Below are 49666 nucleotides of genomic sequence, written 5' to 3'. Positions count from 1 at the left end.
TGCGGACGGTTTACGCAGCAGGACCCGATAGGGCTGGCGGGGGGGATAAATCTTTACCAGTATGCGCCGAATGCGCTGGGATGGGTGGATCCGTGGGGGTTAAGCCGTGAGTGTAGCGGTAAAACGAAACCTGATTTCTACGTCGGTCCAGCGGGGCCAAGCGCTACAATGCCTTCTACAGCCTATCGCTATATGAGGTATCTTGAGGATGATGGTACTATTAATGCATGGGTGCCTAAAACATTTGAATCCAAATCCGCACCAGTCACTTATTTTGGTTTTGATAGATTAGACTCCGGCCGCACAGTAAGAGATGCATTCCAGATCAAAGGAGCAGATAAATTGAATCCACTTGATCCTTTGGATAAATCATGGAGTGATGGACGTCTTAGAGCTGAGTTTGATACGCTTCAATTATATGAAAATGGTGTTCCGCAAGTGCGAACCCCGAGAATGTTCGGCGATAGACCAGGAGCGCCACTTGAACCGTTTACTAAGGCATACCCTGAATACAGCCAAGGTAATGTTCAACAGCTGCATGCTGAAAATAGAGTTATTAATTTCGACAAGATTGATATTCTGCCAGAGGAACCATGATAAATTTACAATCTTACAATGAAGTTTTAGATTTCCTGGAGCTGTTTTTTCAAAAATATATTCTTGATTCTAATTGTTTGCAGGATATGCAATCTATTTTAGATGATTGTCGAAAAGAAAAAATGGTGGCTATTCGAGCTATAGACTCATGTTTTATGGAATATAGGCGAAAGACTCAAGATTATAGAGTCCCTACTCATGAGGAACAGGAGATATGGAAACAGTTGTTCAATATATGGCAGTAAAATATTAAATAAAAATGGCTGGATGGGTTTTTACTTAATATCCCGTATTATTTTGCTAAGGTTATGCTATTACCATCGGTGTCAGGAGGTAATCTGTTTTTTTCGAATGTGTTATTAAAATTCAGGAGTAAAATGAATGACAGTGGAAAAGTTACGAAAGAATCTTGTTTTTTTAATAAAAAAATATGTTCGGGAAAGTCAACAGGAAGCATTTTATGATGACATATCAAAGCCTGATGTGCCAGTGAAAGGTATTTTAGCTGACTTTAATAAAGTCAAAACAAGAACCGTTGATGAAGCGGATGGAGATTTGATACGTGATATTTACTTTTATTTTTGCTAACTAATAGTTATACGGGGAATTGATTTTTTCAGGTTGTTTATTATGTTTGTTTTTTTATGGGAGGTGAGTAGGTTGATGCATGGGGAAGGGTAAATGACTCTTGACTCGTCCCAATCCTTACCCTCCCCTATGAGGGACATTAGAAATATATTAATTACAGATTTTATTTTATATATCACGCATTATGCTGATTTCCTTCTTTTAACTTTATTCAAAACCTGTTCGCCGCTGATGATAATCCGTTCGAAGGGCGATTGAGAAAATTACCCATAACCGCCTGCTGCAGGAGGTGCACGGGGACGTGCCGATGACCTAAGTATACTGCGACCAGACAGTGATGACCCGTTGGCACATGCTGACGACGTTAATGCCCCAGAGATCTTCTGGTTCCACTGCCAGCCCAACGGCACGCCAGAGCGGATAATGGATATCGAAGGGCAGAAGCGCTGGGAAGGGGCGAACGGAGCCTGCGTAAGCTACTGCTGGAAAGCGAGACGCAGATATCCGAGTATCTCCAGAATTGGATGTGCCAAACAAACCAGTGTATGAAATCAGGGATGCCTATCATGAATTACGATTCATATAATGAAGTACTCGATTATCTCAGGTTTTTTTTCAACGAAAGAGTGGATTCATCAATTTATTTAGAAAAACTAATGACTTTGATTGAAGGATCTCGCACTGAAAAAACGGTGATAATAAGAGCAATTTATGAAACGTACATGCAGTATGTAAAACAAAGTAGAGATGGCATAAAAATTAACGCTGAGGAAAAAGAAATGTGGATTGACTTATTGCACCACTGGCAATAAGACTTTATTGTTATGCGGGTGTCATTGTAAATGGTTATAATAAATATAATTTGTACGCGGAAAATGCTCCTCATATGGATGTTCTCATGTTGAGTCGATTATATTATTAAGATCTTGTCAGACAATAAAAAGTAAACCAGGACAAAATGATTGAATTAAAATTTAAACCGATTACAGGTGAACTAAATCTTGATGATCTGCCTTTGGAAATTGATACTGAAGAAGGCTTTTGTAAGTGTGATTTATACCGCGAATTAGTAAAGCACAAAGCCGTTAAGAAAACCATGCCAAATCACTACCTTGTTGACTCAGCAGTGTTTTCCGATAAAGAATTTCAAGTTACTATACGCCCAGTGTGCTATGGTTTTCCTTTTATGCTTCATCTTGTTGATAAAAACAGTCAATACTATAAAGCATTAAATGATTGGAATGCTCGAACTAATATTCACATACTAAATGAATCAGTAAAAAGTTTGTCTGATTGGCTGAAAGAATCACTAAACCTGGACACGCCTGATACCATGGAAACAGACATCATTAGGTGGAACTTTGCGTGGGGGCGGGTTTCAGTCTCATATGAGACAAAGTCGTTTAATCATGGGATATATATAGTTTGGAATATAACGTAGTCACTTCCAGACAAGGTTGTTTAGATATGTTAGAAATGAAACTTGATGTTCATACTGGATTTGTAGCAATTAACAACTACCCAATCGAATTAAAAGATGTTGATACTTTTAAAAATTCCGCATTTTACAAGTTCTTCTCGCCATTGGCTAAAATAGGTCCTTTTTATTTCGCTATCGATAATATTAAATGGAAAGATCAAGTTTTCATTTTGGAACTGAGGCCCTCAGCATTTTCTTTTACTCCATCATTATTCCTTACTAGTAAGGATGGAAATTTTTATAAAACGCTAGAGGATTGGGATAAAAGGGCTAGTCTGAGTAATTTATCGGATGAGCAGCAACGCTTGACAGCCTGGGTTGAGAGTGAAATAACCTCAAAGCCTAAACTTAAAATTACAACCCCCCCATATGGAATTCAATGGGAGCATGAATGGGGAAGTATTGTTGTACAGTCTAATGAAAAAAGCTTCGATTGTGGTATTTATATCGAATGGAATGTTTGATTAAACAATGTTATTAATTAATAAAACCCCTCATTTTCTTCTCGCCTTACTTTTTTATTAATAAAGTTAAAATCTAAAAAAATGAAAATAACTAATCGACTGAAAAAGAAGATATTAGTCCTGGATGGCATTGATAATGACTTTATAGATTATGGCGCAAAAATAGCATGCCTTGAATGCGAGGGTGTAATAGTCTATTCCATAGTAAACTCATATGAGTTTGACACGCTCTCTGAAGAGGTAAAATACTTTTTGGTTAAGAAAATGAGAGGAGTGAAGCTTGTTAGCGATCATAATGAATTTAGCTATGATGAAAGCCAATTACACATTTCGAAAAAAGCATGTTCAAATTGTTTAAAAGAATTTTCTACTGTATTAACGTATAAAGAAGTGCAGCCAGCCCGATATCGGGTATATCTTGTGGGGCTTTTTGAAGGTGATTTGAAACAGATCAAACTTTAAAAGTTGAGGTTTACCAATGATTGAAAATCTCATTTTTATTAAAGAAAATGACCTGGTTCAATGGGTATGTGGTGCAAGTAACATACTGGTTAGTATGCCGTTTTTAGACTATGCAATGGTCGACTCAACTCGCCAGTTAGTCTTTACGTTAAGCGAGCCAAAGCCATTACCAACCGTTTTGACCATCTTCAATGCGCAGGGCGAAAAACTATTTTGGTCTGCACCTCCTGAAGGCGCATTTTTCTATTACTTAACTTTCAACCTGTCAAAGGAAGTGGTTGTGGTCTGTAGCTATGCGGAAAAGCAAAACGGCTGGCATGAGTGGTTTTATTCCTGGGATATGAAGCGTAATGCTTTGTCTCAATTGGGCCCAGCGTATTAACATCAAAAGCGCCAAAAAACGATAACAATAACCGGTAGCCAAAGAGGGCCGAATAAGCAGTTCCAACAAGCGGTTTAAAACAGAGCTAAGAGGCAAAGGATGAGTACGGTTTACATTGTCATATTGACCTATATCAAACCCCTTGAAGAGGTTGACGCAGCGATACCTGCTCATGTGGAGTGGCTAAAAAAGGGGTATGCAGAGGGGATATTTCTGGCATCGGGTAGACGGATCCCAAGAACCGGTGGAGTCATACTCGCTAAATGCGAGAGTCTGGTCTCTCTCGAAGAGCGCTTGCGCGAGGATCCCTTTCAGGCGTTGAAGCTTGCGACTGCCGAAATCATTCCCTTCGAACCCAGTATGAAGGCAGAACTTTTAGACAATGTGTTTTGACCCCCCAATAAAAAAATCCACGCCAGGGCGTGGATTTTTTTTATTCAAGACGACTCAGACGTTGAACAGGAAGTTCATCACATCGCCATCTTTAACGATGTAGTCTTTCCCTTCAGCACGCATCTTGCCAGCTTCTTTCGCGCCTTGCTCACCCTTGTAGGTGATAAAGTCTTCAAACGCGATAGTCTGCGCACGAATGAAGCCCTTCTCGAAGTCGGTGTGGATCTTACCGGCCGCCTGAGGCGCAGTCGCACCCACAGGGATGGTCCACGCACGCACTTCTTTTACGCCAGCAGTGAAGTAGGTTTGCAGGTTCAGCAGCTCATAGCCCGCGCGGATCACGCGGTTCAGGCCCGGCTCTTCCAGACCCAGTTCGGCCATGAACTCTTCACGGTCGGCATCGTCCAGCTCGGCGATATCAGATTCAACGGCCGCGCACACGGCAACAACCACAGAACCTTCAGCAGCGGCAATTTCACGCACTTTGTCGAGGTACGGGTTGTTCTCGAAACCGTCTTCGTTAACGTTGGCGATGTACATGGTTGGCTTCAGGGTCAGGAAGCTCAGGTATTTGATCGCCGCTTTGTCTTCTTCAGTCAGGTTTTTCAGCGCGCGCAGCATGCCCGCGTTTTCCAGCTGTGGCAGACATTTTTCCAGGGCAGCCAGTTCCGCTTTCGCGTCCTTGTCGCCGCCTTTCGCTTTCTTCTGCACGCGGTGAATGGCGCGCTCGCAGGTGTCGAGGTCAGAAAGGGCCAGCTCGGTGTTGATGACGTCGATGTCGTCAGCCGGATCCACTTTGTTGTTAACGTGGATAATGTTGTCGTTCTCGAAGCAGCGCACAACGTGGCCGATCGCTTCGGTTTCACGGATGTTGGTCAGGAACTGGTTGCCCAGGCCTTCACCTTTGGATGCGCCTTTTACCAGGCCCGCGATGTCCACGAACTCCATGGTAGTTGGCAGAATGCGCTGCGGCTTCACAATTTCTGCGAGCTGGTCCAGACGCGGATCGGGCATAGGAACAACACCGGTGTTCGGCTCGATGGTACAGAACGGGAAGTTCGCCGCTTCAATACCTGCCTTGGTGAGCGCGTTGAACAGGGTGGATTTGCCCACGTTTGGCAGACCGACGATACCGCATTTGAATCCCATTTCTAAATCACCTTAATATCTTGATAATCAATCCGTTAACGATAACCGATTGAAGAAAAGTAAATAACTACGCCTATTATACACGTAACCCGCGCGACGCGCGGTAAAAAAGCCCCATGGCGCCGATTATTGCGCTTTGAAAGCGTGCAGTCGATTGGTGGCTTTCGTCAGGCCGTCCTGAAGCCAAATCTCGGTGCAGCGGGCCGCTTCGTCTACCGCTTCGTCAATCAACTTCTGCTCAGAAACCGGTGGTTTACCCAGTACGAAACCAACAACTTTGTTTTTATCGCCCGGATGGCCGATTCCCACGCGCAAACGGTGGAAATTAGGGTTATTACCCAGTTTGCTGATGATGTCTTTAAGGCCGTTGTGGCCGCCATGACCGCCGCCCAGCTTGAACTTCGCCACGCCTGGCGGCAGATCCAGTTCGTCGTGGGCCACCAGGATCTCATCCGGATTGATGCGATAGAACGTTGCCATGGCCGACACGGCTTTGCCGCTCAGGTTCATAAAGGTGGTTGGCACCAGCAACCGCACGTCGGCACCCGCAAGATTGATGCGTGAGGTATACCCGTAAAACTTGGGTTCTTCACGCAGGGGCGCGCGCAGACGTTCCGCCAGCAGATCAACATACCAGGCGCCGGCGTTATGGCGGGTAGCGGCATACTCTGCGCCCGGATTGGCGAGGCCGACAATCAGTTTAATCGTCACGATTTACTTCCTAATGGGTTCCAGATCTGGCGCGTAGTTTACTGTCTGGCGCGCCGCTTGACAAAGTTCTGCCTGCTGTACACCGAAATGCGAATAATTTCTTCTTTGAACAATTAGAATTTCAAGCTGTTCAATGTCTTATTTGTAAATTTTTGTCCGGGAGTTATCTGTAAATGTGATCATTCACGCAACTCATATAAGTGGCGTTGTCTATACTTTACACACAAGGAGAAGGGGTTTTTCCCCTGACAACCCAAAGTTCCGGAGGTGACATATGAAACGCAAAAACGCTTCAATGCTCGGTAACGTGCTAATGGGGTTGGGACTGTTCGTGATGGTCGCCGGTGTCGGTTATTCAATTTTAAACCAATTACCGCAGCTTGACCTCCCACAATACTTTGCGCATGGCGCGGTGCTGAGTATCTTCCTCGGTGCGGTATTGTGGCTCGCCGGGGCGCGCGTGAGCGGACATGAGGAAGTCTGCGATAAATACTGGTGGGTGCGCCATTACGATAAACGATGCCGCCGCGACCAGCATAAGCACGGCTAGTGCCCCATAAAGAACACCGAAACGACTTCATCTGAAGTCGTTTTTTTTTGCATGACGCATTGACCCTCACGTAACGTAAGGCTTCAGAGTAGCAACACTGGCAGAACAAAAGGAGCCGTTATGTTGATTCAGGTGGGTGAACTGGCGAAACGTGCTGGGATCACCGTGCGGACTTTGCATCACTACGAGCAAACAGGGCTGTTGTTACCTTCTGCCAGAAGCGCGGCAGGCTACCGGCTTTATAACCTGGCGGATGTGCAGCGTCTGCATATGATCCAGACGCTGGCAAAAGCCGGGCTGGAGCTTGCCGAAATCAGGGATTTTCTGGAACAGCGTTCGCTGTCATTAGCGGAATTACTCGACGGGCAAATCACTTTGCTGGACAAGCAACTGCGTAGCATCCATACGCTGCGCAACCGGCTGGTGGAATTGCGTACCGGGCTGACCGACGATGCGACGCCGGATCTGGAATCCTGGCTACAGACTCTGGAGTTAATGAATATGTACGATCGCTGGTTTAGCAAAGAAGAGTTGCAGCAACTGCCGTTTGCGGTAGAGAAAGAGGCGCTGGCGGATATCTGGTCGGGTCTGGTGACGGAGGTTAAACGCTTGCTGGAACAGAACGTCAGCGTCACGGACGCGCGGGCGACCGATTTGGCTTCACGGTGGATGGAACGCCTGGAACAGGATACCGCAGGCAAACCGGAATTTTTGACCCGTCTGAACGAAATGCACAGCGTGGAGCCGCAGATGCAGGAGCAAACCGGCATTACACCGGAGATTACGGATTACATCACGCGGGCGTTTGCCGAATCAAAGCTCAGCATCTGGGAGAAATATCTCACTGCCGAAGAGATGGCCTTTACCCGGGCGCACTACTTTGACCGGATGATGGAGTGGCCGCCGCTGGTGGCAAAGCTACATCAGGCGCAGCGGGATAATCTCAGTCCCGCTTCTGACGATGCGCAAAAGCTGGCAGAAAAGTGGCTGGTTTTATTCCAGTCCTATGCGGGAACAAACCCGCAGACCCAGCAAAAATTTCGGCTTGCCATGCAGCAGGAGCCGCATCTGATGAAAGGCACGTGGATGACGCCTGCCGTGCTTGAATGGCTCCAGCAGGCGATCGGGGTGATGATGCAAAGACGTATCTCTGCATCTGATGACTCACAGATCCGCTAATGCAGCTTCACGGTTAGGGTAGAAGGACAATCGGCCAGGGATCGGCTGTACGCCCGCGCGCGCCATGGTGCGCAGGGGCTGGAATTCGAGGTTACTGATCCGCAGCTCGCAGCCTTCCGGCAGGCGGGCAACAAAGCGCTGGAAGGCATCCAGACCGCCGGCATCCAGCACCGGGACGGCATCCCACTTCAGCACCACAATCCGTTTGCCCGCGATGCGGGACGCCAGATCGCTGAACAAACCTTCCGCCGCGGCGAAGAACAGCGGGCCAATCACGCGCAACACCAGCACATCTTCAGGCACCTCAACGTTAACCGGGGAGAGACGCGTCATCTGCGCGATGCGGCGCATAAACAGCAGCGAGGCCAACACTATGCCGACGCTGATAGCGATAACCATATCAAACAGCACGGTCAGCGACATGCAGATCAGCATCACGATGATGTCATCTTTCGGCGCACGGCGCAGCAGATTCACCACCTTATGCGCCTCACTCATATTCCAGGCCACCATCAGCAGCAGCGCAGCCATGGCAGAGAGCGGAAGCCATGAAAGCAGTGGGGCAAGGATCAGCAGCGCCATGATCACCAGCAGGGAGTGAATGACCGCGGAAACCGGTGATGTCGCGCCCGCACGTACGTTCGCGGCGGAACGGGCAATCGCAGCCGTAGCCGTAATACCGCCGAAGAACGGTGCAACGATGTTCCCTAAGCCCTGACCGACCAGTTCGCTGTTGGCTTTGTGCTTAGTGCCGGTCATGCCGTCGAGCACGACGGCGCAGAGCAGGGATTCAATCGCGCCCAGCATTGCCATGGAGAACGCGGCAGGCAGCAGAGCGCGAAGGGAATCCCAGCTCAGGGTGAAGCTGGAGCCCGGCATGTCCCACGGCAGAACCAGCTGCGGCAGCAGCTGCGGAATACCGTTACCCTGTGAGCCATCCGCCAGAACATAGTGGAACTGGGAGCCAATGGTGGCGACCTGTCCACCGAGCAGGTTGACGACGCCCATCACCGCGCAGCCCAGCAGCAGAGCGGGGAGATGCCCCGGGAGACGAATGCCTAAGCGAGGCCAGACGATGAGTGTGCCGAGGGTAACGATGCCAATGGCTGCATCGCCCAGGTTGGCCGTCGGCAACGCCATAAACAGCGCGCCCACTTTCTGTAAGTAGTGCTCCGGAACATGGGCCATTTGCAGGCCGAGGAAATCCTTAATCTGCATGGTCCCGATGGTAATCCCAATCCCCGAGGTGAACCCCAGCGTCACGGAAAGGGGAATATATTCAATCAGGCGACCAAAGCGGGCCAGACCGAACAGAATTAAAAAGATGCCGGACATCAGGGTGGCAACCAGCAGGCCTGCCAGACCAAACTGTTGGGAAACCGGGTAGAGGATCACCACAAAGGCGGCAGTTGGGCCGGAGACGCTGAAGCGGGACCCGCCCGTCAGCGCAATCACAATCCCCGCAACGGCTGAGGTGTACAGCCCGTACTGCGGCGCGACGCCGCTACCAATCGCCAGTGCCATCGCCAGCGGGATGGCAATAATCCCGACGGTGATCCCGGCTATCAGGTCACGAACGAAGCGTGACGACGTGTATTTCTCTTTCCAGCAGGCGTCGATGAGGGCGCGAAAGGGCAGAACATGTGAGGAGGTTACGTTTTTCACAATTATCTATCATCCGTGTGCGCATCATCTGTCATATGAATGGCAGGTGAAGGAGGCATAAGTCATACAAATAAATACTATAAACAAAAAAACCCGCCGTAGCGGGTTTTTTGGCCGTGTTCGATCAGTGTTCGAACATTGCAGAGATCGATTCTTCGTTGCTGATACGACGAATCGCTTCGGCCAGCATCCCGGACAGAGTCAACGTACGCACGTTTGGCAGCGCTTTGATCTCGTCGCTCAGTGGGATGGTATCGCACACCACAACTTCGTCGATGACGGAGTTACGCAGGTTGTTTACCGCATTGCCGGAGAAGATCGGGTGTGTTGCGTAAGCGAATACGCGTTTCGCACCACGCTCTTTCAGCGCTTCAGCGGCTTTACACAGCGTACCGCCGGTATCGATCATGTCGTCCACCAACACGCAGTCGCGGCCAGCCACGTCACCGATGATGTGCATCACCTGAGAAACGTTAGCACGCGGACGGCGTTTGTCGATGATCGCCATGTCGGTATCGTTCAGCAGCTTCGCGATAGCTCGAGCACGTACCACGCCGCCGATGTCTGGAGAAACCACAATCGGGTTGTCCAGATTCAGTTGCAGCATGTCTTCCAGCAGGATTGGGCTGCCGAAAACGTTATCAACCGGCACGTCGAAGAAGCCCTGGATCTGCTCTGCGTGCAGGTCGACCGTCAGTACGCGGTCAACGCCGACGCTGGAGAGGAAGTCTGCGACAACTTTAGCGGTGATTGGCACACGCGCGGAACGGACGCGACGGTCCTGACGTGCATAGCCAAAGTAAGGAATAACAGCAGTGATACGGCCAGCAGAAGCGCGACGCAGCGCGTCGACCATAACAACCAATTCCATCAGGTTGTCGTTCGTTGGAGCACAGGTGGACTGGATGATGAAAATATCACCACCGCGTACATTTTCGTTAATTTGTACGCTGACTTCGCCGTCGCTAAAGCGACCTACAGCGGCGTCGCCGAGGGAAGTGTACAGGCGGTTGGCAATACGTTGTGCTAGTTCCGGGGTGGCGTTACCAGCAAAAAGCTTCATATCAGGCACGAGAAGAACCTCAGGCATGCGTCCAGTGGTGGATAGCGTTCGCCGCAAACTGCGGGGCCTAAGCAAACGCTATCCAGGCGGTGTATTAAAGAGCGCGATGCAACGTCTGGAACAGGGTGACGTTGTCACCGAAACTCAGTCTGCGCCAGAATGGCCTGCTGTAGGGGGGAGGTGTTCATCCCGCGTGCTACAAAACCATGCAGCCAATCCGGCGCTTGCTCAAGCACCTGACGGGCGGCGGATTCGGTGTCAAATTCAGCAAAGACACAGGCCCCTGTACCGGTCAGGCGCGACGGCGCGTATTCTAACAGCCAGGAAAGCACCGCATCAACCTCGCGAAAACGTTTTCTTGCGATATCCTCGCAATCGTTGCTGAATTCACAATTTAATAACGTTTTTATTGACCGTACCGGGGTATTTCTTTTCAGGTCAGGATCTTTAAAGATGACCGGGGTAGGAATGCTCACGCCAGGGTGAACGATCAGATACCATTTTTCCGGCGGATCGACCGGCGTGAGGATTTCGCCCACCCCTTCAGCAAACGCCGCGTGGCCGCGTACAAACACTGGTACATCGGCGCCCAGCGTCAACCCTAACGCTGCCAGCTCGTCCGTTGTCAGACCGCAGCCCCACAGATGGTTAAGCGCCACCAAAACGGTTGCAGCATTTGACGAACCGCCGCCAAGACCGCCGCCCATCGGCAGGCGTTTGTCGATACGGATATCCGCACCGCTTCCCGCTGGCAGACGATCCGACGACGACGCCGTTTTCATCAGCAGGCGGGCAGCGCGCACGATCAGGTTATCGTCGTGCGCCACGCCGTCGACTGGCGTCAGCAGGCAAATCTGCCCGTCCTGACGCGGTTCGATTGAGATCGTGTCGCCGTAGTCGACAAACTGAAACAGGGTTTGCAGGGTGTGATAGCCGTCAGCGCGCTGCCCGGTAATGTAGAGAAACAGGTTCAGTTTTGCGGGAGAGGGCCATTGGGTCATCATTTAACGATCCAGTTGTCCATTTTCAGCTTAATACGCTGGCTACCCTGCGTCAGCTCCATATTGGACGGCAGCGATGGTTGCGTCTTGCTGTCATACGCGCTGTACACCACTTTCCAGGTTTTACCGCCCTGGGTGTAGTTAACCTGGCTCAGACGGTATTGGTCATCAAGCGTATAGTCGGTGGCGTCACCCGGCAGGCCAAGGATCCACTGGCGCAGACTATTGAGCGGAATCGGCATCCCGGTCAGCTTGCCAATCATCTCTTCGGCGTCGGTCGCGGTGTAGTGCTGGCCTTTGTTATCGGTGATCTGCGCTTCGCCAGGCTTCGCGTTAAGCTCCAGCTCGGTGCTGCCCAGCGGGTTGAGCAGCAGCAGGCGATAGTTGTCCTGCCCCGTTTGCTGCCAGAAGAAGCGAGCATAAACTTTTTGTTCGTCAGAGAGATATGCAAATGCACCGCGGGTCTGGTACTGGCTTAATTTCAGCACATCCTGCTGGTGCTGACGCCACTGCGGTGAGTCGGGGCTTTTGCCCGGGCCTTTCGGCTGATGAACGGAACAGGCGGTCAGAACCAGGGCCGCCAGAGGCAGCAGGCGAATCATTCGGGTCATAATGATGACAAATCCTTGAGATACGTTGCAGTTATAACTGTTAATGCTAGCGTTGAAGGGTGCCACCGTCTACGTTCAAATTATCTCAAAGCGCGGCGTAAGCTATTACTCCGAAAGGGGGCAGTCTCTTTTATTGATCTCGCGCATCCTGTATGATGCGTCCTGCTAACCTTATTAACGCTGGTACTACTCCCGCTCAACATGACCCTATTAGCACTCGGTATTAACCACAAAACGGCCCCGGTTTCACTGCGAGAACGCGTTACGTTTTCGCCGGATACGCTCGACCTGGCGCTGGATAGCCTGCTTGCACAGCCGATGGTGCAGGGTGGCGTGGTGCTGTCGACGTGCAACCGTACCGAGCTCTATTTAAGCGTGGAAGAGCAGGACAACCTGCACGAGGCGCTGATCCGCTGGCTATGTGACTATCACAACCTCAACGAAGAAGAGCTGCGCAACAGCCTGTACTGGCATCAGGATAACGATGCGGTCAGCCATCTGATGCGTGTGGCCAGCGGTCTGGATTCGCTGGTGCTGGGCGAGCCGCAGATCCTCGGCCAGGTGAAAAAAGCCTTCGCGGATTCCCAGAAAGGGCATCTGAAAGCCAGCGAACTGGAGCGAATGTTCCAGAAGTCATTCTCCGTGGCGAAGCGTGTGCGAACCGAAACCGACATTGGCGCCAGTGCGGTTTCGGTTGCTTTCGCGGCCTGTACTCTTGCCCGTCAAATCTTTGAATCGCTGTCGACCGTCACCGTACTGCTGGTGGGGGCGGGCGAAACCATCGAGCTGGTGGCGCGCCATCTTCGCGAACACAAGGTGAAGAAGATGATCATCGCTAACCGCACCCGCGAACGTGCGCAGGTGCTGGCAGATGAAGTGGGCGCTGAGGTGATTGCGCTGAGCGACATCGATGAACGTCTGAAAGAGGCGGACATTATTATCAGTTCTACCGCCAGCCCGCTGCCGATTATCGGGAAAGGGATGGTCGAGCGTGCGCTGAAATCCCGCCGCAATCAGCCGATGCTGCTGGTGGATATCGCCGTTCCGCGTGATGTCGAACCGGAAGTGGGCAAACTGGCGAACGCCTACCTGTACAGCGTGGATGACCTGCAAAGCATCATTTCGCACAACCTTGCCCAGCGTAAGGCGGCGGCTGTGCAGGCGGAAACCATCGTTGAACAGGAAACCAGCGAATTTATGGCCTGGCTGCGCGCGCAAAGCGTCAGCGAGACCATCCGCGAATACCGCGGTCAGGCGGAGCAGGTGCGTGATGACCTGACGGCCAAAGCGTTAGCGGCCCTTGAACAGGGCGGCGACGCGCAGGCGATTATGCAGGATTTAGCCTGGAAACTGACCAACCGCCTGATCCATGCCCCAACCAAATCTCTTCAGCAGGCTGCCCGTGACGGGGACGATGAACGCCTGACTATTCTGCGCAACAGCCTCGGGCTGGAATAGCGCCCTATACCCATTTTCTAAGACAAGGTGCATTTACGCCTATGAAGCCTTCTATCGTCGCTAAACTGGAAGCTCTGCACGAGCGCCATGAAGAAGTCCAGGCGCTGCTCGGCGATGCCGGGACCATTGCCGACCAGGAACGTTTTCGCGCGCTGTCGCGTGAATACGCGCAGTTAAGTGATGTTTCAAAATGCTTTACCGACTGGCGACAGGTCCAGGAAGATATCGAAACCGCGCAGATGATGCTCGACGATCCTGAAATGCGCGAGATGGCCCAGGAAGAGTTGCAGGACGCTAAAGCGCGGTCAGAAGAGATGGAGCAGCAGCTTCAGGTCCTTCTGCTGCCAAAAGATCCGGACGATGAGCGTAACGCTTTTGTGGAAGTCCGCGCCGGTACCGGCGGCGACGAAGCGGCGCTGTTCGCCGGAGATCTGTTCCGTATGTACAGCCGTTATGCGGAATCACGCCGCTGGCGCGTGGAGATCATGAGCGCCAACGAAGGCGAGCATGGCGGCTACAAAGAGGTTATCGCCAAAATCAGCGGCGACGGCGTTTATGGTCGGCTGAAGTTTGAATCCGGCGGTCACCGCGTGCAGCGCGTGCCTGCAACAGAATCTCAGGGCCGCATTCACACCTCGGCCTGTACGGTAGCGGTCATGCCCGAGCTGCCGGAAGCGGAACTGCCGGATATCAACCCGGCGGATCTGCGCATCGACACCTTCCGCTCTTCAGGGGCGGGTGGTCAGCACGTTAACACCACCGACTCCGCTATCCGTATTACTCACCTGCCCACCGGGATTGTGGTTGAGTGTCAGGACGAGCGATCCCAGCACAAGAACAAAGCTAAGGCGTTATCCGTGCTGGGTGCCCGTATCCACGCGGCGGAAATGGCGAAACGCCAGCAGGCGGAAGCCTCTACCCGCCGTAACCTGCTGGGCAGCGGCGACCGTAGCGATCGTAACCGCACCTATAACTTCCCGCAGGGGCGCGTAACCGACCACCGCATCAACCTGACGCTCTACCGTCTGGATGAGGCAATGGAAGGCAAGCTCGATATGCTGATTGAGCCTATCGTGCAGGAATACCAGGCCGACCAGCTGGCGGCGCTGTCCGAGCAGGATTAATGGATTTTCAGCGCTGGTTACGTGAGGCGGCCCGTGAACTTTCAGAAAGTGAAAGCCCGAAGCGGGACGCCGAAATTCTGCTTGAGCATGTGACGGGTAAAGCCCGCACGTATCTGCTGGCTTTCGGCGAAACCGAACTGACAGCTGAACAGCTATCGCAGCTGGGGGCACTGCTCGCCCGCCGTAAAACCGGCGAGCCGGTGGCGCATCTGGTTGGCGAGCGCGAGTTCTGGTCACTTCCGCTGTATGTCTCAGCGGCGACGCTGATCCCGCGCCCGGACACCGAGTGTCTGGTGGAGCAGGCGCTGGCGCGGTTACCGGCGCAGTCGTGTCAGATCCTCGATCTGGGTACCGGCACCGGTGCGATTGCGCTGGCGCTTGCCAGCGAGCGGCCGGACTGCACCGTGACGGCGGTAGACGTGATGCCTGATGCGGTCGCCCTCGCGCGGCGCAACGTTGAACGGCTGGGGTTGAACAATGTTTCCGTTCTGCAAAGCAGCTGGTTTGCCGCGCTTGAAAGCCGCATGTTCGAAATGATTGTCAGCAATCCGCCCTACATCGACGAAGACGATCCGCATCTCGCGCAGGGCGACGTGCGTTTTGAACCGTTGACCGCGCTGGTCGCTGCGAATCAGGGACTTGCGGATCTCGATCACATTGTGACAACGTCACGGCAACATTTGCTTCCCGGAGGCTGGCTGCTGGTGGAACATGGGTGGACGCAGGGAGAGGCGGTGCGAGCACTGTTTACGCGTGCCGGATACGCCGCCGTGGAAACCTGCCGGGATTACGGCGGCAATGAACGTCTGACGCTGGGGCAGTGGCCATGAGCCTGTTTACGCTGCTGATCTCCGTTCACCTGGTTTCCGTTGCCCTGACCATCGGCTTTTTCATTGTCCGCTACTGGTGGCGCTACAGCAATAATCCGCTGATTAACGCCCGCTGGGTACGTATCGCCCCACACGGTATCGACACAGTGCTGTTCCTTTCCGGAGCCGGGTTAATGTGGAAGACCGGCTATCTGCCATTTACTGATAAAGGCCTATGGCTGACTGAAAAGCTGTTTGGCGTTATCATCTACATCGTTTTGGGTTTTATCGCGCTTGGGCGTCATCGTCCGCGCAGCCAGCAGACAGGGTTTATCGCCTTTCTGCTGGGTCTGGTGGTGCTGTACATCATCATTAAACTCGCCACCACAAGAATACCGTTACTGGGGTAAGTCATGAGGTCCTTAGCCGATTTCGAATTTAACAAAGTGCCGCTATGCGATGGTATGATCCTGATTTCAGAGATGATCCGCGACGATTTCACATCACAGTACGTTTACGCTGAACTGGAAAATCTGGTCAGCCTGGCGCGCGAAGAGATCAATCAGGCACGTCCGCAAGACTGGCAATTAGAGAAGCTGATTGAGCTTTTCTACGGCGAATGGGGTTTCTGCGACACGCGAGGCGTGTATCGCCTGTCTGACGCACTGTGGCTCGACCAGGTGCTGAAAAATCGACAGGGTAGCGCCGTCGCGTTGGGCGCCATTTTACTGTGGGTTGCGCACCGACTGGATATTCCACTGGTGCCGGTCATTTTCCCGACGCAGATGATTTTGCGGGCGGAGTGGCTGGACGGTGAGATGTGGTTAATCAATCCGTTTAACGGGGACACGCTGGATGAGCATACGCTGGACGTCTGGCTGAAAGGCAACATCAGCCCGATAGCGGAGCTGTTCAATGAAGATCTCGATGAAGCCGATAACGCCGAAGTGATCCGCAAGCTGTTGGATACGCTGAAGTCTGCGCTGATGGAAGAGCGTCAGATGGAGCTGGCCCTGCGCGCAAGCGAAGTGCTGTTGCAGTTCAATCCGGAAGATCCGTACGAAATCCGCGACCGCGGCCTGATTTATGCGCAGCTCGACTGCGAGCACGTGGCGCTGAATGATTTGAATTATTTCGTCGAGCAATGTCCGGAAGACCCGATCAGCGAAATGATTCGCGCGCAGATCAACGCGATCGCGCATAAACACATTACACTGCATTAATCTTAATTCCGATTCACACCTGAATAAGGCGATCCTATGAAACAAAAAGTGGTTAGCATTGGTGATATCAACGTGGCAAACGACCTGCCGTTCGTGCTGTTTGGCGGTATGAACGTTCTGGAATCCCGCGATCTCGCTATGCGCATCTGCGAACACTACGTGACCGTGACCCAGAAGCTGGGCATCCCGTACGTGTTTAAAGCCTCTTTTGACAAAGCCAACCGCTCCTCCATTCACTCCTACCGTGGCCCGGGCCTGGAAGAGGGGATGAAGATTTTCCAGGAGCTGAAACAGACGTTTGGCGTGAAAGTGATCACCGACGTGCACGAAGCGTCTCAGGCACAGCCCGTGGCTGATGTGGTAGACGTGATTCAGCTTCCGGCGTTCCTGGCGCGCCAGACTGACCTGGTAGAAGCGATGGCGAAAACCGGTGCCGTGATTAACGTGAAAAAACCGCAGTTCGTGAGCCCTGGCCAGATGGGTAACATCGTCGATAAGTTTATCGAAGGTGGTAACGACCAGGTGATCCTGTGCGACCGTGGTTCAAACTTCGGTTATGACAACCTGGTTGTGGATATGCTGGGCTTCAGCGTAATGAAGAACGTCTCTAACCAGTCTCCGGTGATTTTCGACGTGACCCACTCCCTGCAATGTCGCGACCCGTTTGGCGCCGCGTCTGGCGGGCGTCGTGCGCAGGTGACCGAACTGGCGCGCGCCGGTATGGCAACCGGCCTGGCGGGTCTGTTCATTGAAGCGCACCCGGATCCGGTTAACGCGAAATGCGACGGTCCATCCGCGCTGCCGCTGGATAAGCTGGAGCCATTCCTGAAACAGATCAAAGCGATTGACGATCTGGTGAAGAGCTTCGACGAGCTGGATACCAGCAACTAATAAAAAAACCCGCTTCGGCGGGTTTTTCTTTGCCCGGCGGCGCTACGCTTGCGCGGGCCTACGGGTTTCGTAGGCCGGGTAAGCGCAGCGCCATCCGGCAAAAAAATTACGCAAATATCGTCATCAGATACGCAATAAACAGCGCCATATGCGCCGCGCCGTTCAGCACATTGGTGCGGCCGGTTGAGAAGGAAATCTGGCACAGGAGTAGCGACGCTACCATCACAATCATCTCTGGTGCACCCAGCGCAAACTGCAATTCATTCCCCGTCATAAAGGCAATAAGCGTTACCACCGGAACGGTAAGGGAGATGGTCGCCAGAACGGAGCCAAAGAACAGATTCATCGCACGCTGCACCTGATTATTGAGCACCGCTTTCAGCGCTCCCAGGCCTTCTGGCGACAGGATCAACAGGGCTACCAGGAAACCGGTAAAGGCGACCGGCGCGTTCAGTTCAGTTAACAGCGCCTCCAGCGGGTTAGCATTCATCTTGGTGACCGCAATTACCGCAATCAGATGCACGATCAGCCAAACCGTGTGCCACGCGCTGCTGTGGGCCGACGGCTTACCGTGATGCGGGTCATCATCGTCGCCGTCGTCTTCATGCTCGTAAACAAACAGGCTCTGGTGCGTTTTGGTCTGGATCAGCAAGAACACGCCGTACATTGCCGCGGAAATCAGCGCCACCAGCAGCGCCTGGCCGGTGGTGAAGTTTGCGCCCGGCAATGCCATCGGGAATACCAGCACGATAATCGCCAGCGGGAACAGGGCGATCAGATACTGTTTAATGCCAAAAAGGTTCATGTACTGGGTGGCAAATTTGCGGCCACCTAATAAAAGCGAAAAACCGACCAGGCCGCCGGTAACAATCATAATGATGGAGTAGAGCGTATCGCGCATTAACGTTGGTGCGGCGTCGCCGGTGGCCATTAATGCGGAAATTAGACTGACCTCAAGAATCACAACCGAAAGGCTTAAAATTAATGACCCATACGGCTCTCCAAGACGGTGGGCTAAAACATCCGCATGGCGTACCACGCTAAATGCACTGGTTAAAATACCCACCAGAGCCAGAATATTGATCCCCACAACCACTGGCAATGACTGACTGCTTCCCCAGAAGAGCAGCACAGCCAGTGCCAGAACCGGGAAAATGAGAGAGGTCTCCTTGTGGCGGGTCTTTACCGCCTCGTGTGTTGCTGTCATGTGTTTCTCCAACAGTGCAGGTGCTTGTAATTATAGATAGATTTTGAGGGTGTTAAATTAACAGAAAACGGTTAAATACCCTGTATTTTTTACTTAATTTTACCCTTTAATGGGATTTTTCTTCCTGAAGCTTATAATACCTTATTTACACAAAATAATAATTTAATAACAATGGTTTGTGCTATTAAATAGTTCATTTCTGGCTGTCGGCTGGCACCCTGGCGTATCGTCGTCCACACTTATCTTTTAGCCAAAAGAGAGGTTAACGATGCCATACGAATCGAAAAGCGAATTACCGGATAACGTGCAAAACGTACTGCCTGCCCACGCTCAGGATATCTATAAAGAAGCCTTTAACAGCGCCTGGGATCAGTACAAAGATAAAGAAGATCGCCGGGACGATGCCAGCCGTGAAGAGACGGCGCATAAAGTGGCCTGGGCCGCCGTAAAAAATGACTATGAGAAAGGGGATGATGACAAATGGCACAAAAAGAAATAGCTGCCGAATAATACGCTGCCTCCATTTTGACATTTCAGGCGGTTGAACTGCCGCTGTATTGCATCTGGCCCGCGAATTGCTTATCGTTGCTCAACTGCTGTTAAAATGAACAGCACAGAATGCCGGGAAGGCGCATTAAAGATGTCGCAAGGAAGCATGCAGTGGCGGAGGTGGAATGTGTTAACGCGTGATTTCTTGATGAAGGCAGATTGTAAGACGGCATTTGGTGCTATTGAGGAATCGCTTCTGTGGTCGGCTGAACAACGTGCGGCGTCGCTTGCGGCAACGCTGGCCTGCCGCCCGGATGATGGCCCGGTCTGGATTTTTGGTTACGGCTCGCTGATGTGGAACCCGGCGCTCGAGTTTGTTGAATCGGCAACCGGAACGCTGCCTGGCTGGCACCGCGCCTTCTGTTTGCGCCTGACCGCCGGACGCGGCAGCGCCTGTCAGCCTGGACGTATGCTTGCACTAAAAGAGGGCGGGCGCACCACGGGCGTGGCATACCGGCTGCCGGATACCACGCTGGAAGATGAGCTGACGCTGCTGTGGAAGCGCGAGATGATCACCGGCTGCTATATGCCCAGCTGGTGCAAGCTGGAACTGGACGACGGCCGCACCGTCAACGCGCTGGTGTTCATTATGGATCCGCGCCACCCGCTGTATGAAGCCGACACCCGAACCCAGGTGATTGCCCCGCTGATTGCCGCCGCCAGTGGACCGCTGGGCACTAACGCCCAGTACCTTTTCTCGCTCGATCAGGAGCTGACGCGTCTCGGTATGCAGGACGACTGTCTGAGTGAGCTGGTGGTGAAGGTTAAAGCGCTGCTGGAAGGGAACCCGCTCAGCAATACGCTGCGCCCGGGTTTTGCCTGATAATACGCCCGGCTGGCCGGGCGTTTATGGTTATGCTGCCACGTAACTTACGGAATGTTCGAGCGACTGGCTGTGGCTGTCGATCAGCACATCCCAGGTGCCGGTGTAAGGCACCGTCAGCCAGGCCTTATCATCCTGGACGGTAAGGATATCTGCCTGCGATTGCTTTTGCCCTTTTGTACTCATCAGATGGATGCGGCAACGTTCTGAGCAACGCACCACTACCGTATCCCCGCCAAACAGTTTCAGACTCGTTTTAACTCGTGCCATTTTTTATACCCTGTCGTTTTTGCCCATCCCGAGCGTGATGTTGTTCACAATTTACTCATTGCATAACACCAAAGGGGAAGGTGGGTGATGCTGATTTCGATCAAAAAATGGCGCAACGATTAAACAAAAATGACAAAATTTCTGAAACCTTTCAGCCGACGCGCGTTTTCCCTGCTTAACGCGCGTCCGGGAAAAATTATATGCGGAAATGGCCAGCGGTCTCAGCAAGGTCGCCCGCCTGGCTTTGCAGCGCGCTGGCCGCCGCAGCAGACTGTACAACGAGTTCAGCGTTCTGCTGCACCATGCGATCCAGGTGAGTCACCGCGTGGTTAATTTCATGGATCCCTTTCATCTGCTCGCGGGTGGCAATAGATATTTCACGCATAATGCCAGACACGCTCCCGACGCTGGCGCGGATCTCATCCATGCTGTCGCCCGCAAGGTGCACAAACCGGGAGCCGGTTGCAACGCTTTCGGTAGTTGAGTCAATAAGGGATTTGATCTCTTTCGCCGCCTGAGCGCTGCGGCTGGCCAGATTACGCACTTCCCCCGCAACGACCGCGAACCCACGGCCCTGCTCACCGGCACGAGCCGCTTCGACGGAGGCGTTAAGCGCCAGAATGTTGGTCTGGAAGGCGATGCCGTCAATCACGCTGGTGATATCGCCAATCTTTGCAGAAGCCACTTCGATGGACTGCATGGTGCTGATTGCCTGCGAGACAACTTCGCCGCCGCGCGCTGCGGCCGCAGAGGCCTTACTGGCCTGGTCGTTGGCTTCTTCGGCCGATTCATTCGACTGGGTAACGGAGGCGGTTATCTCTTCCACGGCGCTGGCGGTCTCACGCAGGCTGGACGCGGCCTGCTCGGTACGTCCGGAGAGATCCTGGTTGCCTGCCGCAATCTCCTGCGCGGCGTTTTTCACTGAGGCGCTGGCGTCGCGAAGCTGGACCATCACCACCGAGAGCTTATTGCTGAAGGCGTTAAACGCCTGCGCAATTTGCGCCACTTCGTCATCACCGCTATCCGGCAGACGCTGGGACAGATCGTTGGTGCCGTTGGCAATGCTGTGCATCGCGTCGCGAATGTCGGACAGGCGCTTAAGCAGGCGGGCTATCAGGAGGTGGACAATGGCGCCGCTCAGAAGCGCCAGAATCACCAGCGAGATTGCCGACGCTTTCAGCAAGGAACGCATGCCGGAGGTGGCGTCGCTGCTGTCGAGGGCGACGACCAGCAGCCAGTTCGTGCCCGGCACGGCTGAGGCGATAAAGGTTTTTTCCTCATCATTCAGCGTCCCGTCGACCGGATTACCGCTCTTCAGCGCCGCAAGGTCGATGCCTTTGATCGTCCCGGTAAACGGCTTCAGCGTCAGGGTCGGCTCGTTGGCGGCAATAACCGTGCCGTCGCTGTTCAGGAGCAACCCGCTGCTGGCAGGCGTTGGGTGGATCCCGCGCACGTTCGCCACCACGCTATCCATGGCGACATCGCCCGCTACCACTGCTTTCAGAGTACCATTCTCCTTCACCGGTACGGCAAACGTCACCACCAGCTTCCCGGTCCCGGCATCAACGTAGGGCGCCGTCACAACCGGGCCGTCCGTGCTCACCACCTGCTGATACCAGGGACGAATGGTTGGGTCATAATCCGCCGGGACCCCCGCAGGATCGGAGAATTTCGCCGTCTTGCTGGCGTAGCCTGCGTAGACGTTGGTGAAGCCGCCCGCCTGGGCTAATTGCTTAAACACCGGAACCGGATCGTCAGCCAGCGCGATGCTCTGCGCGGAGGCAATCACCGTCATTTTGCTTTTGACCCAGTCGGCAATCGCCATATTGTGGCTGGCGCTGGTGCTGGTCAGTATATCGCGCTGCGACTGCTGATTATCCTGGCGCGTGACCTGAAAGTTGATAATGGTATTAAGAAGAAGGGCGACGACCATACAGCCTGTCGTCGCCGCAATGATGCGGGCGCGAATGGATCTGAACATAAGTGTAATACCTGCTGTGTTGTTTCCATGCCTATCGGCAATGGCGCAGGTAAACTTGATGCTGAAACCGCGTCCATAAGAAAATAATATTTTTAGCGATTTATTATTAAAAAGTTAATACTTTATCAGCGGTAAGAGTCCATTCAGCCAGTTCAACCAGCGTGCCAATTTCCACGCCATCAATCAGGGGCAGCCCGGTAATGCCGCGACCGTCGGTACAGGTTTTGCACAGCTTGACCGGAACGTTTTGCGCGGTCAGGATCTCCAGCATGTGTTGTATGTTGTAGCCCTCAGCGGGTTTCTGCCCCTTCAGCGCGGCCGTGACGGCATCGGACATCAAAAAGAGGCGCAGCTCCAGCTCACTCTCCTTATCGCGCAGCGCGATTGCCAGGCGCAGACTGTTAAAAAGGGATTCACTGCCGTAGGCCGCACCGTTGGCGACGATCACAATCTTCTGCATGTTGACTCCTGTTCTTTGAAAAGGCACGAATATTGCTTCTCATACCGAAGAAAATGTATCGGAGAGAGAAACGATGACGATAGTGGCTGGCAGTTCGCCTGGCGCGACCGAATGGTTCCAGCGTGCAAGAATGCTGCGGGAGGAACAGCTCGGCAGATTAGCGCAGCTGGGCGCACTGGTGAACGGCATCAGTCGACTGGTGCATATGCTACAGTGCGAACGCGGTGCGTCAAATGTCTGGCTCTGCTCGCAGGGTAAATTGTACGGGCCTGAATGCAAGGCCAGCAGGGCTTTGGTGGATGAAAACCTTGCTGCATTGCACCTCCTGTTTAGCGAACCGCTGCCGGGCAGCGCCCTCTGCGAACGTATCGCCAGCGCACTGCACGGCCTTGAAACGCTGACGGTGCTGCGTGATGGCGTTACAGGTCAACGCGTCACCGCGCCGCAGGCGATGGAACACTACAGCCGCATACTGCGTCATCTGCTCAATATCGTACCTCAACTCAGCGACAGCATTGACGATCCGCACATCGCGGGCCGATTTGTGGCCCTTTACAGCCTGATGCAGGGCAAAGAACTTGTGGGACAAGAGCGGGCGTTAGGGGCTATTGGTTTCACCCAGGGATTCTTTGACGATGAAACTCGCCAGCGGCTGGTGGATCGCATTGATGGCCAGCAGGCCTGCTTTGAGGTTTTTATCTCCCATTGCACTCCAGACGTGCAGGAGACGTTTACCCTCAACTGTCAGCCGGGTCTGGAGACTGAAAAACTCAGGCGTGAAGCGTGCACCCGCCAGCCTCCGGCAGATAATGGCGATACCGCCCTCAAATGGTTTGCCCTGCAAACCGCGCGCCTTGAGCATCTGCGCACGCTGGAGGAGGTGGCCATTGCCGATCTGATGACGGCAGTTGAGGAGCGTCGCTATAGCGAAAACCTGCACGTAGACGATGAGTACGACGATATCCTGGCGCGATTTCCGGACAGACCACTGCTGCCGCTGGTGCGCCAGCAGGCGCGTGAAATTGAGCAACTCTCCCGTCAGCTTGCTTCCCTGCGCGACACGCTGGAGGAGCGCAAGACCATCGACAAGGCCAAAAGCGTGCTAATGACGCATCAGAACATGAGCGAGGAGCAGGCGTGGACAGCCCTGCGCAAAATGGCGATGGATAAAAACCAACGCATGGTGGATATCGCCCGTGCGCTCCTTACGGTGAAAAATTTGTGGAAGGTACCCCCTGGGGAGTAGTTGCACAGTCAGTGGGCATTTTATGCCTGATTGAGGTGCGTAAAACAGCGCTCTCCTTGCAGAAACCCCGTAACGCCGGGGTTAAAAAGCTGGCATCACCTTTGCATTAACAGATTAACTATTTTTGACGATGCGCCAACGGCGGTGCATACGTCTTCGGGATAAAGGCGTCCAGCGGTGCTTCAGCACCGTCGGGCGCTTTTTTTTGCCTTTTTTCAGGAGCAATTATGGCGGATTTGTCGAGACGGCGGTTATTGCAGGCCAGCATGCTGGCGAGTGGTGCGATGCTGTTGCCGGGTGTCATGCAGGCCGCATGGGCGGCGGGGTCAGATAAGCCGGAGCGGGATACCGTGCGTATTGGGTTTATCCCCCTGACCGATTGCGCGCCAGTGGTTATCGCGGCCCTGAAAGGGTTCGATAAAAAACACGGCATTACCATTGTACCTACCAAGGAGGCGAGCTGGGCGGCGGTGCGCGACAAACTGGTGGCGGGGGAGCTGGACGCCGCACACATTCTTTACGGCCTGCTGTACGGACTGGAGCTGGGTATCGCGGGCAAGCCGCAGCAGATGGCGAACCTGATGACTCTCAACCAGAACGGTCAGGCCATTACGCTCTCCAGCGATCTGGCGGAGAAGGGCATTCGCGATCTCGACGGGCTGAAAAAGCTGATTACACAGCAGGCACCGGGAACCTACACCTTCGCGCATACCTTCCCGACGGGGACACACGCTATGTGGCTCTACTACTGGCTGGCCAGTGCGGGCATTAACCCGTTTGACGACGTGCGCACTGTGGTGGTCCCGCCGCCACAGATGGTGATGAACATGCGCATCGGCAACATGGTCGGGTTCTGCGTCGGCGAGCCGTGGAACGCGCGGGCGATTAACGACCGCATCGGGTTTACCGCCGCCACGTCACAGTCCATCTGGGCCGATCACCCGGAAAAGATCCTCGGCACCCGACGCGACTGGGTGGTGAAAAATCCGCACACCGCACGGGCGCTGGTGAGCGCCGTGATGGAAGCCGCGCGCTGGATCGAGGCGTCAGCGGAAAACAAACGTGAAACCGCGCAGATCCTCTCGCGCCGCGCATGGCTCAACTGCAAGGAACAGTACCTCACCGGACGCATGCTCGGCGAATACGACAACGGGCTCGGTCAGCGCTGGCAGGATGCGCACCCGATCCGTTTCTTCAATGAGGGTGCCGTGAGCTACCCGTATCTCTCCGACGGCATGTGGTTCTTAACCCAGTTCCGCCGCTGGGGTTTGCTCAACGCCGCGCCAGATTATGCGGGCATCGCACAGCGCATTAACCAGACCGCGGTCTGGCAGGATGCCGCGACCGCCGTGGGCGGCATGTCCACACCGTCAGCACCGTATCGCAGCAGTACCCTGATGGACGGCACCGTCTGGAACGGCACCGATCCGGAAGGGTACGCCAACCGCTTCGCCATTCACCGTAAAGGGGCCTGAGTATGCAGCATCTGCAAAATACGCAACCACAAGAGAAGTCAGAGAGCGGGGAAGTGATTGTCCTGCCTCCGCTACAGGTTCGCCGTCGTGCGCCAGCGTTTACGCGTCGGATGAATGAGTTTTTACAGCGCGTCATCCCGGCGCTGCTCGGTCTCGGTCTGCTGGTGGTGCTCTGGCAGCTGGCGGCGATAAACAGTAAAGGTTTCCCGACGCCGCTCAGCACGCTTGATTCGGCCATGACCCTGTTTGCCGATCCGTTTTATCGCGACGGGCCAAATGATATGGGCATTGGCTGGAACGTGCTGGCGTCGTTGCAGCGCGTCGCCATCGGCTTCGGTCTGGCGGCGCTGGCGGGCATTCCGCTGGGCTTTTTGATTGGGCGCTTCACCTTTTTCTCCCGCATGTTCAACCCGTTGATCGCGCTCCTGCGTCCGGTCAGCCCGCTGGCCTGGCTGCCTATCGGCCTGCTGCTGTTCCAGAAAGCGGAGCCCGCGTCGAGCTGGACCATTTTCATCTGCTCCATCTGGCCGATGGTCATTAACACCGCCGAAGGGGTACGCCGTATTCCGCAGGACTACCTCAACGTGGCCCGGGTGCTGCAACTCTCAGAGTGGACCATCATGCGCCGCATTCTTTTCCCCGCCGTGCTGCCTGCGGTGTTGACCGGGGTACGTCTCTCCATTGGCATTGCCTGGCTGGTGATTGTCGCCGCCGAGATGCTCACCGGAGGTTTAGGCATTGGCTTCTGGATCTGGAATGAGTGGAACAACCTCAACGTCGAAAACATTCTCATCGCCATCGTCATCATTGGCGTGGTCGGGTTGCTGCTGGAACAGGGGCTGATGCTGATCGCCCGTCGCTTTAGCTGGCAGGAAAAATAAGGAGTGAAGATGAAACCTTTAATTCAGGTCCAGGCCGTGAGCCAGCGTTTTTCCACCGCCAGCGGCGAGTTTCTGGCACTGCAAAACGTCTCTTTTGATATCCACGAGGGCGAAACCGTCAGTCTGATTGGTCACTCCGGCTGCGGCAAGTCGACGCTGTTAAACCTGATCGCCGGGATCACGCTGCCGACGGAAGGCGGGCTGATTTGCGACAACCGCGAAATCGCCGGACCGGGGCCTGAGCGTGCGGTAGTGTTCCAGAACCATTCGCTGCTGCCGTGGTTAACCTGCTTCGACAACGTGGCGCTGGCGGTGGATCAGGTCTTCCGTCGCACCATGAGTAAGGCCGAGCGCAAAGAGTGGATTGAGCACAATCTCGACCGGGTGCAGATGGGCCACGCGCTGCATAAGCGCCCCGGGGAGATCTCCGGCGGTATGAAGCAGCGCGTCGGTATTGCCCGGGCGCTGGCAATGAAGCCGAAAGTGCTGCTTATGGATGAGCCGTTTGGCGCGCTCGATGCGCTGACGCGTGCCCATCTTCAGGACTCGGTGATGCAGATCCAGCAGGCGCTGAACACCACCATCGTGCTCATCACCCACGATGTGGACGAGGCGGTACTGCTCTCTGACCGCGTACTGATGATGACCAACGGCCCGGCGGCCACCGTGGGTGAGATCTTGCGCGTCGATCTGCCGCGCCCGCGCAACCGGGTGCAGCTGGCGGACGATAGCCGCTATCACCACATGCGCCAGCAAATCCTCCATTTCCTCTACGAAAAACAGCCGAAAGCGGCGTAATGAGGGGGCATGATGCGACTGGTCATTATCGGTAATGGTATGGCGGCAACCCGGCTGATTGCATCGCTCACCGGGCGTGTGCCCGGTCGTTTCGCTATCACCGTCATCGGTGACGAGCCGGAGCAGGCGTACAACCGCATCCAGCTTTCGCCGGTGCTGAGTGGTGAAAAGCAGGCGGAGCACATCTGTCTGCACGATGAAGACTGGTACACGGCACGAGGCGTGACGGTGCTGCGAGGAGAAACGGTGCTCGCAGTAGACGTTAACGCGCGTAAAGTGCGTACCTCTTCTCGCACCGTGGCCTGGGATGCGCTGGTGTTTGCCACCGGATCTACCCCTGTTGTGCCGCCGATCCCCGGCGGCGATGCGCCGCATGTGTTCACCTTTCGCACCCTGGCAGAGACCCGCGCCATCCTGAACCTCTCCGGTCCGGCGGTAGTGCTGGGCGGTGGCGTACTTGGCGTGGAAGCAGCGGCAGCGCTGGCGCGCAACGGTGACAACGTCACGCTTATCCATCGTGGTCCCTGGCTGATGGAACAGCAGCTGGATCAGCAGGCGGGACTGCTGCTTGAAGAGGCGCTGGCGGCGCGGGGCGTTAGCTGTGAACTCGCCTCTGGCATCGCGGCGATTAACGGCAAGAGCGTGACGCTACTCAACGGATGCCGCGTCACCGCCGCGCGCGTGGTGCTGGCCACGGGTGTACAGCCCAACGTTGCGCTGGCAAAAACCAGCAGCATTCGCTGCGCGCGCGGCATCGTGGTGGATCACCAGATGCAAACCTCCGTGCCGGATATCTACGCCATCGGCGAGTGCTGTGAAATTGACGGCCAGACATTTGGCCTGGTCGCCCCTTGTCTGGCGCAGGCGGATATTCTCGCCGCGCGGCTGGCCGGGGAGGTCACCGCGCCGTTTACCCGGACCGACAACGGCGTGCGTCTTAAGGTGAACGGCGTGGAGCTGTTCAGCCTCGGACGCGCGACGGCGCAGGCGGACGATGTGGTATGGAGTTCATGGGATCCGCTGACCCGTCACTATCGACGTTTACTGATCCATCAGGGGGCGCTGGCTGGCGTGCTGCTGCTGGGTGACTGCCGCAGTGCGGCAACCTTTACCGATTTACTGGCAACGGCTGCGCCCGCCCACGCGGACTGGCTGTTCGATCGTTTCACAACGCAACCGCAGGTTGCAGGACAGAACGCTATGACAAAACCTACTCTGGTGGTGGTTGGGCACGGTATGGTCGGCCATCATTTCCTCGAAGACTGCGTTAACCGCAATTTGCATCAGCAGTATCAGATTATTGTTTTTGGCGAAGAGCGCTATGCGGCCTATGACCGCGTGCATCTGTCGGAATATTTTGGCGGACGCAGCGCGGACTCGCTCTCGCTGGTGGCGGGGGAGTTCTTTGCCGATAACGGTATAGAGCTGCGCCTCTCGCAGCAGATTGTCGCTATCGATCGTGATGCACACGTTGTGCGTACCGCTAGCGGCCATGAAACCCACTGGGATAAGCTGGTGCTGGCGACCGGCTCGTACCCGTTCGTACCGCCCGTTCCGGGCAGCGATCTGCCGGGTTGTTTTGTCTACCGCACCCTCGACGATCTGGACAACATTGCGGCCCATGCGGCAGGCTCTCGCCGCGGCGTGGTAATTGGCGGCGGCCTGCTGGGGCTGGAGGCGGCGAATGCGCTTAAGCAGCTAGGGCTGGAAACCCACGTGGTGGAGTTTGCGCCGAACCTGATGGCGGTGCAGCTCGACAGCGACGGTGCGGCAATGCTGCGCAGGAAAATTGAGGCGCTGGGCGTAGGGGTACACACCAGTAAATCGACGACGGAGATTGCCACCGCAGACGACGGGCTGGTGCTGCGCTTTGCCGATGGTGAACAGCTGGAAACGGACATGGTCGTCTTCTCTGCCGGTATTCGACCGCAGGACGCGCTGGCGCGCAGCAGCGGGCTGGCTATTGGCGAGCGCGGCGGGATCTGTATTGACGACGGCTGCCGGACCTCCGACCCGGACGTGCTTGCCATCGGGGAATGCGCGCTGTGGGAGGGGAAAATCTTTGGCCTGGTGGCCCCGGGCTACCAGATGGCGCGCGTGGCCGCCGCTGTGCTGGCGGGTGAGGAGAAGCGCTTCACCGGCGCGGATATGAGTACCAAACTCAAGTTGCTGGGGGTGGATGTGGCGTCGTTTGGCGATGCCCACGGGCGCACGCCGGGGGCGCTGAGCTACCAGTGGACGCACGGGCCGCAGCAAATCTACAAAAAAATTGTGGTCAGTCACGACAGCAAAACCCTGCTGGGTGGCGTGCTGGTGGGCGATGCCAGCGAATACGCCACGCTGGTGCAGATGATGCTTAACGGCATCAGTCTGCCAAAAGAGCCGGAAACGCTGATATTACCCGCGTCGTCAGGCTGCACGCCAAAAGCGCTGGGCGTGGCGGCGCTGCCGGAAAGCGCGCAGATCTGTTCGTGTCATAACGTCAGCAAAGGGGATATCTGCCTGGCGGTAAGCGCGGGCGCAACGGATATCGGCGCCATTAAGCAGTGCACCAAAGCGGCGACCGGCTGCGGAGGTTGTAGCGCGCTGGTGAAGCAGGTGATGGAGTTCCAGCTTGCGGAGCAGGGCGTGGAGGTGAAAAAAGATATCTGTGAGCACTTCCCGTACTCGCGTCAGGAGATATACCACCTGGTGCGCGTCAACCATATCCGGACCTTCGACCAGCTTATCAGCCGTTACGGACAAGGGCACGGCTGTGAGATCTGTAAACCGCTGGTGGGATCAGTGCTGGCCTCCTGCTGGAATGAATACCTGCTAAAACCGGCGCATCTGCCGCTGCAGGACACCAACGACCGCTACTTTGCCAATATTCAGAAGGACGGAACGTATTCCATCGTGCCGCGCATGCCTGCCGGGGAAGTGACGGCCGACGGGCTGATCGCCATCGGCCAGATTGCGAAACGCTATAGCCTTTACAGCAAAATCACCGGCGGACAGCGTATTGACCTGTTTGGCGCCACGCTCGAACAGTTGCCGGAAATCTGGCAGGCGCTGGTGGAGGCCGGATTTGAGACCGGTCATGCGTACGGGAAATCCCTGCGCACGGTGAAATCCTGCGTCGGGTCGACCTGGTGTCGCTATGGCGTGCAGGACTCCACCGGCCTTGCGGTCAAACTGGAGCATCGCTACAAGGGGTTACGTGCGCCGCACAAAATCAAAATGGCGGTCTCCGGCTGTACCCGTGAGTGCGCAGAGGCGCAGAGCAAAGACGTGGGGGTGATTGCCACGGACAAGGGCTGGAACCTTTATCTGTGCGGCAACGGCGGGATGAAGCCGCGCCATGCGGATCTCTTTGCCAGCGATCTGGACGACGAAACGCTGATCCGCACCGTTGACCGTTTCCTGATGTTCTACATTCGCACGGCAGATCGTCTGCAACGCACCAGTACCTGGATGGATAATCTGGAAGGCGGCCTCGACTATCTGCGCGAGGTGATCCTCAACGACAGCCTGGGGATCGCCCACGAGCTGGAGCAGGAGATGGCCCGGGTGGTGGAGACCTATCAGTGCGAATGGCAAACCACCCTCAACGATCCTGATCGCCTGGCGCTGTTCCGCACCGCGGTTAATGTCCCTGCCGCGGCGGAGAGCAAGCGCTGGCAGGAAATTTGCGGCATCGATGATATCCCCGAGCAGGCGGGCATCGGCGCGCGGCTTGGCCGAAAACCGATTGCGCTGTTCCGCTTTGGAACGTCCGTTTATGCCCTGGACGACCTGGAGCCGGGCAGCAGCGCGAACGTGCTTTCGCGCGGCATCCTTGGCGATGCAGCGGGCGAGCCGGTGGTGATTTCCCCGCTTTATAAGCAGCGCATACGTCTGCGCGATGGATGTCAGGTGGAGAACGGCGAACCCGTGGTGCGCGCCTGGCCGGTAAAAATTGAAAACGGCAAGGTTTGGGTTGGAAGCCAAGAGCTGGTGATGCGTGCGGAGGCCTCATGACGGAAACCCGTACAACGTGCCCTTACTGCGGGGTGGGCTGCGGCGTGGTCGCCAGTGTGGAAGATGGCGCGGTAAGCGTTCGTGGGGATGAAACTCATCCGGCGAACTTTGGTCGCCTGTGCGTAAAAGGATCTGCCCTCGGGGAAACGACGGGGTTGCAGGGACGTCTGCTGCGCCCGGTTGTTGACGGCATGGAGGTGGCATGGCCGCAGGCGCTGGGTGAAGCGGGCGAGCGGCTACGGAAGATCATCAACGAATGGGGGCCGCAGGCGGTGGCGTTTTATGCCTCCGGCCAGCTGTTGACCGAGGATTACTATGCGGCCAACAAGCTGATGAAAGGCTTTATCGGGGCGGCGAACATTGATACCAACTCGCGGCTGTGCATGTCGTCGGCGGTGGTGGGCTACAAACGCGCCTTCGGTGAAGACATTGTGCCGTGCAGCTACGAGGACGTGGAAAACAGCGATCTGGTGGTACTCGTTGGCTCAAACGCGGCCTGGACGCATCCGGTGCTGTATCAGCGGCTGGTGCAGGCAAAACGCAGCAACCCGCAGATGAAAGTGGTCGTGATCGATCCGCGCAAAACCGCCACCTGCGATGCCGCTGACCTGCATCTGGCGCTTAAGCCCGGCAGCGACGCCGGGCTGTTTGTGGGATTGCTCAATCTGATTCAGGGGAGCGGCGAGTGGCCGATTCCTCACGTGGCCGCGTTTTGCGATCTGCCTTCAGACGAGATTGGCACCTTCTACGACTGGTTTGTCACTGCGCCACGCGCGATCACGCTCTACACCATGGGGATCAACCAGTCCTCCAGCGGCAGCGACAAGTGTAACGCCATCATTAACGTGCATCTTGCCAGCGGGAAGTTCAACCGTTCGGGCTGCGGCCCGTTTTCGCTGACCGGACAGCCAAACGCCATGGGCGGGCGGGAAGTGGGTGGGCTGGCGAACCAGCTGGCGGCGCACATGAACTTCGAGCCGGACGATCTTTCGCGTGTGGCGCGTTTCTGGGGAACCGAGCGGCTGGCACAAACGCCGGGGCTGATGGCGGTAGAGCTGTCTGACGCGATTGCCCGCGGCGAGGTGAAGGCGGTGTGGATCATGGGCACCAATCCTGCCGTGTCACTTCCCGACAGCCACGCGGTGTGCCAGGCCCTGGCAGCCTGCCCGCTGGTAATAGTATCTGAGGTGATGCAGGAGACGGACACCAGCCGGTTTGCTCATATCCGTTTTCCCGCCCTGGGCTGGGGCGAAAAAGACGGAACGGTGACCAATTCCGAGCGGCGTATTTCGCGCCAGCGCGCGTTTCTGCCTGCGCCGGGCGAGGCCAGACCGGACTGGTGGATCATCGCCCGGATCGCAGAGCAGCTCGGTTATGGCGATGCCTTCGCCTGGGAACACCCTCATGAGATATTTTGTGAACATGCGGCGCTGACGGCGTTTGAAAATAACGGCGAACGGGCGCTAAACCTGCGCGAACTGGCGTCGCTGTCGCGAGAGGCGTGGGACGAGCTGGCGCCTTATCAGTGGCATGCCGGTGATTTCCCGCAAAGAAATCTTGTACCGGTTGATCCTTCCTCGCATGGGGCAGGCGTCGACGAATTGTACCCCTTGATACTGAATACCGGGCGGATCCGCGATCAGTGGCACACCATGACGCGCACGGGGTATGTTTCGCGCCTGATGCAGCATATCGATGAGCCTTTTATTGAGATGAACGCAACCGATGCGGCGCGCGCGGGGCTGACTGACGGCCAGCTGGCGCGGATAAGTTCCCCGCGCGGGGTCATGGTTGCCAGAGTACGTATCTCTACCGCACAGCGTGCGGGCGAGCTGTTTGCGCCGATGCACTGGAACGCGCAGTTTGCCCGGCAGGGGAAGGTCAACGCGCTGGTGGAAGGGCGGGTTGATGCCTGGTCCGGCCAGCCGGAGAGTAAACAAACCGCGGTGAGGATCCTGCCCTGGCTACCCGCCTGGCAGGGGGAGCTGTATGCCCGCGAGTTGCCAGCGCTGCCGCCGTCGGTATGCTGGTGGCGTAAAGCCTCACGTCTGACGGTGGCGGGGGAGCAGCCGCTGCTGTCGTGGGTCATGGCGTACGCCAGCGGTCGGGGCTGGCAGTTACAGGTGGCACAGACGGGAGAACGCAGCAGCGTGCTCGCCTGGCATCACGGCGAGCTGATGCTGGGCTACTGGGAAGGCCAGACGCTGCCGGCGCTGGCGCATGCGTTTATTGAAGAAGCCTTTGCTGCTGCGCCCGTACAACTCGCTGAACGCCACGCGCTGCTGCACGGACAACGGCCGGGCGAAGATGCCGATCCCGGGCGAATTATCTGTAGCTGCTTTAGCGTGGGTGAAAATACGATACGTAAGGCGATAGCCGGAGGCTGTAATTCTGCCGCAGCGCTGGGCGTGAAGCTGCGTTGCGGTACGAACTGCGGCTCCTGCCTGCCGGAGCTGAAAGGGTTGTTGGGATAATAGTGTAAAGGCGTCAGGTGGCGGCTTCGCACCGGCACGAATTTGTAGGTCGGGTAAGGCGAAGCCGCCACCCGACAATTCTGTTCAGGATATTCCTGAAATTTCTGTTAAGACTGGTTTTCAGGGCTTATGGCGTTAACATAATAAGTGTTTGTTCATAAACACAGGTTCTGATTGACGACGTTGAAGGCTGTATCGTCCCGCATCCGTTTTTTGCTGTTACTCCCCCTTTTTACGGCTGGAGCCGTTCACGGTGCGCCGAAATCCTTCGTGCAGCAGGCGCAAAATCCGTTTGATAACAACGGCGATAGTCTGCCGGATCTCGGTATGGCGCAACCGACTACCGAAGGCGAAAAGCACCTGGCTGAAATGGCAAAGGCCTTCGGTGAAGCCAGTATGATCGATAACGGCCTGACGGCCGGGCAGCAGGCGCGACAGTTCGCGTTTGGCAAGGTGCGGGATGCCGTCAGCGGGGAAGTCAACGAGCAGATCGAATCCTGGCTTTCCCCCTGGGGTAACGCCAATGTCAATGTACTGGTGGATGACGACGGTAACTTTAACGGCAGCAGCGGAAGCTGGTTTATCCCCTGGAGCGACAACACCCGCTATCTGAGCTGGAGCCAGCTTGGCCTGACGCAGCAGACAGACGGGCTGGTGAGCAACGTCGGGATCGGGCAGCGCTGGGTTGCCGGAAACTGGCTGCTGGGCTACAACACCTTTTACGACAACCTGCTGGAAGACAACCTTCAACGTGCCGGACTGGGCGCAGAGGCGTGGGGCGAAAACCTTCGCCTGTCGGCCAATTACTACCAGCCGTTCGCTGGCTGGCAGCCGCGTTCCGACATCCGGGAGCAGCGCATGGCGCGCGGGTACGACGTAACGGCCAAAGCCTGGCTTCCCTGGTTTCATCACCTGAACACCAGCGTCAGCTTTGAACAGTATTTTGGCGATAACGTCGATCTGTTTAACAGCGGTACGGGGTATCACAACCCGGTTGCGGTCAACCTGGGGCTGAATTATACCCCCGTTCCGCTGGTCACCCTGACGGCTGCCCATAAGCAGGGGGAGAGCGGCGTTAGCCAGAATAACCTCGGGCTGAAGCTCAACTATCGCTTTGGCGTGCCGCTGGCGAAACAGCTTTCCGCCGGGGAAGTGGCGGCGACGCGCTCGCTGCGGGGCAGCCGCTATGATTCACCTGAGCGTGATAATCTGCCCGTGATGGAATTCCGTCAGCGTAAAACCCTCTCGGTCTATCTGGCCACGCCGCCGTGGGATCTTAAGCCAGGCGAAACTGTGATGCTGAAGCTGCAAATTCGCAGCACGCACGGTATCCGTCAGATCCACTGGCTGGGTGATACCCAAGCGCTCAGCCTGACCTCACCGGCAAACAGCAACAGCAGCGATGGCTGGAGCATAATCATGCCCGCCTGGAACGACGCGGAAGGGGCGAAAAACGAATGGCGGCTTACGGCCGTGGTGGAAGATAAGGATGGGCAGCGTGTCTCCTCCAATGAGATCACGCTTTCCGTGGTGCAACCGCTCGTCGCAATGCCTGCCGACGATCCACGGTGGAAGTTGCTGCCGGATGAGTAAGTTAAAAAATGCGCTCCTGATGCACCCAGACGGCGGCTTCGACGCGGGATTTTAACTTCATTTTCTTCAGCATGTGTTTGACATGCACTTTGACCGTGCTCTCGGTGATGTCCAGACGGCGGGCTATCATTTTGTTCGGCAGACCCTGAGCAATCAGCTTCAGAATGTCGCGCTCGCGCGGGGTCAACTGGCTGACGTCACGGTCAGACGTGGCGCGGTTCGCACGCAGGCTGGCGGCCAGTACCGGCGTTAATGCTTCACTCAGCACCATCTCGCCTGCGGCAGCCTGTTGCAGCGCCTTGAGCAGATCTTCCGGCTCCATATCTTTCAGCAGATAGCCGTCTGCCCCCCGCTTGAGGGCGGTGACCACGTCTTCTTCATGGTTTGAGACGCTGAAGACCACCACCCGGCCAGAGAGGGATTTCTCCCGCAGCTTGTCGAGGGTTTCCAGGCCATTCATGCCCGGCATGTTGAGATCGAGCAAGATCAAATCAGGATCGAGCGATTCGGCAAGTTCAATACCCTGTTCGCCGTTGCTGGCTTCCCCGACGACGGTGATATCGGGCGCCATGCTGACAAGCTGTTTAACGCCAGTGCGCAGCATCGGATGATCGTCAATCAACAGGATAGATGCCGGTTCCTGATTAGTCATGGTTTTCTCCTTGAGCAGTTATGAGGGGCTTTTCGGGTATAAAGGTGACCACGACTTCGGTGCCACCTGACTCTCCCCGGCGAACCTGGCAATCACCGCGCAGGCTTTGCGCGCGGTCTCGCATGATGATTAAACCATAATGGTTCGTTCGTTCGGCATTTTCCGGCACGCCGCGGCCGTTATCCTGAACCCTGAGCTTCACCTGATTATCCTGGCAGCTGACGGTGACCGTGACGGCCGTCGCCTCGGCATGCTTGAGCACGTTGCTCAGGGCTTCACGGGCAATTTGCAGCAAATGGATCGCCTGGTGAGAGGGGATAAAACGCGGTGGCAGCTGGTAATCCAGCTTCACCGGGAAGCCCAGCCTGGCACTAAATTCCTGACAGCTGGACTCCAGCGCAGGGCGTAGCCCCGGCTCGGTGAGCTGTAAACGGAAGGTGGTCAGCAGCTCGCGAAGCTGAATCCACGAGGTGTTAAGCTCGTTGCGGATCTGGCTGAGCAGCTGTTTGCTGCTCTCGGGCATGCCTTCGTCCTGCATTTGCAGGCAACTCACCTGCATCTTCATGCAGGAGAGGGACTGGGCGATGGAGTCATGCAGCTCGCGGGCGATGGTGGCGCGCTCCTCCATCACGATCAGCTGCTGCTGTTTCTCCTGGTGACGGTCGAGCGCCAGCGTGGCCGTGAGCTGCTCTACAAGAGTATCGACCAGCTGCTGCTGGTCGTGGCTCAGATGACGTCCGGCGGGCAGGGTGGCCAGCAAAATACCGTACTGGGTATGGCTGTCCATCAGCCGCCACTTGAGGGTCGTGCCGCTGGTGGTAAGCGGCGGCAAGCCGCGCGGGCAAAGATGACACCCTTTATCGTCGCAGGAGATGTCCGACTGACAGGTAAATTCCTGATGGTTTTCCTCATCTTCAACGTCATAAACCCGTAGCTCAAGATCGTGGAGCAGAGTCAGGTTTTGCAGGCCGTTCAGTACCGGCGAGAGACGCTCGCAAAGCGGTACCTGCATATGCAGGCGACGGTTCGCCTGCCAGAGGAAAGAGAGGATCTCGTTTTTCTGCTCAAGCCCGGCGGTTTTCTCCTGGACGCGTTTTTCCAGTACCGCGTAGCTTTCAGATAGCTCCGCCGACATGGTGTTGAGCGCCTCGCCGAGCATCGCCATTTCGTTGCGCCCGCTGATGTGCGTGCGTTGGGTAAAATCGCGCTGTGTGACGGCGCGGGCCATCGCCAGGAGTTGCTTCCAGGGGTTAAGCAACCGCGCGCGCAGCCAGATAACCGTGAAAATCAGCAGCAAACCCATAAACAGCGCCATTGCGCGGTGAACCATCACCACGCGGTCAATGCGTAACTCTGTGGTGCGATCGAACGAGGAGACGAGATGATCGATGCGTGAAACAAACCCGGCGACATCCTTGGCGACCGTTTCCCGGTCTTCCGCCCGCTTTAACCCGGGCTCCAGCTGGGTATGCCAGTAGCCCTGAAGCGCCTTAAGCTGAGATTGCTGGCCGTCACGGATGGCGGCTCTTTCCAGTTCAGGGCTGAATGCGGTACGCTCCATTTCGTCGATAAGCGGTTGGTCAGCCTGCGTCAGCGGCACCGACGCCAGCAGCCGGTAACTCTGCATACGTAGCGAGCCTGCCTCGTTGATGGCATGCGCATTACCCTGCACACCCTGTACCAGCCAGCCAGAAATAGCCATGCCGGTCACACCGATAGCGGTGGACAGCAGAACAATAAGCGCCAGCTGGTTAACCAGCGTCAGCGGAGATAAACATCTTTTTAACATAGAGTTGCCGGGCTCCTGACGTGACCTGATTGCAGGAATGGCGCTATTCTGGTGCATACCCTGGAGTATACCCATACCAATAAAGGATTACCTCTAAATTGCCAGAGAGGTAACGGTTAGTGGGTGGACGAAGCAGGGATGCGTCAGCACCGTGAAAAACCACACCTTTTTTACGTTTTGCATCTACTCATTAAGAGTGATGGCTTTTTTTTCGCCGCAAAACCTCCCACTTTTCCTTTGATTTATATCAACTTACCGCCGCCCTAAAGCCCTAATGTTTGCAGCATCATTCGAGAATCAGAGGTGTCTATGAGTCACTCTTCCGCTCCCGAAAGGGAAACTGGTGCCGTTATTACAGACTGGCGTCCAGAGGATCCGGCGTTCTGGCAACAGCGCGGCCACCGTATAGCAAGTCGTAATCTGTGGATTTCCGTGCCATGTCTGTTACTGGCGTTTTGCGTCTGGATGTTGTTCAGTGCGGTTGCGGTTAACCTGCCAAAAGTGGGCTTTACCTTTACCACCGATCAGCTGTTTATGTTGACTGCGTTGCCGTCGCTTTCAGGCGCACTGCTGCGCGTTCCTTACGCGTTTATGGTGCCGGTCTTTGGTGGTCGTCGCTGGACGGCTTTCAGTACCGGGATCATGATCGTGCCGTGCGTGTGGCTCGGTTTTGCGGTGCAGGATACCTCTACACCGTTTAGCGTGTTCGTGATTATCTCTCTGCTGTGCGGTTTTGCGGGGGCGAACTTTGCGTCCAGTATGGCAAACATCAGCTTCTTCTTCCCGAAAGCGAAGCAGGGTGGTGCGCTGGGCATTAACGGCGGTCTGGGTAACATGGGCGTGAGCGTGATGCAGCTGATTGCTCCGCTGGCGATCTCGGTCTCCATCTTTGCGGCGTTTGGCGGCGGCGGTGTGACGCAGCCCGACGGTTCAGTGCTGTTCCTGCAAAATGCCTCCTGGATTTGGGTACCGTTCCTGGTGGTCTTTACCCTGGCTGCATGGTTCTTCATGAACGACCTGTCCGCGTCCAAAGCGTCCCTGAGCGAGCAGCTGCCGGTTCTGAAACGTGGCCACCTGTGGGTAATGGCACTGCTGTATCTGGCGACCTTCGGCTCGTTCATCGGTTTCTCCGCAGGCTTTGCCATGCTGTCGAAAACCCAGTTCCCGGACGTACAGATCCTTCAGTTTGCCTTCTTCGGTCCGTTTATTGGCGCGCTGGCACGTTCGCTGGGCGGGATGATCTCCGACCGTCTGGGTGGAACGCGCGTTACGCTGGTGAACTTTGTATTGATGGCCATCTTCTGTGCGCTGCTGTTCCTGACGCTGCCTGCGGGTGGTGAGGGAGGTAACTTCTTTGCCTTCTTCGGCGTCTTCATGGTGCTGTTCCTGACCGCCGGGCTGGGCAGTGCGTCTACTTTCCAGATGATCTCTGTCATCTTCCGCAAGCTGACCATGGACCGCGTGAAAGCGCAGGGCGGGAGCGACGAGCAGGCGATGCGTGAAGCCGCCACTGATACCGCTGCGGCGCTTGGGTTTATCTCTGCGATTGGCGCGATTGGCGGCTTCTTTATTCCAAAAGCGTTCGGTATCTCACTGGATCTGACCGGCTCTCCGGCGGGTGCGATGAAGGTATTCCTCGTCTTCTATATCGCCTGTGTGGTCATCACCTGGCTGGTATATGGCCGTAATACCAAGAAAAACAAGTAAGCTTGATTATCCGTTTGCGCGGCCTGAGTGCCGCGCTTTTTTTAATCGCTTAATAGTTACAACATACTAATAGCGTTTCCCGTAGTCGCACGCAGGTAACGCTGTGATCGCCATCGCTTTACAGGTGTCTCTACCCCTTAATACCTAAGATGTTAAATTTTGCTCCACTTATTGTACGATAAATAAAATATATCCATATAAATCATTAAGTTAAAAAATATTAACAGCTACCGCTTTGGTGGTATTTGATCTAATACCCCCCTTCAGAGACCCCCTCCGTCTTGATCGTTATCAATTCTCACCATCTTTCATAGCGTTACCTTCGCTGCAAATCAGCAATGTCGATTTAGAGAGCCACAGGCTCCACACAGGAGATACCCGATGAGCAAATTTTTGGACCGGTTTCGCTACTTCAAACAGAAGGGTGAAACTTTTGCCGATGGGCACGGCCAGGTTCTGGATACCAACCGGGACTGGGAAGACGGTTACCGTCAACGCTGGCAGCATGACAAAGTTGTCCGTTCTACCCACGGTGTAAACTGCACTGGCTCATGTAGCTGGAAGATTTTCGTTAAAAACGGTCTGGTGACCTGGGAAATGCAGCAGACCGACTATCCGCGTACCCGTCCGGATATGCCGAACCATGAACCGCGCGGCTGCCCGCGTGGGGCCAGCTACTCCTGGTATCTCTACAGCGCCAACCGTCTGAAATACCCGCTGATGCGTAAACGCCTGATGAAAATGTGGCGTGAAGCGAAAGTGCAGCACAGCGATCCGGTTGATGCATGGGCATCCATCATCGAGGACGCCGACAAAGCGAAAAGCTTCAAACAGGCGCGTGGTCGCGGTGGTTTCGTTCGTTCTTCCTGGAAAGAGGTGAACGAGCTGATTGCGGCCTCCAACGTCTATACCGTGAAAACTTACGGTCCTGACCGCGTGGCAGGCTTCTCGCCAATCCCGGCAATGTCGATGGTCTCTTACGCCTCCGGCGCGCGCTACCTTTCACTTATCGGCGGTACCTGTCTGAGCTTCTACGACTGGTACTGCGACCTGCCGCCAGCGTCGCCGCAGACCTGGGGCGAACAGACCGACGTGCCGGAGTCCGCTGACTGGTACAACTCCAGCTACATCATCGCCTGGGGCTCTAACGTTCCGCAGACCCGTACCCCTGATGCGCACTTCTTTACCGAAGTACGTTACAAAGGGACCAAAACCGTTGCCGTGACCCCGGACTACGCCGAAATCGCCAAACTGTGTGACCTGTGGCTGGCACCGAAACAGGGTACTGATGCCGCCATGGCGCTGGCGATGGGCCACGTCATGTTGCGTGAATTCCACCTCGACAAGCCAAGCCAGTATTTCACCGATTACGTGCGTCGCTACACCGACATGCCAATGCTGGTGATGCTTGAAGAGCGTGACGGCTATTACGCCGCTGGCCGTATGCTGCGTGCTGCGGATCTTGTGGACGCGCTGGGTCAGGAAAACAACCCGGAGTGGAAAACGGTCGCCTGCAACAGCAACGGCGAGCTGGTGGCACCAAACGGTTCTATCGGCTTCCGCTGGGGCGAAAAAGGCAAATGGAACCTGGAACAGCGTAACGGCACCACGGGTGAAGAGACAGAACTTCGCCTCAGCATGCTGGGCAGCCAGGACGAAATCGCCGATGTCGGCTTCCCGTACTTTGGTGGTGAAGGTTCCGAGCACTTCAACAAGGTTGAGCTGCAAAACGTTCTGATGCACAAACTGCCGGTTAAGCGCCTGCAACTGGCGGACGGTTCTACCGCTCTGGTCACTACGGTCTACGATCTGACCATGGCGAACTATGGCCTGGAGCGCGGTCTGAACGATGAAAACTGCGCGACCAGCTATGACGACGTGAAGGCTTATACACCAGCCTGGGCGGAGCAGATCACCGGTGTGCCACGCGCCCAAATCACCCGTATCGCCCGCGAATTTGCGGAAAACGCAGACAAAACTCACGGTCGCTCCATGATCATCGTCGGTGCCGGTCTGAACCACTGGTATCACCTCGATATGAACTATCGCGGCCTGATCAACATGCTGATCTTCTGCGGCTGCGTCGGGCAGAGCGGCGGCGGCTGGGCGCACTACGTGGGCCAGGAAAAACTGCGTCCGCAGACCGGCTGGCAGCCGCTGGCGTTTGCCCTTGACTGGCAGCGTCCGGCTCGTCACATGAACAGCACCTCCTACTTCTATAACCACTCCAGCCAGTGGCGCTACGAGACGGTGACCGCGCAGGAGCTGCTGTCGCCGATGGCGGATAAATCCCGCTACAGCGGCCATCTGATTGACTTCAACGTGCGCGCTGAACGCATGGGCTGGCTGCCGTCTGCACCGCAGTTGGGCACTAACCCGCTGCGCATTGCGGAAGCGGCGAAGAAAGCGGGCATGTCACCGGTGGACTACACCGTGAAATCGCTGAAGGATGGCTCAATCCGTTTTGCGGCAGAACAGCCTGAGAACGGCAAAAACCATCCGCGTAACCTGTTCATCTGGCGCTCCAACCTGCTGGGTTCGTCCGGTAAAGGCCATGAGTACATGCTGAAATACCTGCTCGGTACCGAAAACGGTATTCAGGGTAAGGATCTCGGCAAGCAGGGCGGCGTGAAGCCAGAAGAAGTTGAATGGAAAGACAACGGTCTGGACGGCAAGCTGGATCTGGTGGTAACGCTGGACTTCCGTCTGTCCAGTACCTGCCTGTACTCCGATATCGTGCTGCCTACCGCCACCTGGTACGAAAAAGACGACATGAATACGTCGGATATGCATCCGTTTATTCATCCGCTGTCTGCGGCCGTTGACCCGGCGTGGGAATCAAAAAGCGACTGGGAAATCTATAAAGACATCGCGAAGAAATTCTCCGAAGTCTGTGTAGGGCACCTGGGCAAAGAGACCGACGTGGTGACGCTGCCAATCCAGCACGACTCCGCTGCCGAACTGGCGCAGCCGCTTGACGTGAAGGACTGGAAAAAAGGCGAATGCGACCTGATCCCGGGCGTGACCGCGCCGCACATTATTCCGGTTGAACGTGATTACCCGGCAACGTACGAGCGCTTTACCTCTATCGGTCCGCTGATGGAGAAGATCGGTAACGGCGGTAAAGGCATCGCCTGGAACACCCAGAGCGAAATGGACCTGCTGCGCAAGCTCAATTACACCAAAGCAGACGGCCCGGCCAAAGGCCAGCCAATGCTGAACACGGCAATTGATGCAGCGGAAATGATCCTGACCCTGGCACCGGAAACCAATGGCCACGTGGCGGTGAAAGCGTGGGCGGCTCTGAGTGAATTTACCGGCCGTGACCATACGCATCTGGCGAAGAATAAAGAAGAAGAGAAAATCCGCTTCCGCGATATTCAGGCTCAGCCGCGCAAGATTATCTCCAGCCCGACCTGGTCTGGTCTGGAAGATGAACATGTCTCCTATAACGCCGGATACACCAACGTTCACGAGCTGATCCCATGGCGCACGCTCTCTGGCCGTCAGTCTCTGTATCAGGATCACCAGTGGATGCGTGACTTCGGTGAAAGCCTGCTGGTTTACCGGCCGCCAATCGATACCCGCTCCGTGAAAGCGGTGATGGGGGCGAAATCAAACGGTAACCCTGAGAAGGCGCTGAACTTCCAGACGCCGCACCAGAAGTGGGGTATCCACTCCACCTACAGCGACAACCTGCTGATGCTGACGCTGTCACGCGGGGGGCCGATTGTCTGGATGAGCGAAGCGGACGCCAAAGATCTGGGTATCGAAGATAACGACTGGATCGAAGTGTTCAACAGCAACGGTGCCCTGACGGCACGTGCGGTGGTGAGCCAGCGTGTACCAGCCGGGATGACCATGATGTACCACGCGCAGGAACGTATCGTTAACCTGCCGGGTTCAGAGATCACCGAGCAGCGCGGCGGTATTCACAACTCTGTGACCCGTATTACGCCGAAACCGACGCATATGATCGGCGGCTATGCCCAGCTGGCCTACGGCTTTAACTACTACGGCACTGTAGGATCAAACCGCGATGAGTTCGTGGTGGTACGTAAGATGAAGAATATTAACTGGTTAGATGGCGAAGGAAATGACCAGGTACAGGAGAGCGTAAAATGAAAATTCGTTCACAAGTCGGCATGGTGCTGAATCTGGATAAATGCATCGGCTGTCATACCTGCTCAGTCACCTGTAAAAACGTCTGGACCAGCCGTGAAGGTATGGAGTACGCCTGGTTCAACAACGTGGAAAGTAAGCCGGGCACCGGCTTCCCGACCGACTGGGAAAACCAGGAGAAGTGGAAGGGCGGCTGGATCCGTAAAATCAACGGCAAACTGCAACCGCGCATGGGTAACCGTGCGATGCTGCTCGGTAAAATCTTTGCTAACCCGCATCTGCCGGGCATCGACGATTACTACGAGCCTTTTGATTACGACTATCAGAACCTGCACAACGCGCCGGAAAGCAAACACCAGCCGATCGCCCGTCCTCGCTCGCTGATCACCGGTAAGCGCATGGACAAAATTACCAGCGGTCCAAACTGGGAGGAAATTCTGGGCGGCGAGTTCGAAAAACGCGCCAAAGACCAGAACTTCGAGAACATGCAGAAGGCGATGTACGGCCAGTTCGAAAACACATTCATGATGTATCTGCCGCGCCTGTGCGAACACTGCCTTAACCCGGCGTGCGTGGCGACCTGCCCAAGCGGCGCCATCTACAAGCGTGAAGAAGATGGCATTGTGCTGATCGACCAGGACAAGTGCCGCGGCTGGCGTATGTGCATCACCGGCTGCCCGTACAAAAAAATCTACTTTAACTGGAAGAGCGGTAAGTCTGAGAAGTGTATCTTCTGCTACCCGCGTATCGAAGCCGGTATGCCGACCGTCTGCTCAGAGAGCTGCGTAGGGCGTATCCGCTACCTCGGCGTGCTGCTGTACGACGCGGATGCGATTGAAAATGCCGCAAGCACCGAGAACGAGAAAGATCTGTATCAGCGTCAGCTGGAGGTCTTCCTCGATCCGAACGATCCGAAGGTGATCGAGCAGGCGCTGAAAGACGGTATTCCGCAGAGCGTGATTGACGCCGCACAGCAGTCCCCGGTGTACAAAATGGCGATGGACTGGAAGCTGGCGCTGCCGCTGCACCCGGAATACCGCACGTTGCCGATGGTCTGGTACGTGCCGCCGCTGTCTCCGATTCAGTCTGCGGCTGACGCAGGTGAACTGGGCAGCAACGGCATTCTGCCGGACGTGGAAAGCCTGCGTATTCCGGTTCAGTATCTGGCCAACCTGCTCACCGCAGGGGATACCCAGCCGGTGCTGCTGGCGCTGAAACGTATGCTGGCGATGCGTCACTTCAAACGTGCGGAAACCGTTGACGGCGTTAACGATACCCGCGCGCTGGAAGAGGTCGGCCTGACCGAAGCGCAGGCGCAGGAGATGTACCGCTATCTGGCAATCGCTAACTACGAAGATCGTTTCGTGGTGCCGAGCAGTCACCGCGAGCTGGCTCGCGAGGCCTTCCCGGAGAAAAGTGGGTGTGGCTTTACCTTTGGCGACGGTTGCCACGGGTCAGACAGCAAATTCAACCTGTTCAACAGCCGCCGCATCGACGCGATGGATGTGACCAGCAAAACGGAGCCGCACCAATGATTGAACTCGTCATTGTTTCGCGTCTGCTCGAGTACCCTGATGCTGCGCTTGTGCAGCATCAACAGGAACTCTTTGATGCACTCGCGTCATCTGAAAACCTGGATAAAGAGGATGCCCAGACGCTGGGCATTTTCCTCCGCGACCTGCTGGCGCGCGATCTTCTTGATGCGCAGGCGGACTACAGCCAGCTGTTTGACCGTGGTCGTGCCACGTCTCTATTGCTGTTCGAACACGTTCACGGTGAATCCCGCGACCGTGGTCAGGCGATGGTGGATCTGATGGCCCAGTACGAGCAGCACGGTTTGCAACTCGACAGCCGCGAGCTGCCGGATCACCTGCCTCTGTACCTGGAATATCTGGCGCAGCTGCCGAAAGAGGAAGCGCTGGGCGGGTTGCAGGACATCGCTCCCATTCTGGCGTTGCTCGGCGCACGTCTCCAGCAACGTGAGAGCAATTATGCTGTCCTGTTCGATCTGCTGGTGAAACTGGCTAACGCCTCGGTTGACAGTCAAAAAGTGGCGGAAAAAATTGCGGATGAAGCCCGTGACGACACCCCACAAGCACTGGATGCCGTCTGGGAAGAAGAACAGGTGAAATTCTTTGCTGACCAGAGCTGTGGCGAATCTGAAATCTCCGCGCATCAGCGTCGTTTTGCCGGAGCGGTGGCTCCGCAATATTTGAATATCTCTAACGGAGGACAGCACTAATGCACTTCCTGAATATGTTCTTCTTTGACATTTACCCGTATATCGCGGGCACCGTGTTCCTGGTGGGAAGCTGGCTGCGTTATGACTATGGCCAGTACACCTGGCGTGCTGCCTCCAGCCAGATGCTGGATCGTAAAGGGATGAACCTGGCGTCAAACCTGTTCCACATCGGGATTTTGGGTATTTTCGCCGGTCATTTCCTGGGGATGCTGACGCCGCACTGGATGTACGAAGCGTGGCTGCCGATTGAAGTGAAGCAGAAGATGGCGATGCTCGCCGGTGGCGCCTGCGGCGTGATGACCCTGGTGGGTGGGCTGCTGCTGCTGAAACGCCGTCTGTTCAGCCCACGCGTGCGGGCTACCACGACCGGAGCGGACATCCTGATCCTCTCCCTGCTGATGGTGCAGTGTGCGCTGGGTCTGCTGACCATTCCATTCTCTGCGCAGCATATGGACGGCAGCGAGATGATGAAGCTGGTGGGATGGGCGCAGTCTGTCGTGACCTTCCGCGGTGGTGCCTCTGAGCATCTGGACGGCGTGGCGTTCATCTTCCGCGTTCACCTGGTGCTGGGTATGACCCTGTTTGTGCTGTTCCCGTTCTCTCGCCTGGTGCACATCTGGAGTGCGCCGGTGGAGTACCTGACGCGCAAATATCAGATCGTGCGTGCTCGTCGCTGATTCGCTGTATTGATACAACCCCGCATTTGCGGGGTTTTTTTTGTCCTGGAACCAGGGTTTCGTGCGGATGCCGGGTGGCGGCTGCGCCTTACCCGGCCTACGGAATTCACTATGCTCGGATCGAACCCTGGTCGAAGCTTCTCATCTTTCCCCGCATGGGAGAACCATGGAGCATTGTGCTTTTGGAGAGTGCTAAAGAATCTGGAAGTGATGGTGGTGGGGGAAGGATTCGAACCTTCGAAGTCGATGACGGCAGATTTACAGTCTGCTCCCTTTGGCCGCTCGGGAACCCCACCACGGGGTAATGCTTTTAACTGGCCTGCTTCCTGTTGGAAGCGGGGCGCATCATATCAAATGAGACGCCCCTGTAAAGCATTCCTTTAGGAAAATGAAGCTGTTTGCCTGCTTTTTATCCGTAAAGGCGTAAAGCTAATCAATTCATTTTCCGAAGGATTAAAGAATAATCGTTCTGTTGCCGTACACAAAGACGCGCTGAGCAAGTACCTGATAAAGCGCACGGCTCAGTACGTTCTTCTCAACGTCACGGCCAGCTCGCATCATATCTTCTGCCGTGTAGGTGTGATCCACGTGGATCACGTCCTGCATGATGATTGGGCCTTCGTCCAGATTATCATTCACGTAGTGCGCGGTTGCGCCAATGATCTTCACCCCACGCTCGTACGCCTGGTGGTACGGACGCGCGCCAATAAAGGCTGGCAGGAAGGAGTGGTGGATGTTGATAATTTTGTTCGGGAAGCGCGCCACGAAGGATGGCGTCAGCACGCGCATGTATTTTGCCAGCACCACGTAGTCCGGGTTATGTGCTTCAATCGCAGCAGCCATCAGGTTGTCGTGCTCTTCGCGGGTATGACCTTCATGGCTGACCAGTTCAAACGGAATGTCGAAACGTTCAACCAGCGTACGCAGCGTCTCGTGGTTGCCAATGACGGCGGCAATTTCGACGTCCAGGCCACCGTAGTTGGCTTTCATCAGCAGATCGCCCAGGCAGTGCGCCTCTTTGGTGACCAGAATGACAATGCGGCGACGACCCGCCGGGTTTAGCTCGCGCACCGAGCCTTCCGGCAGGGCGCTGTCCAGATCGGCAAGCAGGGTTGTGTCGTTGAAAATACCTTCCAGCTCGGTACGCATAAAGAAGCGACCGGTACGGTGGTCAACGAACTCGTTGTTCTGCACGATATTCAGTTCATGCTTGTAGCAAATGTTGGTAATTCGTGCGATCAGTCCTTTTTGATCGGGACAGATAGTGCGCAGAACTTTACGTTGTAATGATTGCATCGCCGGGAAATCCTGTTTATGTATTTGCGAAGTCTGAGTTGTCAGGCATTACTGCCGCAACACTTTTTAAATTTTTTTCCTGAACCACAGGGGCAGGGATCGTTACGACCGAATTGCGGACGTGTGCCGTCAATATAATACCATTGCCCGCTGTCCTTTAAGAACCGTGAGCGTTCAATGATGGCGCCGGGTTTGTTTTGTTCGCTAAAGCGGGCGACAAAACTGACATAGCCCTCGTTGGCATCGCGGCCGGGAGCGGCATCAAAGACGGTAAGGCCCAGCCAGACGGTGTTGGCAAATCCGGCTTCAATCTCTTGCCGAAAATCGGCAGCATCACAGGACGGATGCCAGGTTTTAATCAGGTAGTCTGCGTTTTTGATCACAAAAGCAGTATACCGCGAGCGCATAAGGTGTGACGGGTCTGGTGCAACCTGCTCGCCAGAAAGATATCGCTGGCAACATAGGCTATACTCCAGAGCGCTACCACAGGGGCAGAGTTGAGACACGATTCTCTTCCTGGAACAAAAAATAAGGCGTTAAACGCTTAAGGTAGCAATATGTTAACTGAGCAGGTGCGTTGACGCTATGTCGGGAATCCAGGGGAAGTAAAACAGGGCTAATGAGAAAGGTAAAAATTGGACTGGCGTTGGGCTCAGGTGCAGCCCGGGGTTGGTCACATATTGGCGTTATCAATACCTTAAACCAGATGGGGATTGACGTTGATATTGTCGCAGGATGTTCTATCGGGTCGCTGGTCGGATCCGCGTACGCCTGCGGTAAGCTCCCGCAGCTTGAAAGCTGGGTGCGCTCCTTTAGTTACTGGGATGTACTGCGCCTGATGGATCTCTCCTGGCAGCGTGGCGGCCTGCTGCGCGGCGAACGCGTATTCAATCAGTTTCGTAAGATAATGCCCCTCGCTGACTTCAGCCACTGCCAAATGCCTTTCGGTGCCGTTGCAACCAACCTCAGTACGGGCAGGGAGTTATGGCTCACCGAAGGGGATATTCATCTCGCCGTTCGCGCATCCTGTAGCATGCCTGGGTTAATGGCGCCTGTGCCTCATAATGGCTACTGGCTCGTTGATGGTGGCGTGGTGAATCCTGTCCCCATCTCTCTGACGCGCGCCATGGGGGCAGATATCGTCATTGCAGTGGATTTACAGCACGACGCTCACCTTATGCAGCAGGATTTGATGCCGGTTAATCTTCAGAGCGATGATGCGGAAGAAGAGAAACTTGCCTGGCATGCGCGTTTACGCGGCAGAATAGGGCGCCTGACTGCCCGTCGCACGGTGACCGCGCCGAACGCCATTGAAATCATGACGACCTCCATTCAAATTCTTGAGAATCGCCTGAAGCGAAACCGTATGGCTGGCGATCCTCCGGATATTCTTATTCAGCCCTATTGTCCACAAATCTCTACCCTTGATTTCCACCGGGCTGAGGCCGCCATAGCAGCGGGCTCGTTAGCCGTCGAAAAGAAAATAGATGAACTGTTGCCTTTTGTGCGTACAGCACGTTAAGCACTTTTTTGATTACTTCAGCAAAATCTGACAGGCGATAGTACCAATAGCATGCCACTATTGAGTAACTGTCAGCCAGGGGAGGAACCATGACACAGCCATT

At 55.5% G+C, this 49666-nt stretch carries 47 protein-coding genes and 1 tRNA gene (1 of these 48 cut by a window edge); 33 read left to right on the top strand and 15 right to left on the bottom strand.

All coding sequences use genetic code 11. The features are described 5' to 3' along the window. From IM282_RS01575 to IM282_RS01535, 9 genes are all read left to right on the top strand, one after another. The coding region (locus tag IM282_RS01575; RefSeq protein WP_305038532.1) for an RHS repeat-associated core domain-containing protein at positions 1-597 on the top strand (597 nt) is incomplete at its 5' end. A gap of 381 nt (positions 598-978) precedes the next feature. Continuing rightward, positions 979-1185: a hypothetical protein gene (locus tag IM282_RS01570; RefSeq protein ID WP_045261114.1), complete on the top strand. Its 207-nt coding sequence runs from the start codon at positions 979-981 to the stop codon at positions 1183-1185. Positions 1186-1530: 345 nt separating this feature from the next. After that, a complete protein-coding gene (locus tag IM282_RS01565; RefSeq protein ID WP_071881494.1) occupies positions 1531-1734 on the top strand; it encodes an RHS domain-containing protein in 204 nt (67 codons plus the stop codon). A 17-nt stretch (positions 1735-1751) separates the two neighbouring features. Further along, positions 1752-1997, top strand: a complete 246-nt coding sequence (locus IM282_RS01560; RefSeq protein WP_038416206.1) for a hypothetical protein — start codon at positions 1752-1754, stop codon at positions 1995-1997. A gap of 146 nt (positions 1998-2143) precedes the next feature. Next, a complete protein-coding gene (locus IM282_RS01555) occupies positions 2144-2626 on the top strand; it encodes a hypothetical protein (RefSeq protein WP_070533130.1) in 483 nt (160 codons plus the stop codon). A 26-nt stretch (positions 2627-2652) separates the two neighbouring features. After that, positions 2653-3129 (top strand): hypothetical protein, encoded by a 477-nt coding sequence (locus tag IM282_RS01550; protein WP_126490332.1) that lies wholly within the window; start codon positions 2653-2655, stop codon positions 3127-3129. 81 nt (positions 3130-3210) lie between these two features. Continuing rightward, the gene (locus IM282_RS01545) at positions 3211-3591 is read left to right on the top strand and encodes a hypothetical protein (protein ID WP_192970034.1); all 381 of its coding nucleotides are present in this window, start codon (positions 3211-3213) and stop codon (positions 3589-3591) included. A 16-nt stretch (positions 3592-3607) separates the two neighbouring features. After that, the gene (locus tag IM282_RS01540; protein WP_038416203.1) at positions 3608-3973 is read left to right on the top strand and encodes a hypothetical protein; all 366 of its coding nucleotides are present in this window, start codon (positions 3608-3610) and stop codon (positions 3971-3973) included. Positions 3974-4072: 99 nt separating this feature from the next. Then, entirely contained in the window at positions 4073-4366 is a 294-nt protein-coding gene (locus tag IM282_RS01535; RefSeq protein WP_038416202.1) for a YciI family protein, read from the top strand. 54 nt (positions 4367-4420) lie between these two features. On the opposite strand, the gene ychF is transcribed toward IM282_RS01535, so the two are convergent. Both ychF and pth read right to left on the bottom strand, forming a co-directional pair. Then, the gene (ychF, locus tag IM282_RS01530; protein WP_010432886.1) at positions 4421-5515 is read right to left on the bottom strand and encodes a redox-regulated ATPase YchF; all 1095 of its coding nucleotides are present in this window, start codon (positions 5513-5515) and stop codon (positions 4421-4423) included. Between the two features lie 126 nt (positions 5516-5641). After that, positions 5642-6226, bottom strand: a complete 585-nt coding sequence (pth, locus tag IM282_RS01525; RefSeq protein WP_032624091.1) for an aminoacyl-tRNA hydrolase — start codon at positions 6224-6226, stop codon at positions 5642-5644. A 274-nt stretch (positions 6227-6500) separates the two neighbouring features. Here pth and ychH point away from each other — a divergent pair, with 274 nt between their 5' ends. Further along, positions 6501-6776, top strand: coding sequence for a stress-induced protein YchH (ychH, locus tag IM282_RS01520; RefSeq protein ID WP_022648382.1), 276 nt, complete (start codon positions 6501-6503; stop codon positions 6774-6776). Positions 6777-6896: 120 nt separating this feature from the next. Next, a complete protein-coding gene (locus IM282_RS01515) occupies positions 6897-7955 on the top strand; it encodes a MerR family transcriptional regulator (RefSeq protein ID WP_063146345.1) in 1059 nt (352 codons plus the stop codon). On the opposite strand, the gene dauA is transcribed toward IM282_RS01515, so the two are convergent. From dauA to lolB, 4 genes are all read right to left on the bottom strand, one after another. Beyond that, positions 7941-9620, bottom strand: a complete 1680-nt coding sequence (dauA, locus tag IM282_RS01510) for a C4-dicarboxylic acid transporter DauA (protein WP_023306435.1) — start codon at positions 9618-9620, stop codon at positions 7941-7943. The two genes, IM282_RS01515 and dauA, sit on opposite strands and share 15 nt — an antisense overlap. Positions 9621-9744: 124 nt before the next feature. Continuing rightward, positions 9745-10692, bottom strand: a complete 948-nt coding sequence (gene prs, locus IM282_RS01505) for a ribose-phosphate diphosphokinase (protein ID WP_003856663.1) — start codon at positions 10690-10692, stop codon at positions 9745-9747. A 125-nt stretch (positions 10693-10817) separates the two neighbouring features. Next, a complete protein-coding gene (gene ispE, locus IM282_RS01500; RefSeq protein ID WP_058646415.1) occupies positions 10818-11687 on the bottom strand; it encodes a 4-(cytidine 5'-diphospho)-2-C-methyl-D-erythritol kinase in 870 nt (289 codons plus the stop codon). Then, on the bottom strand, positions 11684-12295 hold the full coding sequence (gene lolB, locus IM282_RS01495; protein ID WP_003856665.1) for a lipoprotein insertase outer membrane protein LolB: 612 nt from the start codon (positions 12293-12295) through the stop codon (positions 11684-11686). The genes ispE and lolB overlap by 4 nt, the downstream gene beginning before the upstream one ends. 201 nt (positions 12296-12496) lie before the next feature. Here lolB and hemA point away from each other — a divergent pair, with 201 nt between their 5' ends. From hemA to kdsA, 6 genes are read left to right on the top strand one after another with little or no spacing between them, the layout of a single operon-like run. Continuing rightward, on the top strand, positions 12497-13753 hold the full coding sequence (gene hemA, locus IM282_RS01490; protein ID WP_003856666.1) for a glutamyl-tRNA reductase: 1257 nt from the start codon (positions 12497-12499) through the stop codon (positions 13751-13753). A 41-nt stretch (positions 13754-13794) separates the two neighbouring features. Further along, on the top strand, positions 13795-14877 hold the full coding sequence (gene prfA, locus IM282_RS01485; RefSeq protein WP_003856667.1) for a peptide chain release factor 1: 1083 nt from the start codon (positions 13795-13797) through the stop codon (positions 14875-14877). Next, entirely contained in the window at positions 14877-15707 is an 831-nt protein-coding gene (gene prmC / locus IM282_RS01480) for a peptide chain release factor N(5)-glutamine methyltransferase (RefSeq protein WP_192970033.1), read from the top strand. Before prfA ends, prmC begins: the two co-directional genes overlap by 1 nt. Then, positions 15704-16096: an invasion regulator SirB2 gene (gene sirB2, locus IM282_RS01475; protein WP_022648377.1), complete on the top strand. Its 393-nt coding sequence runs from the start codon at positions 15704-15706 to the stop codon at positions 16094-16096. Before prmC ends, sirB2 begins: the two co-directional genes overlap by 4 nt. Positions 16097-16099: 3 nt before the next feature. After that, a complete protein-coding gene (gene sirB1, locus IM282_RS01470) occupies positions 16100-16909 on the top strand; it encodes an invasion regulator SirB1 (protein WP_022648376.1) in 810 nt (269 codons plus the stop codon). A 36-nt stretch (positions 16910-16945) separates the two neighbouring features. Then, entirely contained in the window at positions 16946-17800 is an 855-nt protein-coding gene (gene kdsA, locus IM282_RS01465; protein WP_022648375.1) for a 3-deoxy-8-phosphooctulonate synthase, read from the top strand. Between the two features lie 106 nt (positions 17801-17906). Here kdsA and chaA read toward each other — a convergent pair whose 3' ends face one another. Continuing rightward, positions 17907-19007: a sodium-potassium/proton antiporter ChaA gene (gene chaA / locus IM282_RS01460; protein WP_003856672.1), complete on the bottom strand. Its 1101-nt coding sequence runs from the start codon at positions 19005-19007 to the stop codon at positions 17907-17909. 268 nt (positions 19008-19275) lie between these two features. Between chaA and chaB the strand changes: the two genes are divergently transcribed. Both chaB and IM282_RS01450 read left to right on the top strand, forming a co-directional pair. After that, the gene (gene chaB / locus IM282_RS01455) at positions 19276-19506 is read left to right on the top strand and encodes a putative cation transport regulator ChaB (protein WP_165716338.1); all 231 of its coding nucleotides are present in this window, start codon (positions 19276-19278) and stop codon (positions 19504-19506) included. A gap of 177 nt (positions 19507-19683) precedes the next feature. Then, complete coding sequence (locus IM282_RS01450; RefSeq protein WP_017384255.1) at positions 19684-20379, top strand: gamma-glutamylcyclotransferase; 696 nt, start codon at positions 19684-19686, stop codon at positions 20377-20379. 30 nt (positions 20380-20409) lie between these two features. On the opposite strand, the gene IM282_RS01445 is transcribed toward IM282_RS01450, so the two are convergent. The 3 genes from IM282_RS01445 to IM282_RS01435 all read right to left on the bottom strand — a co-directional run bounded on the left by IM282_RS01445 (position 20410) and on the right by IM282_RS01435 (position 23090). After that, positions 20410-20649 carry a hypothetical protein gene (locus IM282_RS01445; RefSeq protein ID WP_015570352.1) on the bottom strand — a complete coding sequence of 80 codons (240 nt, stop codon included), beginning with the start codon at positions 20647-20649 and terminating at the stop codon, positions 20410-20412. A gap of 196 nt (positions 20650-20845) precedes the next feature. After that, complete coding sequence (locus tag IM282_RS01440; RefSeq protein WP_023306429.1) at positions 20846-22630, bottom strand: methyl-accepting chemotaxis protein; 1785 nt, start codon at positions 22628-22630, stop codon at positions 20846-20848. Positions 22631-22736: 106 nt separating this feature from the next. After that, a complete protein-coding gene (locus IM282_RS01435; RefSeq protein WP_023300288.1) occupies positions 22737-23090 on the bottom strand; it encodes a DsrE/DsrF/TusD sulfur relay family protein in 354 nt (117 codons plus the stop codon). Positions 23091-23163: 73 nt separating this feature from the next. Here IM282_RS01435 and nasR point away from each other — a divergent pair, with 73 nt between their 5' ends. The 7 genes from nasR (at position 23164) to IM282_RS01400 (ending at position 35556) form a co-directional block, all read left to right on the top strand. Next, positions 23164-24336 carry a nitrate regulatory protein NasR gene (gene nasR / locus IM282_RS01430; RefSeq protein ID WP_045308278.1) on the top strand — a complete coding sequence of 391 codons (1173 nt, stop codon included), beginning with the start codon at positions 23164-23166 and terminating at the stop codon, positions 24334-24336. 227 nt (positions 24337-24563) lie between these two features. Then, positions 24564-25811 (top strand): CmpA/NrtA family ABC transporter substrate-binding protein, encoded by a 1248-nt coding sequence (locus IM282_RS01425; RefSeq protein ID WP_192970032.1) that lies wholly within the window; start codon positions 24564-24566, stop codon positions 25809-25811. Between the two features lie 2 nt (positions 25812-25813). Beyond that, the gene (gene ntrB / locus IM282_RS01420) at positions 25814-26692 is read left to right on the top strand and encodes a nitrate ABC transporter permease (RefSeq protein ID WP_022648369.1); all 879 of its coding nucleotides are present in this window, start codon (positions 25814-25816) and stop codon (positions 26690-26692) included. 9 nt (positions 26693-26701) lie between these two features. Continuing rightward, a complete protein-coding gene (locus IM282_RS01415) occupies positions 26702-27490 on the top strand; it encodes an ABC transporter ATP-binding protein (RefSeq protein ID WP_042715167.1) in 789 nt (262 codons plus the stop codon). A 12-nt stretch (positions 27491-27502) separates the two neighbouring features. Continuing rightward, positions 27503-31489, top strand: coding sequence for a nitrite reductase large subunit NirB (gene nirB, locus IM282_RS01410; protein ID WP_192970039.1), 3987 nt, complete (start codon positions 27503-27505; stop codon positions 31487-31489). Further along, positions 31486-33963 carry a nitrate reductase gene (locus IM282_RS01405; RefSeq protein ID WP_192970031.1) on the top strand — a complete coding sequence of 826 codons (2478 nt, stop codon included), beginning with the start codon at positions 31486-31488 and terminating at the stop codon, positions 33961-33963. The genes nirB and IM282_RS01405 overlap by 4 nt, the downstream gene beginning before the upstream one ends. 174 nt (positions 33964-34137) lie before the next feature. Then, positions 34138-35556 (top strand): YchO/YchP family invasin, encoded by a 1419-nt coding sequence (locus IM282_RS01400; RefSeq protein ID WP_022648365.1) that lies wholly within the window; start codon positions 34138-34140, stop codon positions 35554-35556. Position 35557: 1 nt separating this feature from the next. On the opposite strand, the gene narL is transcribed toward IM282_RS01400, so the two are convergent. Then, a complete protein-coding gene (gene narL / locus IM282_RS01395; protein WP_003856701.1) occupies positions 35558-36208 on the bottom strand; it encodes a two-component system response regulator NarL in 651 nt (216 codons plus the stop codon). Then, positions 36201-37997: a nitrate/nitrite two-component system sensor histidine kinase NarX gene (narX, locus tag IM282_RS01390; protein WP_192970030.1), complete on the bottom strand. Its 1797-nt coding sequence runs from the start codon at positions 37995-37997 to the stop codon at positions 36201-36203. Before narX ends, narL begins: the two co-directional genes overlap by 8 nt. A gap of 309 nt (positions 37998-38306) precedes the next feature. Between narX and IM282_RS01385 the strand changes: the two genes are divergently transcribed. The 5 genes from IM282_RS01385 to narI all read left to right on the top strand — a co-directional run bounded on the left by IM282_RS01385 (position 38307) and on the right by narI (position 46745). Beyond that, positions 38307-39704, top strand: coding sequence for a NarK family nitrate/nitrite MFS transporter (locus IM282_RS01385; protein ID WP_022648363.1), 1398 nt, complete (start codon positions 38307-38309; stop codon positions 39702-39704). A gap of 381 nt (positions 39705-40085) precedes the next feature. Then, positions 40086-43829 (top strand): nitrate reductase subunit alpha, encoded by a 3744-nt coding sequence (locus IM282_RS01380; protein ID WP_192970029.1) that lies wholly within the window; start codon positions 40086-40088, stop codon positions 43827-43829. Further along, entirely contained in the window at positions 43826-45361 is a 1536-nt protein-coding gene (narH, locus tag IM282_RS01375; protein WP_023300280.1) for a nitrate reductase subunit beta, read from the top strand. Before IM282_RS01380 ends, narH begins: the two co-directional genes overlap by 4 nt. Next, the gene (gene narJ, locus IM282_RS01370; RefSeq protein WP_022648360.1) at positions 45358-46068 is read left to right on the top strand and encodes a nitrate reductase molybdenum cofactor assembly chaperone; all 711 of its coding nucleotides are present in this window, start codon (positions 45358-45360) and stop codon (positions 46066-46068) included. The genes narH and narJ overlap by 4 nt, the downstream gene beginning before the upstream one ends. Then, complete coding sequence (gene narI / locus IM282_RS01365) at positions 46068-46745, top strand: respiratory nitrate reductase subunit gamma (protein WP_022648359.1); 678 nt, start codon at positions 46068-46070, stop codon at positions 46743-46745. Before narJ ends, narI begins: the two co-directional genes overlap by 1 nt. A gap of 211 nt (positions 46746-46956) precedes the next feature. On the opposite strand, the gene IM282_RS01360 is transcribed toward narI, so the two are convergent. The 3 genes from IM282_RS01360 to IM282_RS01350 form a co-directional block, all read right to left on the bottom strand. Beyond that, a tRNA-Tyr gene (locus tag IM282_RS01360) sits at positions 46957-47041 on the bottom strand. A 157-nt stretch (positions 47042-47198) separates the two neighbouring features. Continuing rightward, entirely contained in the window at positions 47199-48041 is an 843-nt protein-coding gene (gene purU / locus IM282_RS01355) for a formyltetrahydrofolate deformylase (RefSeq protein ID WP_003856715.1), read from the bottom strand. 41 nt (positions 48042-48082) lie between these two features. Beyond that, the gene (locus IM282_RS01350) at positions 48083-48547 is read right to left on the bottom strand and encodes a YchJ family protein (protein ID WP_022648358.1); all 465 of its coding nucleotides are present in this window, start codon (positions 48545-48547) and stop codon (positions 48083-48085) included. A 113-nt stretch (positions 48548-48660) separates the two neighbouring features. Between IM282_RS01350 and rssA the strand changes: the two genes are divergently transcribed. Further along, positions 48661-49563 (top strand): patatin-like phospholipase RssA, encoded by a 903-nt coding sequence (gene rssA, locus IM282_RS01345; protein WP_022648357.1) that lies wholly within the window; start codon positions 48661-48663, stop codon positions 49561-49563. Between the two features lie 89 nt (positions 49564-49652). Then, on the top strand, positions 49653-49666 hold the beginning of the coding sequence (rssB, locus tag IM282_RS01340; RefSeq protein WP_003856721.1) for a two-component system response regulator RssB. 1000 nt of this gene lie beyond the right edge of the window; 14 of the gene's 1014 nt are visible here — the first part of the coding sequence; it begins with the start codon at positions 49653-49655; its stop codon lies off the right edge, out of view.

Origin of the sequence: Enterobacter cloacae complex sp. P29RS, assembly GCF_014893445.1 — a bacterium.
Taxonomy (GTDB): Bacteria; Pseudomonadota; Gammaproteobacteria; order Enterobacterales; family Enterobacteriaceae; genus Enterobacter; species Enterobacter intestinihominis.
This window is presented reverse-complemented; position numbering and strand designations above follow the sequence as displayed.

What these genes read in the sequence shown, in the direction of transcription:
- IM282_RS01545 (WP_192970034.1), top strand. Translation starts at nt 3,211, where the DNA reads ATGAAAATAACTAATCGACTGAAAAAGAAGATATTAGTCCTGGATGGC.
- IM282_RS01435 (WP_023300288.1), bottom strand. Translation starts at nt 23,090, where the DNA reads ATGCAGAAGATTGTGATCGTCGCCAACGGTGCGGCCTACGGCAGTGAA.
- purU (WP_003856715.1), bottom strand. Translation starts at nt 48,041, where the DNA reads ATGCAATCATTACAACGTAAAGTTCTGCGCACTATCTGTCCCGATCAA.
- narL (WP_003856701.1), bottom strand. Translation starts at nt 36,208, where the DNA reads ATGACTAATCAGGAACCGGCATCTATCCTGTTGATTGACGATCATCCG.
- ychF (WP_010432886.1), bottom strand. Translation starts at nt 5,515, where the DNA reads ATGGGATTCAAATGCGGTATCGTCGGTCTGCCAAACGTGGGCAAATCC.
- IM282_RS01570 (WP_045261114.1), top strand. Translation starts at nt 979, where the DNA reads ATGACAGTGGAAAAGTTACGAAAGAATCTTGTTTTTTTAATAAAAAAA.
- IM282_RS01560 (WP_038416206.1), top strand. Translation starts at nt 1,752, where the DNA reads ATGAATTACGATTCATATAATGAAGTACTCGATTATCTCAGGTTTTTT.
- IM282_RS01425 (WP_192970032.1), top strand. Translation starts at nt 24,564, where the DNA reads ATGGCGGATTTGTCGAGACGGCGGTTATTGCAGGCCAGCATGCTGGCG.
- IM282_RS01380 (WP_192970029.1), top strand. Translation starts at nt 40,086, where the DNA reads ATGAGCAAATTTTTGGACCGGTTTCGCTACTTCAAACAGAAGGGTGAA.
- nirB (WP_192970039.1), top strand. Translation starts at nt 27,503, where the DNA reads ATGCGACTGGTCATTATCGGTAATGGTATGGCGGCAACCCGGCTGATT.
- ntrB (WP_022648369.1), top strand. Translation starts at nt 25,814, where the DNA reads ATGCAGCATCTGCAAAATACGCAACCACAAGAGAAGTCAGAGAGCGGG.
- narI (WP_022648359.1), top strand. Translation starts at nt 46,068, where the DNA reads ATGCACTTCCTGAATATGTTCTTCTTTGACATTTACCCGTATATCGCG.
- IM282_RS01555 (WP_070533130.1), top strand. Translation starts at nt 2,144, where the DNA reads ATGATTGAATTAAAATTTAAACCGATTACAGGTGAACTAAATCTTGAT.
- IM282_RS01440 (WP_023306429.1), bottom strand. Translation starts at nt 22,630, where the DNA reads ATGTTCAGATCCATTCGCGCCCGCATCATTGCGGCGACGACAGGCTGT.
- IM282_RS01445 (WP_015570352.1), bottom strand. Translation starts at nt 20,649, where the DNA reads ATGGCACGAGTTAAAACGAGTCTGAAACTGTTTGGCGGGGATACGGTA.
- IM282_RS01415 (WP_042715167.1), top strand. Translation starts at nt 26,702, where the DNA reads ATGAAACCTTTAATTCAGGTCCAGGCCGTGAGCCAGCGTTTTTCCACC.
- narX (WP_192970030.1), bottom strand. Translation starts at nt 37,997, where the DNA reads ATGTTAAAAAGATGTTTATCTCCGCTGACGCTGGTTAACCAGCTGGCG.
- chaA (WP_003856672.1), bottom strand. Translation starts at nt 19,007, where the DNA reads ATGACAGCAACACACGAGGCGGTAAAGACCCGCCACAAGGAGACCTCT.
- IM282_RS01405 (WP_192970031.1), top strand. Translation starts at nt 31,486, where the DNA reads ATGACGGAAACCCGTACAACGTGCCCTTACTGCGGGGTGGGCTGCGGC.
- IM282_RS01515 (WP_063146345.1), top strand. Translation starts at nt 6,897, where the DNA reads ATGTTGATTCAGGTGGGTGAACTGGCGAAACGTGCTGGGATCACCGTG.
- chaB (WP_165716338.1), top strand. Translation starts at nt 19,276, where the DNA reads ATGCCATACGAATCGAAAAGCGAATTACCGGATAACGTGCAAAACGTA.
- narH (WP_023300280.1), top strand. Translation starts at nt 43,826, where the DNA reads ATGAAAATTCGTTCACAAGTCGGCATGGTGCTGAATCTGGATAAATGC.
- sirB1 (WP_022648376.1), top strand. Translation starts at nt 16,100, where the DNA reads ATGAGGTCCTTAGCCGATTTCGAATTTAACAAAGTGCCGCTATGCGAT.
- IM282_RS01535 (WP_038416202.1), top strand. Translation starts at nt 4,073, where the DNA reads ATGAGTACGGTTTACATTGTCATATTGACCTATATCAAACCCCTTGAA.
- kdsA (WP_022648375.1), top strand. Translation starts at nt 16,946, where the DNA reads ATGAAACAAAAAGTGGTTAGCATTGGTGATATCAACGTGGCAAACGAC.
- IM282_RS01385 (WP_022648363.1), top strand. Translation starts at nt 38,307, where the DNA reads ATGAGTCACTCTTCCGCTCCCGAAAGGGAAACTGGTGCCGTTATTACA.
- ispE (WP_058646415.1), bottom strand. Translation starts at nt 11,687, where the DNA reads ATGATGACCCAATGGCCCTCTCCCGCAAAACTGAACCTGTTTCTCTAC.
- prfA (WP_003856667.1), top strand. Translation starts at nt 13,795, where the DNA reads ATGAAGCCTTCTATCGTCGCTAAACTGGAAGCTCTGCACGAGCGCCAT.
- lolB (WP_003856665.1), bottom strand. Translation starts at nt 12,295, where the DNA reads ATGACCCGAATGATTCGCCTGCTGCCTCTGGCGGCCCTGGTTCTGACC.
- IM282_RS01550 (WP_126490332.1), top strand. Translation starts at nt 2,653, where the DNA reads ATGTTAGAAATGAAACTTGATGTTCATACTGGATTTGTAGCAATTAAC.
- nasR (WP_045308278.1), top strand. Translation starts at nt 23,164, where the DNA reads ATGACGATAGTGGCTGGCAGTTCGCCTGGCGCGACCGAATGGTTCCAG.
- hemA (WP_003856666.1), top strand. Translation starts at nt 12,497, where the DNA reads ATGACCCTATTAGCACTCGGTATTAACCACAAAACGGCCCCGGTTTCA.
- sirB2 (WP_022648377.1), top strand. Translation starts at nt 15,704, where the DNA reads ATGAGCCTGTTTACGCTGCTGATCTCCGTTCACCTGGTTTCCGTTGCC.
- rssA (WP_022648357.1), top strand. Translation starts at nt 48,661, where the DNA reads ATGAGAAAGGTAAAAATTGGACTGGCGTTGGGCTCAGGTGCAGCCCGG.
- prmC (WP_192970033.1), top strand. Translation starts at nt 14,877, where the DNA reads ATGGATTTTCAGCGCTGGTTACGTGAGGCGGCCCGTGAACTTTCAGAA.
- narJ (WP_022648360.1), top strand. Translation starts at nt 45,358, where the DNA reads ATGATTGAACTCGTCATTGTTTCGCGTCTGCTCGAGTACCCTGATGCT.
- ychH (WP_022648382.1), top strand. Translation starts at nt 6,501, where the DNA reads ATGAAACGCAAAAACGCTTCAATGCTCGGTAACGTGCTAATGGGGTTG.
- IM282_RS01540 (WP_038416203.1), top strand. Translation starts at nt 3,608, where the DNA reads ATGATTGAAAATCTCATTTTTATTAAAGAAAATGACCTGGTTCAATGG.